This is a genomic window from Paenibacillus methanolicus (assembly GCF_008124765.1).
In the GTDB taxonomy this organism is placed as follows: domain Bacteria; phylum Bacillota; class Bacilli; order Paenibacillales; family Paenibacillaceae; genus Paenibacillus_Z; species Paenibacillus_Z methanolicus.
In genome coordinates this window covers 173,014-230,684 of record NZ_VNHS01000003.1, presented here as the reverse complement: position 1 = coordinate 230,684, position 57,671 = coordinate 173,014, and the positions used below count along the sequence as shown (strand labels likewise).

Sequence of the window (57,671 nt, the reverse complement as noted above, 5' to 3'; positions counted from 1 at the left end):
ATGCGTGATTTGGTCCGGACGCTGAATAAGGAATACGGCATCACGTTCCTGCTCTCCAGCCATATTTTGGCGGAGATCGAGCAGATGGCCGACCGGATCGGCGTCGTGCGGCAAGGACAATTGGTCGACGAGGTGTCGCTTGCGGATATTCGGCAGCAGCGGACCGACTACCTCGAGCTGGTCACCTCGAACGTGCAGCGATCCGTATTCCTGCTCGAGCACGAGCTTCGCGCGACCAACTTGAAGATCGTGCAGGACAACAAAATCCGGATCTACGATGCGGGCATTACCGCGGGACAGATCTCGAAGCTGCTCGTATCGCAAGACATCGAGATCGAGGAGATCCAGAAGCATACCGGCACGCTGGAAGACTACTTCTACAATCAAATCCAAGGGGGAGATAAGCATGTTTAAGTTAATGGAGCTCGAATGGAGAAAGCTGCATACCCGCAAAGTGATGGGCGAAGCCGTTATTTATTGGGTCATCCTCATGATCTTGCCGACGATCTTCCTGCAATTCGTCTTCGCGGACGCGCCGAACATTCCGTTGGGCGAAAGCTATGGGGCGGCGATGGAGATTATGCTGCCGATTCAGATGGGCTTCCTGTTGTTCGGAGCATCCCTCGTCAATCATGTCTTCATCGAAGAATTCAAGAACCGCACGATGGCGCTCTCGTATGGTTACCCGCTCAGCCGGCGGCGGCTGGTCATGGCGAAGACGATGTTTATTGCCGGGGCGGTGTACCTGTGCTCGCTCATCTCCTTCGTGCTGGCAGGCATAACGACCTATGGTTTTGATCTCGCGCTCGATTTTATCGAAGGGGTGCCGACGGCCGCGGATTTGGCGAATTATGCGCTTCGGGCGGTCGTTCACGCCGCCGTGGTCGCGCTCGCCTCGTTGATTCCGCTCTTCTGGTTCGGCTTGTGGAGAAGGGCGGTCATTCCGACGGTTCTGTGCGCCATCGTCCTCATGCAAATGCAGAATTTTCTCGGCTGGTTCAGCATCACGCTGAATGCGGATCTGCTTTATGCGATAATGAGCCTGTTGGGCCTGGTCAGCGTCTATCTGTCCGTTAAATTCGTGAATAAACTGGGGGATTTGTAGCGGATCGGTCGCGGCCCTGGCGATTTTAAACATTTTTTAGCAAGACTCCGGATGAATTTCTGTTTTAATAGAGAGAGCAACCCTGCCGCAGGCAATGGCTAAGCGCCGATCATGAAGCCTGCGGCACGGACTCAGGAGGAACGAATCGCCATGACCCGCATCCGGAACTGGCTTTGCACGATAGGGATGGCATCGCTCTCGCTGCTGCTCTTCGCGATATTTTGTCTGCTGCTCACGTGGAATACGCTTGGCGGTCGAGAGGCGGACGAATCTCGCTTGCTCCATCTGTCGAGCGGCTGGCAAATCCATCTTGGCGATTTGGCTGTCGAGGCTAACGCGCTTGCGGCATCGGAAGGCTGGAGGCCGTTTAAGATCGAGGACGCGGATTCGCTGCTTGATGGATACCAAGGCTACTATTGGCTGCGTTACCGGCTGCCCGAGCAGCTGCGCGACGAGCCGAATTTGCATGTGCAGGGGTTCAAGCACGCGGAGCTGTATACCCGGTCCGGCCAGATTTACGCGTTCAATATGGATCGCGACGTTCGCCTGGTGAACAAGGAGCTTCGGTGGGGCATTGCCGATCTGAAGCCAGAGGACTACGGCCATCCGTTATATGCCCGCGTCTATCAAGACGGCGGCGATCCCGCCGAGGGCCTCTTCCGGGTAGGTCGGATGGAGCACTTCATGACGCACATGCTGCGCAGCGACGCGTTTCGCTATCTGTCCTGCGTCGTCGGACTTATTGCCGGCATGCTGGCCTTCATTCTGTACGCGTTGAACAGGAAGGATCCGATCTACCTGCATTTCGCGTTATTTAGCGTATGTGTCGCCTACGGCAGCATTGTCCGCGCCGCGTCTCTGCAGCTGTTCGCCGACATTCCGTTGCTTGTCTATATCCAGAATATCGCGCTGCCATTGGGCACGGGGGCTCTGCTCGGGTTTCTTGCCGAGACCTTCGCGGGCGGTTGGCGGATCTGGTTCCGGCGGTTGGCGGCTGCCTATTATAGCTTTGGTCTCATCGTGTTCGCGGCGGCCTTCATCAACGACTGGCTCTACCATATGCTGGTCGAGCAGCTGTTTGCCGTGACGGCAGTTCCGCTCGTCTTGTGCATCCTCTTGGGCCTGTACCGTTCCGGCCGGCACGAGAACAGGCTGGAGACGCGGCTAATTATGGCTGGCATTTGGCTGTTGGGTATTTTCACGGCGGTGCATTATATTGATTTGAACTATTATTCGATCTCTTCGCGTTTGTTCGAGCCTTATCCCGTCGCCGGCGCGCTCTTCAAGGAAGCATTCGTGCAACTGGCCGTCTTCGGGTTCATCCTTTGTCTTGCGGGGGTATTGCTCGTCCGTTACGCGAAGACGCATCGGCAGGTCAAACGATACGCGCACGAGCTTGCCTTGAAGAACGATCAGCTCGAGGCGATCAATCGCCAGCGGGCGGAAGAGCTGCGACAGCGGACGGAGGAGCTGCAGGAAGCGATTCAGGTGACGATGGACACGATGGAGGAAGTCGTCGCATTGGAGGAGCGCAATCGGATCGCGCACGAAATGCACGATACCGTCGGTCATACGCTGACGGCGACCATTATGCAGATGGAAGTGACCAAGAGATTGTTCGACACCGACCGCGAGGCCGCGCTGCAGCGGCTGGCGTCCGCGCAGGATCTGGTGCGAAGCGGCTTGGATCAGGTGCGCTCCTCCGTTCGTCTCATGAAGGACGAGGCGCCCGCGTATGATTTGCGCGACGCCATGATCGTGCTGATGCGCAATACGACCCAAGCGACTCAGGTTGATATCCAGTACCGCATCGATCCGCTGCCTCAACTTCCGCCGGGTTGCTCCAAGGTGCTCTATCACGCCCTGCTCGAAGGGCTGACGAACGGGATGCGCCACGGGCGCGGAACGCGGTTCAACTGCGAGTTGACCGTCGGGGAGGACGGCGTGCTGCTGCTCCTTCAAAATAACGGATTGCCCTACGACAATTCGGCCTACGGGTTCGGCCTGACGGCGATGAACGAACGCGTCCAGCTAGTCGGCGGATCGCTTCGAGTCTCGCAGAGCGCGGAGTGGGGCTGCGAGCTGCGAGTTCGACTGCCGCTGGCGTCGACTGTATAGGGCGTTGTCTCCGATTCGATCTACACCTTTGTTCTCGTTCGCAGACGCACTCTCCCTCTCTAATGATGTATTTTTAGAGCAAATCAAGTAGACTTGGAGGAGACATATTGGGGGGAGTTCAATCAACATGATGGATAGACCGGAACAAGATTTGACGTATTACTCGCTGATCCGGGTGCTGGTACGAATATATGGCGTCTTTTATATGTTTATCGGAATTGGTGATTTATTGAGTTTCCTGATTTCGCTGGGAAGCATGCGGGATGGAATTTTAGGTGAATTTATGGGTGATCAGGGATCGATTTTTTGGCTGCTGAGCAAGGATGAACTGGATGGCATCTTTGATTCCTTTATTGGACTTGCGCTGTTTGCATATGCAGGTAAGTTAGCAAATTGGATTGCGCCGGATCGATCGCTAACCATTCGATTTCAAGCTTCGGAGCTGCAGCCAATGGTTCTTGTCGTCGCGCGATTCTACCTCATGACCTGGGTGGCTTATTTCCTCGGTCTGATGCTTTCGTCTGTTTTGATTATAGCCATACGATACGTAACCAGTGAGATAGAATTCGTTGAAGTTCTCGTGCTGCTGCAACCTGTTTATTGGTTAGTTGGTCTGTATATCCTCGATCGCAATTTGGGTCGTATCGTAAAATTTGCTTCACGTAATAGCCGATCTGATGCGGCGTAACAAAGTAAACGAAGCCATGCGTGGATGCGGCTTCGTTTTTTATTTTCTAGATAAATATCCTATAGGACACCTGAACTAAAGTTCATCTAGGTTGAAAGCGTGTTCGTGCCGCTGTATTACGTAGGACCTCGGTCACGGTTTTCCGCCCCCACAGTTAGGCCTCTTCAGCGCGTTCGGATTCCAGTATACTGGGGAATGTTTATTTTACGGAAAGTAGGCGTTGTGGTTGAACAAAATACGTGTGTTATTGGTAGAGGACGACCTGATCTGGCAGCAGGGGCTGTCCGCATTCTTGAACGCCGAGCCGGACATCGAGGTGGCGGCCGTGGCCGGCACGAAGGATGAAGCGCTCGAACGCTTTCGATCCGCCGAACCGGATGTCGTGCTGATGGACATTAACCTGTCGGACAACCGGCTGGACGGTCTGGAGGCGGCCAAAGAAATATTGCGCGTCGAAGGGAAGGTCACGAGCATCATCATGGTCACGTCGCTGGAAGAGAAGGGGCTCATTCTCCAATCGTTCCAGAGCGGGGCCGCCAATTTCATCAGCAAATCCAGCTACAAGGATATCGCCCAGGCGATCCGGGACGCGCACGCGAACCGAAGCGGGATCCATCCCGATGCCGCGTCGCTGATCCGCAAGGAAATCCGGCTCATGGCGCTGACCCCCTCGGAGCGGGAGCTGTACGACCTACGGGAGCAGGGGCTGAGTAAAACCCAAATTTCCGGCAAGCTGAACAAGTCGCTGAACACGATCAAGACGCAATGGAAAAGCATCAAGCAAAAGCTCTTCGACCCGAATTAACCTCCTTATGCGCTTCCCCGGCATGAACCGCTCTTATCCTCAAGCCGCTCATCTTGCGTTCGCCACCCGACAGGGGTGAAGAAAGTTCATCCTACCCCGCCCGCCTAATCGTCTTTATAATCCGAATTGTGGCAAGGCGATGCGCCACCCCAACCTTACCCAAGGAGGTGAAGCCATCATGATCAAGAAAGTGAAAAGCGTCAAACGCGAGATCGTTGTCTGCTGCTGCTCCTGCTGCTACTGCCACTAAGCCGTTTATCCCCTCGATAACCCGCATCATGATCCCTCTTCAACCATGAACCGGGAGCCTTGCCAGTCTTGAACGCCGAGCAAGGCTCCACCAATACTACCCCCCACTTAAAAATCGCATAAGGCCAGGTGATCGAACCCGATGTCTTTGGCAGAAATTCAACGCATGATGCTGAAGGTGACCATCTCTCCCGATTTGTCGGATGAGCTGTTCGTACGGCCCGAGGATGCGGGAGACCGCTTCGGACTGGAAGAGGAGGAGCTTCAAGCCGCCCGCCAGCTTCCTCGCCGGGTCATTGAATCGTTCCAGTATGCGGTCGCCCACAAGCGGCTGAGCAAATCCGCGCTCCCGTTCGTGCGGCGCACGCTATCGCTATTGACGTATGAGCAGACGAAGCGGTTGACGCGGGATTTTCTGCGAGGGCGCGACATGCATCAGAACGAATGGGCCGCCCAGCTCGCCGCGTTCCTCGATTTCGCTGCGGCGCAGGCGGAACCGGCGCGCGCTCGTCTGTTCGCCGATATTACCGCCTTCGAGAAATGGATGCACGCCTGCGCCACTTCCCCCGCAACCCCGCTGCCCGAGCAACCAGGTTATTGCGTTGCCCCGCACGTTCACTTCCGCGCTTTCCCTTACCCCTCGGAGCTTATTATCGAAGAACGTCTCGACCCCGAGCTGTTGGAGCGGCATTACGGCCAGATCGGCTACGTCCTGTGCTGTCCGGACAGCGGCAAAATCGACTTGTACGAAATCGACCAAGCCTGTTATGAACTGTTGTCTTCGTGCCGCCAGCCGGTCGCGATGGAGGCGCTGGCCGCGGCCGCCGATCGGATCGTCCGCGCTTACGCACTGGAGAAGGAGCCGCAGGACATGATCGACGAGCTGCTGGATATGAATATCATCGTATCGACCAAAGGAGAGGATCAAGGATGGTAAAAGGAGTCGGCGTCGGCTTCCGGTTGGATTTCGTCGGTCAGGAGGAGCTGGTTCGCCAGCATGTCGATTTTCTCGAATATAGCCAGAAGCGGGCGCTCGAAGCGGTGAAGGCGGAGCTCGGTCCGTTCATCGGTCAAGTACCGATCGTGGTGCACAGCCTGAACCTGTCGCTCGGCTCGATCGAAGCGCCCGCCGATTACCGGGTCGAGGCGCTCAAGCAGACGGCGGACCTCGTTGATGCCCCATGGGTGAGCGAGCATCTGTCGTACAGCCGTTCCGGCGATATGGAGATCGACAACTTCATCGCCTTGCCGTACACGGACGAAGCAATCGACGTCGTCGTCGGCCATATCGTCGCGCTGAAGCAAACGTTGGGCCGGCCGATATTGCTCGAGAACGTGACGCATTCGTTCGTATGGCCGGGCAGCGTGTATACCGAGGGCGAATTCATCCGTCGCGTCCTCGAGAAAGCCGATTGCGGCCTGCTGCTCGACGTGACGAACTTGTTCCTGAACGCGGAGACGATCGGCTACGATCCGCTGTCGTTCCTGAATGCGATTCCGAGAGACCGCGTGCTGCAGCTGCACGTCGCCGGGCATACCGAGCAGAACGGCGAGCTGTACGACTCCCACGTCGGCGGCATCGATCCGAAGGTGCTTGCTTTGACCGAGTGGGTCATGAACAACACGTCGTGCGACGCGATCACGATCGAACGCGACACCGACATGGAGAGCTTCGAGGACGTGCTGCAGGACTTGAACCTTTGTCGAGCCATTTATAACAAATACCGGAATGCTTCCGCTCCGGCCGTCTAACCCGTTCGCCCGCCCGGCGAACGGGTTTTCTTTCGTCGCATGGCGGCCTTATTGCGAAATGTAGCCATGATTTCTTTGCTAATTATGGTGGTGTTACGGTCCGGATAAGTCGGGTAACATGGGTAGCATACGGCACGTTGCGCTACACGATTGTCGGTTAATCTTACAGAGGTGAAGAGATGAACTACCATAACCCGGTCATTAAAGGCTTCTATCCGGACCCGAGCGTGTGCAAGGTGAACGATACGTACTATCTCGTGTGCAGCTCCATGCAATATTTTCCTGGCGTCCCCCTCTTTGAAAGCAAGGATTTGATCAACTGGACGCAGATCGGCCATTGCTTGACCAGATCGAGCCAAATCCAGCTGGAGGGCGTAAACAGCTCGGGCGGCGTCTTCGCGCCGACGATCCGTCATTACGACGGACGGTTCTACATGACGACCACCAACGACACGACGCGTCAGAACTTCTATGTGTGGACGGACGATATTTACGGCGAATGGTCGGATCCGGTCTACGTGGACCAAGGCGGCATCGACCCGGACTTGTACTTCGAGGACGGCGACGTCTATTTCATGAGCAACGGAACGGACGACCAAGGCATTGGCGGCATCGTGCAGTGCCGGATCGAGATCGAGACGGGCCGGAAGCTAACGCCGAGCCGGTCGATCTGGCAGGGGACGGGCGGACGTTATCTCGAAGCGCCGCATCTGTCCAAAATCAACGGGTGGTATTACCTGTTGGCCGCCGAGGGTGGAACCGAATTCGGCCACATGGCTACCTATGCCCGGGGGACGTCGCCTTCGGGGCCGTTCGAACCGTATCCGCAGAACCCCGTGCTGACCAACCGGAATTTGGGCGGCTATGAAATTCAAGCCGTCGGCCATGGCGACCTGATTCAAGACGACGGCGGGCACTGGTGGCTGCTGCATCTCGGCTTCCGCCAGATCGGGCAATGGATCGCTTACCATCATCTGGGCCGCGAAGTATTCTTGACGCCGGTGACGTTCGGCGCGGATGGCTGGTTCACGGCCGGCCATCAGGGCACCACGTTGACGAGCTTCGAGACCGATCGCTTGCCGGAAGGGGCAGTTCAACAAGAGAAGAAGCAGTATACGTTCGAGAATACGGGCTGGAACGTGGATTGGTGCTATCTGCGACAGCCTCGCCTGGAGCATTACGAGCTGGGGACGAGCACGCTGAAACTGACCGGGACGGACATAACGCTGGATCAGCCGGATTCGCCGACGTTCATCGGCCTGCGCCAGAGAGATTTCAGCGCGAGGATCGCCTGCGACGTCTCGATAACGAGCGGTGAAGCGGGCATCACGATCTACATGGACGAGCACCATCATTACGATCTCGCGATTCGCCACGGCCAGAATGGCTTTGAAGTTATCGAACGGTTGAATGTCGGCGATCTGAAATCCGTCGAGAAGGCGATCGGCATCGGGCGGGAATCCCGCGCGTCCTTGGTCATCGAAGCGACGCCAACCCGTTATGCGTTCAAGCTGCGCGCGAACGGCGAAGAGCTGCTCCTCGGCTCCGCGCAGACCAAGTACCTCTCCTCCGAAGTGGCGGGAGGGTTCACGGGCGTGATCATCGGCCTTTATGCGATCGGCGAAGGCGCCATCGCGGAATTTACGAATTTCAGCTGCGAATATGAATAAGCGTCGTCAGCTGCGAGAAGCCCCGGTTGGGGCTTTTTGTGATTGTCTTGGGAAATTGCGAGACTGCTCTTTTGCGGATAAAACCTAAAGCGTGTCCGCGCAAGCGGACGAAAGCGAAGGTCAACACGGAGCCACATCATGCGCGCGATCGCCACAGGATATCACCCCAAGGCCAAACGTAACGAACGAAGCTCGAACAAGAGCCTGTCCGAAGGACAAGCGAGCTCCTCTCGAAAGGACACATCGAAGACGGCCGCGCACCGAGTCTCGATCCTTCCGGGTGTCCAGAGGGCCGGGGCCCTTGGTTCCCCTCGGCGGAGGGGGAAGGGGCGAGGGAGAAACGAGGGTTTTAAAGGGCGAAGCCCTTTTTATTCATGTCATCGGCATGAGGCGCAGCCATGAGCCGCCATGACAAATCTGATGACAACTCCCGTTACAATGGGCATGGACGGCGCATGGTATTATCAGTTTATAGATTCAGACAGGGGAGGGCCGCATCATGGTTGGCATGGTTCGCATTCAAGATCTGCTGAAGAGGAAGGAAGAGGAGCTGTTCGTCGGACGCGGGCGCGAGCTGGCGCTGCTGCGCGACGAGTTGGCCGCGGACAATGAGTGTTGGCGGCTGGTGCACGTGCACGGGCCGAGCGGAATCGGCAAGACGAGTCTGCTCCGAGGCTTGGCGCGCGATTTGGAGATCGCGGCGGTGACATTGAACGGGGAAGATTGCCGTTCGGCCGATCAATTTCTTGCGCAATTGCGTGCAAGGCTGATCGAGCAGGGCTGTCCGCTTCCCGCGGACGAAGCGGATGAAGCCGCCGCCATGCTGGCCGATTATTTAAACGAAGCAGCCGGCGAGCGTCAGCGCATGATCATCTTCCTGGATGACTTCGACGCCTGCCGATCCATCTGGGCATGGCTGCGCGACCATTGGCTTCCGATGCTGTCCGTGCGCGTGCGCGTCTGTACGACGGGGCGGTATCCGCTTGAGGAGGAGTGGCGGCGATCGCCGGGATGGGATGGTCTCGTTCGCAACCTTCGGCTCGAGCCGCTGCATCGGCACGCGGTCGACCGCTATGCGTTCGCGCGCGGGATACGGGAGCGGGTATCCCGTGATGCCATCGCGCAATTCGCCAAGGGCATGCCGATCGCGCTTACGCTAGCCAGCGACGCCTTGCTGCAGCATGGGCCGGACGCGATTCGGGAAGGTGAAGTGAAGCGGCGAATGCTCCAATCCTTGTGCGGGATACTGCAGGCCGATTTGCAAGACCACTGCGAATGGCGGCTGCTGGAAGCGGCTTCGCTCTTCTGGCGCTTCGATCAGGAGCTGCTGGAGGAAGTATCGGGACAGCGTCTGTCCGATGAAGCGTTCCGCAAGTTGTGCGGCCTGTCGTTCGTCGATTTGTCGGAGGAAGGCGGCTGGCGCGTCGCCGATGCCGCACGGGAGTGGATCCGGTCGGATTGGCGCAGTCGGATGCCCGACGCCTATGACGCGTACCGGCGCAGGGCGCTTCCCGTCCTTCAGGCTAGAATGGCCGCGGCGCCGATGGTTCTGCAAGGACGGCTGATCGCCGAGCTTCTCTATGTGCACGATCCCGAGTTACTGCGCGGTTACGACAGTCTAGGCCGGTACGAACGCGTCTTGAAGACGAAGATCCGACGGGCTAGCGGAGCGGACCTAACTTTCACGGCAAGGTTGGATCGGGAGGAGGACGCCGCCATGACGCCGCGCTTGCTCGAGGATACGGAGCAGATGTCCGGTTTGCGCGCGATATGGGAAGCCGAATCCTCTTACTGCTCGGTGCTCGAGATAGACGACCAACCAGCCGCATACTATTCATGGGTCCCGATAACGCCGGCGACCCGAAGGTTATTCGAGATCAACCCCGCATTACGCGCTTATTGGACGGCATCTCCGCCGCAAGACCAAGACGTTCTCTTTTGGGTGGAGCGCACGCTCCCTCATCTCGATCCCTCCGCATTCGGACTCCTCCTTCGCGGCCTCTTCCAGGAGCTGGCCGGTCAATCCATCCTAACGTTCGTTTCCCTTCCATATTATGCGGAGTTGTATGCATCGCTCGGCTTTAGACGTCTTCCATCGGCGGATGCCCGCTGCGCGGACGGAACTCCCATGCATGCGTATCGGCTCGATTTGCGCGAGAAGAACCTCTTCGAACCGTTAGCCATCCAGCCGCCGAATGCTCCGCCGGATTCCATTTCGCCCCGAGAAGCCGCATCGCTGCTGAAGAAAGCCCTAATGAACGCCCACGCGCTCGAATCCGATCCTAAGCTTCGCCAATCGCTCGACCAATGGGAGGCGATCAAGCGGCGCAGGAATCTCCTCGACGGTTCCATGGCTTCCGCCGTGCGGGAAGCCGTAACGGAATGCCTCGCGAAGATGAGCGAAGGCGCGGAGGAAGAACGGCTGCAAGCGCAAGCGATCCGACTCTCCTATATGCACAGAATCGGGACGCACGAAGTCGTCGCCTCGCGTCTTTGTCTTTCCCTAAGCACTTACTACCGCTATCTCAAAAAAGGCTTTGAACGCGTGGCCCATGAACTGATCCGCGCGTAAATGAAGAGAGGGCTGCCTCTGCAGTAGATGATCTCTACTACCGGAAGCGGCCCTCTTGCCTTTGGATTGGGATCGCAAACCAATCAGCCTTGGCTGAATGCTGCGTGCTCTTATCCGCACGCAAACCAATCAGCTTGGCTGAATGCTGCGTGCTCTTATCCGCACGCAAACCAATCAGCCTTGGCTGAATGCTGCGTGCTCTTATCCGCACGCAAACCAATCAGCCTACCTCAAGAAATAACCCCAGTACGCGAATTCCAGGCATTCCCCGATGCCCGAGCACTGGTAGTAGACCGACGACGTCTGAGGCTGCCGAGGCAAGGCGCTGGACACGCCTGCCGATACGGTGCTAATCGTGAATAAGAGCGCGAACGTAGCCAACAATTTAGGACTGCGCAATAATTTCATTGGATTTTCCTCCTTCTGCTAGTAATGTATAGACAAGGATGGACCTCGGCTATCCGGCTGGCAAAGAACGAGTTTGGCGTCAGGCGATGCCTTCCGGCTTTGGCGCCCTCGTGCTTCTGTACTAACGATACGTCGAAAAAACTCTCAGCTTCAATGTCAACATACTCTCACGTAGCAGGCGGAAGCGATCGATCCAAGGCATAATCCGGAGTGTCGGGGAATTCAATAGAGAAGGCATGATGGCGTTAGAAGTTCGGGCGCGACGGCGCCCGAGCGAACGAGAGGAGATGGCAGGATGAAGAAGGTTCCCGGACCTCGGCAAATTCCGCTAGTCGGCAATTTGCTCGCGGTTGGTTCGAAGCCGCATGAATTTTTTCGGACATGCGCCGAGAAGTACGGTCCCGTCGTACGCATGCGTCTGGAGCAGCACCGCGAAATTTATTTGCTCAGCCGCCCGGAGGACATCAAGTACGTGCTGACGAATTCGCAGCGGCTGTTCGCCAAAGGGTATCATCGCGACCGGATCTTGAGCATGGTGCTCGGCAACGGCCTGCTTACAAGCGAGGCGGACTTCTGGCTTCGGCAGCGGCGCTTGGTCCAGCCGGCTTTTCACAAGCACCGCATCGAGAGCTATGCGGACACGATGACCGCCTATACCGGGCGTCTGCTCGAGGACTGGCGGGATGGCCAGGAGCTGGATATCCATAAAGATATGATGCGGGTCACGATGGAGATCGTCGCCAAGACGCTGTTCGACATCGACTTGAAGGACCCGCGCTATCAGGGATCCGATCAAGTGGGGGATGCGCTCGATCAGGTGCTGCGCGGCTACGTGGAGCAATTCACGAGCGTCGTCCGCATGCTGCTCGAATCGCTGCCGGTGTCGATTCCGCTGCCGGGCAGTAAGCGGCTGAAGGATAGCGTCGATCGGCTGGACAGCCTGATCTACGCTATCATCGAGGAGCGGAGCGGGGAAGAACGGGACCGGGGCGATCTGCTCTCGATGCTGATCGCGGCCCAAGACGACGACGGCAGCAAGATGACGCCGAAGCAGCTGCGCGACGAGGTGATGACCTTGTTCCTGGCCGGTCACGAGACGACGGCGAACGTGATGTCGTGGACGTTCTACTTGCTTGCCCAGCATAAGGAAGCGACGCGCAGCCTGGCGGCCGAACTGGACGAGAAACTGCAGGGGAGGGTCCCCGCCTTGGCCGATCTTGCGAATCTGCGCTACACGCGCGCGGTTATCAACGAGTCGATGCGGTTATACCCGCCTGCTTGGTTTATTTCGAGAGAGCCGATCGAAGATGTGTGGATCGACGGTTATTGTTTGCCGGCGGGCTGCGAGGTGGCGATGAGCCAATGGATTATGCACCGGGATGCCGCGCATTTCCCGGAGCCGGATCGCTTCTCACCCGAACGGTGGTCGCCAGAATACGAGAAGAATCTGCCTTCTTATGTGTATTTTCCGTTCGGCGCCGGACCGCGCGTCTGCATCGGCAACAACTTCGCCATGATGGAGGCATCGCTCATCCTTGCCTCCATCGCGCAGCGATTCGAGTTCGAGCTGGACCCGGGGCATGCGGTCATCCCCGAACCATCGATTACGCTGCGGCCGAAGAACGGCATTCGCGTGAAGGTCAAGAGAAGAGCGTAGCGCCAACGACAAGGCTTGCCGCCATCCATATCCGCGGCGAGCCTTTTTGGCATGTGCTCGAATATTACATGCACGTTCGCAAATGTTTTACTCGTGCGCGCCCGTTTACGTGATATGATGTTGCAAGCATTGTTCGCTAGAGCTATAGACAAATGGATAGGGCGGGATAGGCATGGACAAAAAATGGTGGAGTTATGCGGGGCTTATTGCGGTTGCCGCGATATGGGGGGCGAATTTCGGCATATCCCGTTATGCGATGGATATGTTCGATCCGATTCTGTTCACGTTCCTGCGGTTCGGGCTGGCGGTTCCGTTCTTCTTCCTGCTGCTGAAGCTGACGGAGGGGAGCGTCGGCATTCCGATGAAGGCGGCGGTGCAGCTTGCGGCCATCGGGTTAGTCGGCATAACCACGCTGGAGATCAGCGTCATGTATTCGATTAAATACACGACGCTCGCCAACGCTTCGCTGTTGAACGTGGCGCCGTGGCCGATATTCGCCGCGGTCTTCGGGACGTTGTTCATTCGGGAGCGGATCTCGTCGCGGCTGATCGTCGGGGGCATCGTCGCCATGGTCGGCGTTTGTTTGATTATTCTCGGCGGCGAAGAAGGGTTGAGCTTGGGGTCCGACAATATGGTCGGCAACTTGCTGGCGCTCGGCGTCAGCATCATCGGCGCGCTATATAACGTGGTGTGCATGCCGCTTATGAAAAAGTATTCGGCGCTTCGGGTCAGCGCGTGGATGATTCTGTTCGGGAGCCTGTTCATGCTTCCCTTCACGATCGGGTCGTGGGGGAAGGTCGAATGGGGGGATCTCGGCGCGGCGGGTTACGGTGCGATTTTGTTCAACGTGCTCGTCAGCACCGTGTTCGCCTTCGTAGTCTGGAACGCGAGCATGTACAAAATCGGCGCGACGCGGGCGAATTTCTTCCGCTACGTCGTACCCGCGTCCGCGATGCTCGCCGGCTATATCTGGTTCGACGAAGGAATCGCGGGCTCGCAGCTCGTCGGCGCGCTGTTCATGGCGGCCGGGCTGGTCTGGATCAGCATGGAGAAACGCAAGGGGAGCCCGGAAGCGGCGAAGCCGGAGGTCGCGTAAGTTGGCCGCTTCGCGCGGAGGCGGTTCATAGGGGAAGCAACAAGCACGCCGGATGTCGGCGTGCTTGTTGGCATTCCTGCGATAAGCGACGAGTCTCGCTATCCGTCAATGTGGAAGATGCCGATTTCATCATAATGGTCCAATTTATAATTAATCGTGGCTAGGCTGCGATGCAGCACCTCCATTTGCCGAAGGATAGTGGCTTTGTGCCGCTCCAGCGCCTCTTTCCGCTGCTCGCAGGTCGTCGAACCTTCCAAGCACAGCATCATGAATCGTTTGATATCCTCCAAGGGCATGCCGCTGTTCTTGAGACAGCACACCAATTCCAGCCAGCAGACGTCCAGCTCGGAATAGCGGCGCGTCCCGTAGTCCGTTCGTTTCAGTAAAGGCATTAAGCCTTCTTTGTCATAATACCGCAGCGTCGACGTCGGCAGCTGCAGCCGTTCGGAAACCTGCTTGATCGAATAATCCATGGATAGTCCGCTCCAATTCGCTTCATGTTCGCTAAATGCTGCATTCTCAATCTTCGGATTGAGAACGCGAACCAATCAGCCCTCTTTATCGCTTAATGCTGCATTCCCGGTCTTTCGACCGTGAACGCAAACCAATCAGCAGTGGCTGAATGCTGCATTCTCAATCTTCGGATTGAGAACGCAAACCAATCAGCCCTCTTTATCGCTTAATGCTGCATTCCCGGTCTTTCGACCGTGAACGCAAACCAATCAGCAGTGGCTGAATGCTGCATTCTCAATCTTCGGATTGAGAACGCAAACCAATCAGCAGTGGCTGAATGCTGCATTCTCAATCTTCGGATTGAGAACGCAAACCAATCAGCAGTGGCTGAATGCTGCATTCTCAATCTTCGGATTGAGAACGCAAACCAATCAGCCCTCTTGACTTAAAGTTAAGTTTAACTTTTATGATAGAGACGTCAACTATAACGCGACAAGGAGTGAGTGAATTGAAATACAGAAGATTAGGGAGAAGCGGACTTAAGGTGAGCGAAATCGGGCTGGGGAGCTGGTTGACGTACGGTTCCGCGACGGCGGAGGAAACGGCGCATGACTGCATTCGGCGAGCTTACGAGCTGGGGATCAACTTCTTCGACACGTCGAACTCTTATCCCGGCGCGGAGGAAGTGCTCGGCCGCGGATTGAACGCATACCCGCGCAGCAGTTATGTGCTGGCCACGAAGCTGTTCTTCCCTCAAGGCCCGGGACCGAACGACCGCGGCTTGTCGCGCAAACATATTATGGAACAATGCGAAGCGAGTCTCAAGCGCCTCGGTACGGATTACATCGACTTGTTCCAATGTCACCGCTTCGATCCGGACGCGCCCATCGACGAGACGCTGCGCGCGCTCGACGATCTAACGGCGCAGGGCAAAATTCTGTATGCGGGCGTAAGCGAGTGGTCGGCCGGGCAAATCGCGGAAGCGGCTTCGATCGGCAAAAGCTTGAATCTGCGTCCGTTGATCTCGAATCAGCCGATCTACAATATGTTCGAGCGCTATATCGAGCGGGAAGACGTCATCCGGCAATGCGAATCGGCAGGGATGGGACTGGTCGTCTTCTCGCCGCTGGCGCAAGGCGTCCTGACCGGCAAGTACAAACCGGGGCAAGCCATTCCGCGGGACAGCAGGGCCGCCAACGACCAGACCAATTTCGTCATCAACAGTTACTTGCGCGAGGATGTGCTCGCCTGCACCGCGAAGCTGGCCGAACTGGCCGGGGAGCTGGGCTATACGCTGTCGCAATTCGCGCTGGCCTGGGTGCTGCGCCAGCCGCAAGTTAGTTCGGCGATTATCGGCTCCAGCCGTCCCGCCCAGATCGAAGAGAACTTGAAAGCGATCGAGTTGTCCCTATCCGACGACGTGCTGGCGCGCACGGAGGACATTTTGTCCGCGGTGAGCGGCTTCGCGCCCATGCGCTAGTTGCGAAAGACGCATCCCGAAGCAGGCTAGGTTGACCGGACTCTCGCCCGGATCGACTCGTAAAGGAGCTGGCCGATAAGAATCACGACGCCGACGTTGATGAAGAGATCGGCTATATTCAGGATGCCGCCGTCCGGGCTGAATTGCAGGAAGTCCGTTACCTTCCCTTGGAGGAGGCGCTCGATGCCATTGCCCGCGGCGCCGGCGACGAGGAAGGCGAAGCCGGCATCTTGCAGACGCAAGCCGGATTCGTCCGATCTTCGCTTCCGGTAGATAACGACGAACGCAATGAAGAGCACCGCGATGACGCCGAACAGACGGCCGTATCCTTGGAACGAGCTGCCTGCCGCGCCGGAGTTCTGGTAGTAGGTGAAATGCAGGAGGCCTTCGCGAAAAACCTTCGTGTCGCCGACGTCCATATGATAGCGAACGAACAACTTCGAGATAAGGTCAACAGCCGTTAAAGAAATACTAAGCCAATAAAACATCGCGTCACCTGCTTTCTTTTCGTAAGTTAATTATACCGATTATTACAAGGGTGGACAATGGCAGCGGCGGTTGGATTGGCGCTTCCTCGTCCGTCAGGCCGCGATGGCGTGGAATAGCCATTATTGCTTTGTTATTACGCAGCACATCTTCATCGCATGCCAAACAGGGCGAACCGGTAATTATCCGGTTCGCCCTGCCCATGTATCCAATTGCTTCTGCTTCTCGGCGATGACCCGGTCGATGCCGGCAATCCGCAGCGCGTCACGGAACTCGGGCAGCGTCGCATCCGGATCCAGCGTGCCCGTCTCCAAGCCGGAGACGTATTTCCTCAGGACCGCCTCGATGGCGGATAATTCGTTCTTGACCGGTTCGGGATTGAACGAGAACCCGAGCGCGCGCGATCGGCGGGCGGATTGGTTAAATTGAACCGTCCGCTCCCATAGCTCGGGACTATCGGAGTCCCAGGTATACGAGATAAATTGGTTGCCCGCCTCGTAATTGTTGAACGAATAGCCGACATTCGACGCGTCGATCCCCGGCGGGTACGTAATGGTCTGGTCCGACGTCTTCACATAATGCTTGCCTTCGATCCCGTAATTAAGCAGATTCAATAGGTCGCGGTCGGCGTACAGCAAATTCAGCAGCTCCATCGCCTTCTTCGGGTGCGGCGTGCGCGCCGCCATGCTCATGCCGAACAGCTTGATCGTGCTCGTCGTCATCGTAGCATCCGTTAGCTGCACGGCGAGCATCGGTCTGCCGGTGAGCCGGGATTCCTGCTCCTCCACGCCGGGCTTCAGCGAGGAGAAATACGCGAACGCCACCCCCGCGCGAACCAGCTCTCTGCCGGTATCTTCGCTGACGGCGGCATCCTCTCCGATATATCCCTTCAAGTACCAGCGGCGTATCCGCCGAAGATCCTTCGCATACTGCTCGGTTTCATACAGATTCACGAGTTTCAAATTATGGTCGAAATCCGGCAGGATGCCCAGCCGATCCTCCATCGCGTCATAGGCGCCGCTGCTCAGCCCCGTATAGATCGACTGGGTGTTGAAAGAGGCGATCGGCGTCAAGTCGGACTCCTGCGCTTTAATGATCGCAAGCATCTGCTCCACATCGTCAATCGTTCGAATAGAGGCGGGGGAGATGCCGTATTTCTCCGCCACATCCTTCCGAATCATGAAGCCGTGGCTCGAAGCCCAATCCCGGATGCTCGGAATGGCGTACAGATCGGAGCCGATCGTCAGGCTGTCCAGCATCGAGTCGCCGATCGTCTGCTTAATATCCGGTCCGTATCGTTCCACCAAGTCGCGGAGCGGGCGAATATGTTCATTGACGATCATATTCTTGAATTCCCGGGCGTTGATCGAGACGAACAGATCGAGCGGTTCCTTCTTCAGCATCATCAGGTTCAGCTGTTGGCTGTAATCGTCGGACGGGATGGGGACGAGCTTCACTTTCGCGCCGATTTTATCGACGAGAATCCGGTTCATCTGCTCCTGGACGTCCAGAAGATCGGCGCTGCGCTGCATTTGGCTGAAGACTAGCGATAGCTCCGGAATTGCGGCGGCATCCGGGCTGACGGCTTCCTTCTTCGCGATCGGCAGGGAATGGCCGTTCAGGCATCCGGCCAGCGCAAGGGCGGCCACGCCTGTCAGCAGAACGAGTTTTAGCGCCCGGTTCATAACGACGTTCAAGCGGGTTCACTCCTTTCGATAACCGTTGCGTCCGAGCTGGCGGTATTCCAGCGGACTCATCTGGGCGTTGCGCTTGAACTGCTTCGAGAAATACGAGAAATTCGGGATCCCGGTTCGCTCGGCGATGGTGCTGACGGGAAGCTCGGTCTGTACGAGCAGCTTCCGGGCGAGCCCCATGCGCGCTTCCGTCAAGTAATCCGTGATCGACAGCCCGGTCTCTCTCTTGAAGAGGCGGGCCAGATAGTCTGGATTCAGATAGACGTGATTGGCGATCAGCTCCCGAGTCAGATTCTGGTCCAGATGGTCGGCGATATACCGCTTCGCCCGGTCCACGACCGACGGCGCTTCCTCCGCGGCCTGCATATGTTCGAACGCGCGGCGAATAACGTAGCCAGCCCATTCCTCCAAATGATAAAGCGACCGCGTGGCGGAAGCGGCCAGTTTCGCAAACGCGGGCTCGGCGAAAATCAGATGCGCCTGCAAGCCGTTCAGCTGCAATGTATAATAGACCGCCTGAAGGAAGTCGTGGAAGAACCGGTGGAGGAAACTTGCCGGCACGGACGGGGTCCGCATTGCGGTCAAGTATCGGCGCAGCTCGGCGTGCAGCAGGTCTTTCTGGCCGGCTTCCAGCAGCTCCCGAAGTCTCGTCATCTCGGGCAACGACGCGGAAGAGGCGGGCGGCTCCGGCTGATCTAGAAAAATAACCTGCTTGTGCAGGGCCACGTGGTTGTTCGCGCAATCGAGCAACGCCAGCATCACATCCGTCGCGGCCTCCAAAGCGGCCGGCGTTCCGATGTAACAGGACAAATCGCAATAGAAGTAGCGTTCGCAGGAGGCGATAAAGGTCCGGCATGCTTCCGCCAAGCGTTCGTGGTCCGGCTCGACGGAAGCGGGGAGGCGAAGCATCGCGACGAAGCCGCCTTGATTAAGCCGCACGGCATGTCCCTGCCGGCCGTCGCCCGCGATCGTCTCCGCGGCAGCGTTCTGCAGCGCGTATTCCATAATGCTCGCTTCCCGGGACGACCACTCCCGATGCCAGCGATCCACTTGAATGTAGACGGGCAGGAATCGATCGTCCTTCTCGAAGGGCAGGGTTAGCTGCAGGGCGGCTTTGCTTACCGCTTCGGCGCTCGAAGGGATTCGCTGATGGAGCAAATCCGACCAGAAGCGTTCAACCAGCAGGGGTTGATGGCTGGACCACAGCTCGGCATATTTTTCGTACGTCGCTTGAAATTCGCGCTGCCGCCGGTTGCGCCGCACGCTCTCGGCCGCCTTGCCGATCGCGCGTTCCAGCTCGTCGACGGGCGCCGGCTTGAGCAAGTATTCCAGACTTCCGAGATGGATCGCTTCCTTGGCGTAGTGGAACTCCGAGTGGCAGGTCAGGAAGATCGACTCGACCGCCGGGTAATGCGCCTTGACCCAGGTCATCAGCTGCAGGCCGCTGACTTCCGGCATCTCGATATCGCAGATCACGATGTCGATCGAATGGCTGTTCAGCACCTCCTGCGCCTGACGGGCGTTATAGGCCTTGTGAACCGAGGAGACCGCAAGTTTGTCCCAATTCACATCCGCTTCGAGTCCGCGGACCGCATGGATTTCATCGTCGACGATTAGAATTTGAATCATAATTGCATGCTCCTTCTGTTACGCTTCGACCCGCGGCAGCCATAACTCGATGCGCGCCCCGCGGTCGGGAATGTTGGAGAAGCGGATGCCCGATCTCCGGTCCTGGAACATGAGCTGCAGACGATGCTGCACGTTCCAGATGCCGATATGTTCGCCTTGTTCGTTGCTCAGCGAATGCTTCGCTTGGAGTTTGGCCAGCACGTCGGGCGGGAACCCGCGGCCGTTGTCTTGAATGACGATGTTCAGCATGGCGTCGGCCTCCGAACGGACCTCGATGGCGATATCGAGCGGCTTGTCCATCACGAACGCATGCTTCACCGCGTTTTCGACGAAAGGCTGAATCATGAGCAGCGGAATGGGCTGGCGCGCGCACGATTCGTCGACGTCGATGCGGTACGTAAGCTGGTCCGGGAAGCGAAGCGCCTGGATGTTCAAGTAGTTGCGAATATGGGCGATCTCTTCCCGGAGCTCCACAAGCGCCATGGCGCTTCGGAACGTGTAACGGAAATATTTGACCAGACAGAGCGACATCTCTTTGATGAGCGCGAAATCCTTCACGCTGGCCAGATTGTAAATAATGTTCAAGGAATTCAAGAAAAAATGCGGATTGACCTGGAGCTGCAGCTGCTTGAGCTCCGCCCGCTGAACATTCAACTGCTCCTCATATACGCTGATCTTAAGCGCCTGGATCTGTCCGACCATGTTGTTGTAGGTTTTGTTCATGAGCTCCATCTCGTACGTGGCGGAATGCTCCGCCAGCCTCGCGTCGAGATGACCGCCGGATACTTTGCGCATCGCCAGCACGAGATTTTTGACCGGCGCCAGAATGACCTTCCGCATGAAGGTGAGGAAGAGGAGGACAAGCGCGATCGCGCCGATCGAGATGCCGGAGAATATCCGCTGCAAGAAGGGCAGCTTCTCCAGTATCGCTTCGTTCGGAATTAAGGCGACGACATGAAAGCTTCCTTCGCCGGACGTCTCGCCGACCAGCAGATAACGGTCATCCTGGCCGGTCAAGTCGTAGCCGGTCTTGTCGAACGCGAGCTGCAGCTTCGGATCAGCGGCGAAAAATTCCGCGTCGGATAGCGGACGATTCCGCGAATCCGTCAAGACGACTTTGCCGTCCGTGCCGAGGTCGACCAGATGGAACGGAAACCGCAAGCTGTCGGCATGCATCAACGCGCCGACATATACGGTGCCGGTTCGGACGATGAGACAGAGGTAATGATCGCCGCTTGCTTCCAGCACCGACCACTTGTCGATGCCCGCGCTTCCGGGAGCTCTTTGCGCGCGCAGCTGCCGTTTGACTTCCTCGGTAATCTGCCGCCGTTCCTCGATCGTCGATCGCCCTGTCGTCGTTTGGATGAGGTCGTCGTTGGCCGAAGAGTAGATGAAGAGCGTGTCCACTTGTTTCTGCGTCGCGATCTCGTCCGACAGCTTGTTGTACATCTCGATCTTCGCCTGATTATAGACCTGATGATAATTTCCTTCCCACAGCTTCAGATACATGAGGCTCGTCTCTTGGGCCGCCAATGTATAGAGGTAGTTGCCGGTTTCCTCCAGCGTATTGTCGATCTGATTCATGTAGAGCGAGACCGTGTTCTGGCTCGACTGCGCGATTTGGCCCCGGACGACCTGTATCGAGTAGTGATTGCTCGCGATCAGCAGCGCAATGAGGGGCAGGGTGACGAGCAGAACCCCGGCGACGAGCTGAAACCGCAGCGAGCGAAACGCGAGTTTGTTTAACCTTGGCATGCTTGCGAACCACCTTATGAACGCTTTCACCCATTGTATCGGATACCGATTTCAATAGGAATGGTAAGCGTTACCTTAAGAACAGGAAGTCGGAATCGCAACAAAAACAGGTCCGGAATGTCATAGTTGGGCCGGTGGCGCCGCTCTTATACTGAAAGCGGATACATAAGAGCAGATCACGAGGGAGGCACCACCTATGAAAACAAGAATTCGACGCATGACCGGCATCACGCTGTCTTTGGGACTCGCGCTATCGTCGCTCAGTCCTACCGTCTTCGGGGAAGGCGCGCGAAACTTCTCCGACGTTAGCGGGCACTGGGCTTCCGCCAGCATCGAGACATGGATGGCGCGCGGCGTCGTCGCGGGCTTGTCGGACGGCACCTTCGGACCGGATAAGCCGATGAGCCGCGCGGAGTTCGCGGCCGTGGTCAACCGCGTGCTCGGCTTCGAGAAGAAAGCGAGCGTCAACTTCGCGGACGTGGCGCCGGGCGCTTGGTATGCGAGCGACATGCTGAAGGCGAAGGAAGCGGGGTATATCGAGGATTCGGGTCAAGGCGCGAAGCCGAAAGAAGGTCTGAATAAGCAGGCCGCGGTCGCGATGCTGGCCAAGGCGTTCGGCATCGCGACGACGGACGTGACGGCGCGGATGAACGGCATGCCGACGCTGGCCGCGGCAAGCGCGAATCATACGCTGACGCGCGCCGAAGTGCTCGCGCTCCTCGACAAGCTCGTCGCCGGGTACGGAGCGAAGTGGCTGGAGACCGCAGCGGATGGCAGCGGCATTCATCGCGTGATTAATAAAGGCGGCACGACGTTAGGCTATTCCTCCGCGTCCGGCGTCGGCGTCATCCAGGCGGACGGGCATGCGTTCAAGGATATGAACCGGAACGGGGAATTGGATGGTTACGAGGATTGGCGCTTGGAAGCGGACAAGCGCGCTGTTAATCTCGCCTCCCAGATGACGGTGGAGCAAATCGCGGGCCTCATGCTGTACAGCGCGCATCAATCGATCCCGGGCAGCGCGACGGCCAAGTACAACGGCAAGACGTTGGCCGAAGGCGGCGCGAAATCCTCGGACTTGACGGACGATCAGAAGAAGTTCCTCATTCAAGATAACTTGCGCCATGTGCTGATCACCACGGTCGAGAGTCCCGAGGTGGCGGCGCGCTGGAACAACAACGTGCAGGCGCTCGTCGAAGGCGAAGGCTTGGGCATTCCGGCCAACAACAGCTCCGACCCGCGGCATACCACGGTTCCTAGCACGGAGTATAATGCAGGAGCGGGCGGCAAAATTTCGATGTGGCCCGAGACGCTCGGCCTTGCCGCGACATTCGACCCCGAACTGACCGAGCAATTCGGCGAAATCGCGGCCAAAGAATACCGCGCGCTCGGCATCACCACCGCCTTGTCGCCGCAGATCGACATGGCGACCGATCCGCGCTGGAGCCGGTTCAACGGCACCTTCGGCGAAGACTCGCTGCTGGCGACCGACATGGCCCGCGCTTACGTAGACGGATTCCAGACTTCTACGGGCCGCGATGAAATCGAGGGTGGTTGGGGATACGGCAGCGTGAACGCCATGGTCAAGCATTGGCCTGGCGGCGGCTCTGGCGAGGGCGGGCGAGATGCTCACTTCTCTTATGGCAAATATGCGGTCTATCCGGGCGACAATTTCGCGGAACATCTGCTGCCGTTCGTGAACGGCGCCTTCAAGCTCGAAGGCAAGACGGGCATGGCGTCCGCGGTCATGCCGTACTACACGGTCTCGTACAACCAGGATACGGTTAACGAGGAGAACGTCGGCAATTCGTACAACGAATATTTGATCACTGAACTGCTGCGGACCAAATACGGCTACGACGGCGTCGTCACGACGGACTGGGGCATCACCAAGGATTCCGGACCGACGCCGGACACGTTCTCCGGCAGACCGTTCGGGGTGGAGCAGCTGTCGGAAGCCGAGCGCCACTACAAGGTCATCATGGCCGGCGTGGACCAGTTCGGCGGCAATAACGAGGCTGGGCCGATCATCGAGGCGTACGCCATCGGCGTGAAGGAGCACGGCGAAGCATTCATGCGCAAGCGGTTCGAACAGTCGGCCGTGCGTCTGCTGAAGAACATTTTCCGCACCGGCTTGTTCGAGAATGCCTACGTGAACATAGAGAACACGGTAGAGGTCGTCGGCAATCCCGACTATATGACAGCAGGCTACGAGGCGCAGCTGAAATCGGTCGTCATGCTGAAGAACAAGGACAACGTGCTGCCGCTGAAAGCCAAATCGACGGTGTACATTCCGAAGAAGTTCTATCCGGAGACCGTAGGCTGGTTTAATAACGTGACGCCGGCCAAGACGGATTATCCGGTGAATCTGGACGTCGTCCGCAAATATTTCAACGTGACGGATAACCCGGCGGAAGCGGATTACGGCCTCGTCATCATCACGAATCCGGATACCGGCGTCGGCTACAGCAAGGCGGATCTGGCTGCCGGCGGCAACGGCTACGTGCCGATCAGCCTGCAGTACGGCACGTACAAAGCGGACCAAGCACGCGAGACGAGCATCGCCGGCGGCGATCCGTTGGAGAAATTCACGAACCGCTCATACAAAGGCAAGTCCGTGACAGCCAGCAACATCAAGGATCTGGAGAGTGTACTGGACACGCAAAAAGCGATGAACGGCAAGCCTGTCATCGTCTCGGTGCTCACCGATAATCCGCTCGTCATGAAGGAATTCGAAGGCGCGGCCGATGCGATCCTCGTGAACTTCGGCGTGCAGGATCAGGCGCTGATGGATTTGATGTCCGGCAAATCCGAGCCTTCCGGCCTGCTGCCGATGCAGATGCCGAAGGATATGGAGACGGTGGAGAAGCAGTTCGAAGACGTGCCGCACGACATGGCGGTCCACGTGGATAGCGAAGGCAACGCGTACGACTTTGCCTTCGGCTTGAACTGGAAGGGCGTTATTCAAGACGCGCGCACGGCGAAGTACGGGAAGTAAAACGTTCCTATACGCAGATATGAGAAGCGCTTAACATGACATGGGAGATGTCGATGTTAAGCGCTTTTTTCTGTTGGGGCAGCTCGGTTCGCTGTGTATGACGCTACGCTTCGTTAATTGTATTCTGTTTCGAAGTTGATGTTCGCGGTGGAAACGTTCAGTTCGGCATCCGCTATGCCCGGCCGTTCGCCGAGCCAAGCTCCTTGTTCGATCAGCTTGCGCTGCAAATCCGGAATCGAAACCTCGCGGAAACCGATGCCGGCCGAGCTGGCCATAGCCGCGGACACGCCGGCAGCCTGGCCCATGGCGAAACAGTTGGGCATGACGCGAAGCGAACCTTGCACGGGGCGGTCGGACGAGACGGATCGGCCCGCGACGATCAGGTTCGATTTGCCCTGCGGAAGCATGCACCGGTAGGGCACGCCGTGCGATTTGCCCTTAGGCAGATGTTTGATCGTCATCGTCCCGCCGACATTCGCGAGGTGGATGTCGATGAAATAAGCGTTGCGGGCAATATCGTCTTCGAACGTCCGCATCGAGAGAAAATCTTCGACGACGAGCGTATAGTCGCCTTGGATCCGTCTTGTTTCGCGGATGCCGATTTGATCGCCGGAATGAACGAGATGAATCGCTTCGAAGCCGGGCACGTAGCGGCTTAAAAACCGGATTTGGGTCTCGATGAGCCGTCTTCCTTCTATTGCGGCGCGGGTCAAATCCTCGGCCTTCGTGCCGTCGATGCCGAAGATATGGCCGAAGTTGAACCCGACGACGGAATCGGTAATCCAGGCCATCCCGGATATCCGTTTGCGCCCCTCGGGCAGATCGCCTTTCTCCTGCGCTTTGCTCACGGTTCGATCGAGCTGCGGATGCTCGCCCGTTGCTCGAAGGTGCTGCTCGAATCGGATGCGATCCGCCCCGGCGACGACGAAGCACATCGTGCCCGGCTGCAATTCTCCTTGTTCGCCCCCGGATTGGAAGGGGACGCCGGCGAGCGCGGCCAAGTCCGCGTCTCCCGTGGCATCGATGTAATGATCGGCTTGAATAACGGCTCGGCCGGATTTGTTGCCGACGACAAGACCGCTGATCCGGTCTCCGTCCAGCAGCACCTGATCCGCCATCGTGTAGAACAACACCTTAGCCCCGCTCGACAAGACTTCGGCATCGTAGACGCGCTTCAACGTCTCCACATCGATTGGCACCCAATCCAGCAGGTCCTTGTACCGCTGCATGTAATCTTCGCCCGCTGCCTGCTTCATCTTCTCGAGGAGCTCGAGTCCGATCCCCCTTATGACCGGCTTCTCGCCGTCCGTATAGGGGCAAAAAGCAGGTACGAGCGCGGCTGTTCCCATCCCGCCCAGATAGCCTCGTTGCTCGATTAACAGCGTATCCGCGCCGCTACGGGCAGCCGCAATGGCCGCCGCGACGCCAGACGGACCGCCGCCCACGACGACGACGTCCGGGGTATGGCGGACAGGCAGGCTGTGCGAGGGAATCATGACGCGGCGTTCGTTCGTCTTCTTCATGCCGATCTTCCTCCTTCGATTGCGATTGATTTCATTATAGAACGCTGACAAACGGGAACTAGTTTAATTTTGGTTTAATCCAAAAGAGCGCGGTGCTATGATTGAATTGGATAAACTTTGCATCCATTCAATATATTGAGGTGATCCCGCGATGCCCGTCCGCAAGCCGGTTACGCTGAAATCGATAGCCGACGAGACCGGTTTGACCGTCCAGACCGTGTCCAAAGCGTTAAAAGGGAAGCCCGGCATGTCCGAAGCGACGAGGCAGTTCATCGTTCGGACGGCCGAGAAGCTGGGGTACTATACGCGGGATCAGATCCGCAGCTTGAGACTGGAGCGCATCGCGCCTTATCCGGCGGAGCGGCTGCGCTTCCTATTGGTTCAGACCGCTGAATCCGTGGCCTACAACCGGCTGCTGCTTCAGGGGCTGCAGGATCGTTTCGATGCGTTCGGCCATCAGATCGAGCTGCTCATGCTTCCGCCAAAGAACAACCAGGGACAGATGGCCGCCTGGATCGAAGATAGCGGAATGGCTTACGCGGACGGCATTTTCATCGCGCCGAGCATTGTGCCCGCCGCCTGGGAGACCGCTCTGTTCGGATTGAACCGGCCGAAGATTCTGCTGAACTTTCCGCCTCCGGGCGTCAAAATCGACAGCGTGATCTGGGATGTCTATGAAGCGGCGTTTCAAGCGGTCGCCTATTTACGCAAGCTAGGTCATGAACGGATTATGTATGTGGGCGATATACATTTACAGCGGGGGTTCATTTTGCGGTGGCAAGCTTATTGTCATGCCATGAACCTGAATGGTCTTGCCGTCGACCCCGCCGAGCATTCGATTCGTGAACGGGACGCTCGTAAGCAGTGGCGCGCCGAGCTGAAGGAGCTCTTGCTCCGCGTTGCGCCGAGCGCCGTTATTTGCGGCGTGGACAACGAAGTTGCGGTCGTGTACGAGTTGTGCGGAGAGCTGGGTCTGCGAGTGCCCGAGGATATGTCATTGGTCGGGTTTCTGAATGAACCATCCGGTGAACTGGCTTCATGTACCCGGCCGATTCTTCCGATCCGCGAGACCGGGTATCGCGCCGCCGACCGAATGTTGTGGCGAATGGCCAATCCGACGCTGCCTTTCGAACATATCCGCATTCAGGGCGATTTCTACGAGGGGGATACCACTTCGGCGGGAGGACCCGCTTCCGGGTTTCGACCAGAAATCTGAGAATTGAGATTGGAGAGGGAGACTGGTGACATGGCCATGCTGTCGAGACTGCGCGCAACCGGGTTCCGAACGAAGCTGTTGGCCGGTATTTCCGTTATCGTCGTCTTGACGTTCTGCATCGCGGGCATCGCAACCTACCGCATCTATATGGGGCTGTTCGAAGAAGAAGTGAGCGAGCAGTACCGGAAGGCGAGCGAGCAAGCCATGACGCAGCTGGAGTTCCGGATGCAAGAGCTGTACCGGATCTCCAACGCGATCGTCTTCAACCCGACGGTCGAGAAAGCGGTAACGGGGCTTGCGACGAACCAGATCGAATCGTTGTACGACCGTTATGAGCTGCAGGAGAGCATCATCGAGGAACTTCAGCAGGTGAAGATCGATGCGCCGCAGCTTCAATCGCTCTATTTGTACGACATGAACGGGACCAACTACTATCATGGGCTGATGAAAGAGTCCGCCGAACCGATCGGCGCCGATCTATTCGCGCAAATTCTGGCGAAGGTCGAGCAATCGAGCGGTCAGCTGGTGTGGATGAACGAAGCGCTGCCGAGCCGAATCGAACGGAGCGGAACCCGGGACGTCATCATCGCCTCCCGCTGGATGCGCAACAAGCAGCTGGGGATGTACGGCATGCTCGTGATGGTCATTGACGAAGAATTCGTCTCCCGGTCGTTCCGGGAGATGACGGCGGACGGCGAAGGCTCGGTTCAATTGTTCGACCAGTACAACCGAATTCTCTATTCGAGCGAGAACGTTGAAAGCGGAACTAGCGCGGACAGCAGCTGGTTAACGGGACCGGCGAGCCGAATCGAGCAAGAAGGGAGGGAAGCCGTGTATTTTACCCGTAACTTCTCCCCGCAGCTCTCCTTCACGCTGGTCAGCCGCGTCTCCATGTCTGACTTCCTGTCGACGAGCAGGCGAATCTTCAATGTCCACGTGTTAACGGGACTGATTAGCATTGTGCTTAGCGGACTGTTGATCATGCTGCTCAGCAATCGGCTGCTGCGGCCGATGAAGGAGCTCGTGCAAGGGATGAGGGGGATACGAGCAGGACGATTCGACATTCGGATTCAAATTCGCTCAAGCGATGAGCTCGGCTATATCGCCGAGAGCTTCAATGCGATGGCCGCGAATGTGGAGGGATTGATTAAAGAAGTCTATCTCAGGCAGATCAGCGAACGGGAGGCCGAATTGAAAGCGCTGCAAGCGCAAGTGAATCCGCATTTCTTGTACAACACGCTGAATGGACTCTACTGGAAGCTGTATCTGCAGCATGACCTGGAGACGGCCGAGTTGGTCTCCTCGTTGTCGGAATTGCTGAAGTACTCGCTGGCCCGCGTATGGAAGGAGACGACGCTCCGGGAAGAAGCGCGTCAAATCCGCAACTACCTCGCGATTCAATCGGCTTTCCTGGAGAATGACTTCGAGGCGCGCATCGAAATCGATCCGGAAGCCGAACGTTGCCTGACGCCAAGGTTTATTTTACAGCCCCTGATCGAGAATGCGTTCGTTCATGCTTTCAAAGGACGATCCGAATCGAAGCAGTTGCTAATCCGCGCTTACCGGGATCGCGACGATCTATGGATCGAAATCGCCGACAACGGCGCCGGCATGGAACCGGAGAGGATCAAGCAAGTGATGGAGGAAGAAACGGAAGCGAAGGAGAGACCGTCCCTTGGCGTTCGAAACGTCATGAGACGCATCGATCTTCTATATGGCGCGCCATACGGACTTCGGATGACGAGCATGCCCGGCGAGGGAACAACGATTCGGCTGCTGCTGCCGTATCGGGAGCCGGCGCGCGGCTTAGAGGAGGGCGCATGAGAGGGAAGCTGCTGCTGGTGGAGGATCAAGCCTTTTTTCGCAAAGGGCTGCGCAAGATGATCGACGAGAATGCCACGGGTTGGACCGTCGTCGGAGAAGCCGAGAACGGAGAAGAGGCGCTTGCGTTAATCGCGGAGCAGACGCCGGATTTGATCTTGACCGATATTCGAATGCCGGGGATGGACGGGATCGCGTTCGCCGAGCGGGTACGGGAGATGGAATTGGAATCGGATCTGATCATCTTGACGGGCTACGAGGATTTCGCGTATGCGCAGGCGGCCGTCCGATTCGGCGCGATCGACTTTCTGCTGAAGCCCTGCAATGAAGCGACGCTGCTGGGGGTGCTGGATAAGGCTCATCGCGCGTACCAAGCCAAGCTGCTTAGGCGCGAGCAGCTTCAAGCGGAGATACGAAGCAGGGAAGAAGCTCACCTGCGCGCCGCCCTCCTGCGTCTGCCCTATTACGGGCCAGAGACGAACGCGCAATCGTGGGCGAAGGGCCGCGACATTACGTTTGCCTACGTGGACGATTATTTTCCGGAAGAGAAGCCGTACCGGCCCGAGAATCTCGGTCTGCTTCAATTCGCGGTCGCGAACATACTCGCCGAGCATGTAGGCAGAGACGGGAATGGAAGAATCGTTCAGTTGGCGTTCGACCGCTTCGCGCTCATACACGGGAAGGGCGATCAAGCCCAGTGGCGGCAAGCCGCATCTGCCAGCATACGCCATTATCTCGGACTGTCGGTCACGCTGGTGGAAGGGGGCCAAATCGGACGACTGGCGGATTTGCCAGACCGCTATGAGCGTTCGTACGAGGACGGCCAGATCGAACGCGCCCGCTTAGGTACGGCAAGTTCTCTCGCGCGATTCGGAAGTCCAGCCGGTTCATGCGATGCCAAAGTAAAGGAATGTCAGCTCGTCCTGACCATGGCGCTCGCTTCGGGTGATCCGGAACGGTTGCGGCAAGCGCTTGGCGAGATGGTCGACCGCATCGCCGGGCTGCAATTGGGGGAGGCCAAGCTTGCGGCGCTGGCGCTGGCGATCGCCTTGAGAACGGCGGCTTCCCAGACCTTTCAATCCTCCGAAGACGAACGGTTATTCGGCGATCGGATCGGCCAGCTGCAGCGTGCGCGCACCGTGAAGGAGACGTCCGACTGGGCAGAAGCTTCCGCGCGCCGATTTCTGCAATTGGCCGGACAATGGAGAGAGCAGCACAACCACAATGTGATTGCGCGTATCCGGGACTACTTGGAGCGGCATTACGCGGAGTCCTGCACCTTGAACGAGATCGCGGAACGATTCCATCTAAGTCCCGCCTATCTGAGCAAATTGTTCAAGAAAGAGACCGGCGAGAACTACAGCGCGTACTTGACGAAAGCGCGAATCGACAAGGCGGCTCTGCTGCTGGCGAATACCGATAGGAAGGTGTTCGAGATCGCGGCGGACGTCGGGTACGAGGACCCGAATTATTTCACGAACGTCTTTCGGATGCTGTACCGCATGTCGCCTAGCGAGTACCGCAAACAAACGCGCTAACCGAATATACAACTTACGCAGCGCAGACCGGCATTCTTGCTTAGGAGCTGCCTCAATCGCCGGCTGGCGATTGAGGTAGCTTTTTTGTTGAACAAAAAATTACAGATTCCGGTCGATAAATTCAAGGAAGCGCTCTCATGAAAGCGTTAAGATAGGGTTACAAGCCAAACGCGCATACGCAACGAAATGGCGCCTATCCGAAGGGGATGATCAAGATGGCCGTCCACAGGGCCGAAGCGGCGGCAGTCCGCGGTGCAGCCGCGCGAGGAAGATCGAAGCGGATCAGACGGAACATCCCGCTTTACCTGATGTTTTTGCCCGGGATCGCGTTCCTCTTGCTATTCAAATACATTCCGATGGGCGGATTGATTATCGCCTTTAAGGATTACAACATGTATGACGGCATCCTTGGCAGCCCTTGGGTCGGGATGGACAATTTCAACACCTTGTTCAATCAGATGCAGACGGTCGCCATTATCAAGAATACGCTGATGCTCAGCGTCCTGGGGCTGGTCATCGGATTCCCGGTCCCGATCGCCCTGGCGATTATGCTGAACGAAGTGCGGAAGGCCTGGTTCAAGAAATCGGTTCAAACGCTGGTGTACCTGCCGCATTTCTTCTCCTGGGTCATTGTCTCCGGCATTGTCTTGGAGATGTTCTCCTTGGAATCCGGCACGATTAATCACTGGATCGCCAAATTAACCGGGGAACCGTTCCCGTTCTTATACGAGCCCGGCTCATGGGTGGCGATATTCATCGGCTCGGGCATATGGAAGGAGATGGGATTCAGCGCCATTATTTATTTGGCCGCCCTGACGACCATCGATCCCCATCAGTACGAGGCTGCGAGTATCGACGGCGCGACCAAATGGCAGCAGATCCGGCACGTCACGCTTCCCGGCATCACGCCGACGATCGTGCTGATCCTCATCTTATCGGTCGGTAAAGTCATGGATGTGGGCTTCGATCCGGTCTTCATGCTTCAGAATGAAGTCGTCGCGAACGTATCGAACGTCATTAGCACGTATATTTACGCTTTCGGCATCCAGCGGGCGCAATTCAGTCTGACGACGGCGATGGGGTTATTCGAGAATTTGGTCGGACTTCTCCTGGTGCTGACGGCGAACCGGATCGCGCGCCGATTCAACCAGGAATTATGGTAGGAGGGAAGCGCGATGAAAGACTCGTTTGGCGACAAGATTTTCTATGCGTGCAACTACGGGATATTGTTACTGATCGCGCTGACTTGTCTGTTTCCGCTGCTGCATATCGTTTCGTTGTCGCTGAGCGACGCGCATTCTATAATGTCGGGGATCGTCACGTTCTGGCCGCGAGGCTGGTCGATCGAGTCGTATAGACAGCTGTTCGAGAATACGCGGATCATCCCGGCATTCGGCAACAGCGCGGTCATCACCTTGGTCGGTTCGGCCATCTCGATGATCATGACGATATTGACGGCGTATCCGTTATCGCGCGCCTATTTCATCGGCCGGAGGTTCTTCACGCTTGCCGCCGTCTTCACGATGATGTTCGCCGGGGGAATGATTCCGCACTATCTGCTGATGAAACAGCTGGGCTTGATCAATACGTATTGGTCATTGTGGCTCCCGGCGGCGGTAAGCGTCTATAATCTGCTCGTGCTGCGGACGTTCTTCGCGAATGTCCCGGAGGAAATCGAGGAAGCCGCCCGCATGGACGGGTGCGGAGAGTGGCGAATGCTAATGCGGATTATGCTCCCGTTATCGCTGCCGGCGCTTGCGACGCTGACCTTGTTCTACGCGGTCGGGTACTGGAACTCGTTCATGAGCGTGTTGATCTATATTAACGAGACGCACAAGTACAACTTAACCGTGCTCGTGCAGCAGATGATCCGCAAACAGTCGGTGCTGACGGAGATGGTGTATGCGCAGCCCGACGACGTAGCGGAAATTACCGGCGAAGGGATCAAGGCTGCGGGGATCATGGTCATGATTATTCCGATGCTGATCGTCTACCCGCTGCTGCAGCGATATTTCGTCAAGGGCGTCATGCTGGGTTCGGTCAAAGGATAACGAGCGACAAACCGCCTTGAGAGGATGTGTTGCGCATGGCTTAACCGGGTCATGGCCGGCTTGCACGACGAGGGATGAGACCATCAAAGGGGCGCGACGTTAACAATCGTTCGGTAGAAAGGGGATATCGGTATGAAGCAACCAAGAGGGAGAAAATGGGTCGCTTATGCGGCATCGCTCGCCGCGCTAGGCTTCCTGCTGGCAGGATGCTCGCAGAACGGAGGGACCTCCGATAATACGAGCGATGAGGCAACCCGCAACAACCAAACGAAGACGAACCAGCAGACAGAAGTCGAGGCGCCGAAAGAAAAAGGCAAAATATCCGTCACCGTGTATGACCGAGGCAATGTGCCTTCCACGGAGGGGACGACGGAAGAGAATCGGTGGACCAAATATCTGAACGAGAAAGGGCCGTCCGACGTCAGGTTCGTCGCCGTCCCCCGCTGGGAATCCAAGCAGAAGCTGAACGTGCTCTTCGCTTCGGCCAGCGCGCCCGATCTGATTTTCGAATACGATCCGTACATTAAGAACCCGCTGTACGACCAGAAGCAGCTGATGCCAATCAACGATATGATCGATCAGTACAGCAGCGCGTACAAACAGATGCTCGCGGATTATCCGGTGCTCGGGAAGGTCGGAACGAAATCGGACGGCAAACTTTACGAGTTCGCACGTCTGTCGGAGGTCGTGCCGATCCATGCCGTACTCATCCGCGAAGATTGGCTCAAGAAGCTGAATCTGAGCGTCCCCCAAACGACGGAGGAACTATATGAGGTGGCCAAAGCCTTCGCCGAACAGGATCCCGACGGTAATAGTCAGAAAGATACGTACGGCATGGCGATCAGCTTCCAATCCGGCCAAGTCGTGGATCAGATCTTCCAGGCAACCCGCTGGGTGGAGAAGGACGGCAAGCTGACGCGTAACTGGGATAACTTCAAAGCCGTAGCCGCGTTCAAGAAACGGTTGTTCGACGAAGGCATCGTCGACAAGGACTTCCTGAACGATAAGAACGGAGCGAAAGCCAAGCAGGACTTCATCAACGGCAAGCTGGGCATCTATCCGCTTCAGCTGAACTGGTACAACTTCACGACGGGCGAGCTGGCTTCGCTCAAGAAGAACGTGCCAGACGCCGTCGTCACGCCGATTCCTTATCCGCAGAGCCCGGCAGGCCGCTTCAATCCGGCGTTTACGAACCCGGTTCAAGCGACGGCGGTCGTGAACGCGCACGCCAAAAATCCGGAAGCCATCATGCAGTACGTGGACTTCCTCGTAAGCCAGGACACGGTCAAAGCGTTAAAGTACGGCATCGAGGGCGAGCACTGGAAGAAAGGCGCCAACGGATGCCCGGAGCCGATCGATCCGGATAAATCGAAGAACGAGGTCGGGTATACCGCCGATCTGCAAATGCTCAGCTCCGGCATCCTGGATCCGCAGTGCGGCAAGATGGAGCAGCAGTTTAACCCATCCGTCCCGGTTCAAGCGGAAGGCTTGGCCATGTTCAAGAAAGCGCTCGAAATCTATCTCGATCCGAGCAAGCCATACGTCGACATTACGCATCCCGAGCATTTGCCGCAAATTCCGAAAGACATCGATACGATCTCGACGAACATCGGCAAGCCGATCGAGGATATCTGGGTGAAAGCGGTTCTGGGGGGCAGCGGTTATACGCCGGAGATGGCCATGAAGGAAGCGATGGATACGTGGGAGAAAGGCGAAGGGAAGAAAGTGGAGCAATGGTTTGCAACCTGGTGGGAGACCGGCAGGGAAGACGCGTTCTTGGCCGATGACATCTATGCCATGCTGAAGCAGCAAAGAGGAATCAATTAACGACGAATCCCGGGCGTAAAGGGGATGGAAGCGAAGGATTCCATCCCTCTTTGCGCATGGAAACGGACGATGGGAGGGTTAACGGATGGAGAGGAAGATCGCTGTCATTCAAGAGGACGAGGAGACGATGTGGCATGAGCGATGGTTGGCGCGGAAAGTGAAGTCGCTGGACGGCGACTTCACCCCGGATAAACAACTCTACCGCTTCCCTTTTGACAGTCCCGGCTACCATACTCAAATTCGCGAGGCCGAATATGTGCATGCTACGTACCCGAACGCCGTGGCGGCGGTCGCCTTGCTCGACAGCAGGCTGGCCGCCTATGAAGAACGGGCATTCGGCATTCTGGAGAAGCTGATCTCCCTTCAGGATACGGACCGAAACAGTCCGACGTTCGGCATCTGGTCGTGGTTCGAGGAAGAACCGCTGGCAGCCATGTCTCCTCCCGATTGGAATTGGGCTGACTTTATCGGCAAGAACTTCGTGCTCGTCTTGGCGCGGCATGCCGCGCGACTTCCCGCGGAACTTGCGCGGCGGCTGATGCAGTCGCTCATGAACGCCGCGGATGCGATCATGCAGCGCGACGTTGGCCCGAGCTACACGAATATCGCGATCATGGGGGCGTTCGTCACGCTGATCGGCGGCGAATGGCTGGGCAACGCTGCTTACGAGCGATACGGGCTGGCCCGGCTCGAACGTTTTCTCGCTTTCACGCGGCGTCTGAATACGTTCCAGGAATATAATTCGCCCGCTTACGCGACGATCACGATATTGGAATTGTCCCGGCTGAAGTCGGAGACGTCGAATGAACGGGCGAAGGAGATATGCGACGAGCTGCTGGAGTTGGCCTGGAGCATGATCGCCGATCACTATCACGCGCCGACGGGCGAATGGAGCGGACCGCACAGCCGCAGCTACGGCACGCTCCTTAAACCGTCCGTTCGTTCGTTTCTTCAGCTCGGAACGAGAGGCGCCGCCTCCTATGTGCCTTGGGAGGAACTAGATTACTCGACCGAATGGTATAAGAGCGGGATTGCCTGTCCGGCCCGCCATCTCGACCGCTTCCGAACTTTGCAGAGACGCTCGATACGGGAAGTTTACCAGCTGGACGAGACGCGAGGGATTCGCAAACTCGCCGCGACCGACATGACGAGTGAATACGCGATCGGCTCCTTTAGCCGGGAAATCATGTGGACGCAATGCCGAAGCTTGGTCGGCTATTTCGATGGCGGTGCCGGCGCGGTGTCGATGCGGCTGCGCTTCCTGCTGGATGAATATGACTTCTCTTCCGCGCTGCTTACCGCCGATCAGGCGGAAGGCCAGATCCTGTTCGGCCTCAATTGGTTCACGAACGGCGGCAATACGCATCCGGTGCTCGATAAGACGAACGGCGTCATCGAAACGTCGGATTTGCGCATTCGGCTGGAATTCGGCGGGTGTCTCGAGCAGACGACCGGGGAACAGAAGGGGCACGAGGGAGTCGACATCCAGGTAGGGAACAAGGTCGTGTCGATGCGGCTTGTGCATGGCGTGTTCGAAGAAGAGGGAAGCGAGCAGCCAATGATTCCGAGCTGGCAGCTGCATCGCGATTCGACAGGCCTATATGCGGACTATGTTATATACTCCGGGCCCCGGCGCGAGTTCGATATGGCGCAAATCCGTCGAGCGATATTTATCTTCGCGCTGGCGGTTGGCGGCGAAGAACCGGAATGCCGGATTGATGTCCGCGAGGATCAAGGGGAGATCGGAGCGGAGGGCAAGGTCAACGGGCGAAGGTTGGCTATACATTGGCTGCATGTGAAGCCCAAGCAGGTGTGAGATCAAATTCCGCCGCGCGGCGCTAGTTGCCGCATGGATTAGGATGGAGGATATACGAATTGACGACGAACCGATCGTTATACTTATCCGCGGCCGAGACCGCGCGACGCGTCTATGGCGCCATGCTCCAAGGGAAGACGGGCAGCTGGTCCATGGATATGAACGGCTGGGATTGGGTGCCCGGCGTCGGCGTCATTGCGATTGGGGAATACGCGCGGAGAAGCGGGCAGGCTGAAATCATGGAAGGGCTGGATGACTGGGCACGCCGGAATATCGGCAAGTCGGAGCGGCTCCGGGTCATTAACGCGGTCGCGCCTTTTGCCGTGCTGCCCGAGCTTTATGCGTACACCGGGAACTCGGTCTATGAGATGGCCGCTGCACGTGCCGGACAGTGGCTGACCGAGGAGGCTCCCCGAACGAAGGAGGGAGCCTGGGAGCATACGGTGACGGAGGATGTGAAGTTCGCCGAGCAGGTTTGGGCCGATACGGTGTTCATGGCCGTTCTTGTGCTTGCGCGGGTTGCGAAGATGACGGGGAACCGCGCTTTTGCCGAGGAAGCGGTCCATCAACTGCTGCTGCATATGCGGCTGCTCCAGGATGAAGCGACTTCGCTGATGTTTCACGGCTGGAATTGCGAGGAAGGTCATCCGATGTCGGGTGCCAGATGGACCCGAGCGAATGCTTGGGTCGCTGCAGGGATTCCGATGATCGCCGAGGCGATGGAAGGGCTCGCGAGTCTGCCGAAGGAAATCATTGATCGTTATCGGGAATTAATGGGCGCGACAGCGCGGTATCAGCGCGGCGATGGCTTGTGGCCGACCGTGTTGGACCGACCGGAATTTTATCCCGAGACGTCCGGGAGCGCGGGGATCGCGTATGGCATGAAACGGGGCATTCACAGCGGTTGGCTGGATGCCGGACTTGCGGCGCAGGCCGATCTGACGCTGAAGGCCGTGCTTGACCTCGTGCCGGAAGACGGCATCGTCCAGGGCGTTTCCGGCGGCACGCCGGTCATGGATTCGATCGAAGCGTACAATTCGATTCCCCGGCACCCGACGTTGTACGGTCAAGGTCTGGTACTGATGCTGCTTAGCGAATATAGGTGAGGAATTATACGTATTGAATATCCGCCGACTGAGCGGATTTTTTCTTGTGTGCAGCTAACCTCTAGTATGGATTCAGAACGGATTGACGGGGAGGAAATACCGTGTTCCAGATCATGAGACGGCACAACGTGTTTGTTCGCACGGTGGCACCTTATTTGATCTTTTTGCTCCTGTTCATGTTCGTGGGTTGGATGGTCTATGATCGAACCGCTCGGCTGCTCCGCGAGGAATCGATCGCGATGAATCGCAGCCTGCTCGCGCAGAGCCGGACCACGCTTGATCGAAGATTCGCGGACATCGACCGGATCGTGCAGGAATTGTACGGCGACTCGCGATTAACGCGGCTGCAGGACATCGCCGAGCCGTTCAAGGGCGCCGCGACTTATTTGCTGGTGGATACCCAGAAGCGTATGGCCAACTACTCCCTGTACAATAATTTCGTATTTGATTACTTCATTATTTATAACCGCGGCAATATTGTCTTGTCGGAAGACACCATCTATGAAACGCCGAAGTTCTATGCGCAAGTCTTGCGAATTCGCGATCAACCGTACGCCGAATGGCGCGACCAGTGGACGAATACGTACTATGCGAAGGAAGTATTGCCTGCGCAGGATGTGATCTACGGGAATCAGACCCGATCGCTCGTGACCTATTTGCGCTCGATGGGCACGCTCGGATTTCCCAAAGGGGTCATCGCCGTCCTGATCGACAACAAGGAAATTCAAAAACTGCTGAGCGGCGCGGATATCGCGGGCGGCGGCATGGCTTATATCCTCGACGAACATGGCCGCGTAGTGAGCGCCGTCACTTCCGATCCGAAGCGCAACATGGAAGCGATTGAAATCCCGGTGCATAAGGCTCAGCTACCAGGCCGCGAAGGGGTGATCGAGCCGAGCGCGGACCGCCCGCTGTTCGTGACGTACGCGACCTCGGCGTACAACGGCTGGACCTACGTGGTGGCGCAGCCGAAGCACGTCGTGCTTGGCAAAGCCGATTATATTAAGACGATCTTCTTCGCCGTTATCGCGCTCGCGCTGGCGGCAGGCGTTGCGCTTGCCTGTCTGCTGGCTTATCGCACCAGCAGGCCGGTACAACTCATGCTGAACCAGATTTCGGCGCGGTTCGAAGACGACGGTCGTTCGCGCGGCAATATGTACCGCTTTATCCGCGACAAGCTCGTATCGCTGCTGGAGCACAACGAGCAGCTGCAAGGCCAGATTCGGGAGCAGGCGCCGCTGCTGCGTTCCGCCTTCCTGGAGAGGCTGCTCAAGGGCGATATTGCCGACCCGGCCGAAGCGGCGGCGCAATCGAAGCATGTTGGAGTCGAGATGACCGAAGCCTCGTATTGTGCGGCGATCATCGTACAGCTCCGGGGCTTTGAACCAATTGCTTACGATGCCGATCTGTGGCAGGAGCTGGGCGTGCTTCGGCTTCGCGCCAAGGAGCAGCTGGCGGAAGCGATGGGCGGCCGGGGGCTCATCCATGATATGACCGCGGACAAAATCGTGCTGCTGGTTCAGCTGGGCGATACCCGGCCGGATCGTTGCCGCTCCGAGCTGGATGACCTGTTGAAGCAGGCGAACGAGCGATTGCTCCTGCTTACGGAGACGGCTCCGCACCTTGCGGTTGGCGGGCTGTATCCTTCGTTGCTCGAGCTGTCGCGCTCCTTCGAGGAGGCTCGACAAGCGCTGAATTATTGCGTATGGCTAAGCCAACCGGGCATCGTATATGCTGACGAGCTGCCTCAAGATAAGCACCTGTATTATTTTCCGCCAGAAGTTCAGAATCGGCTCATCAATTGCGCGACTGCAGGGGATGAGCCTGGCGTGGACCGGATCATCCAGGAGATCCGGGAGGCGAATTTCACGAAGCGGCACCTCTCGATCCCGATGCTGACGCTGCTGTATCACGAGATATGGGGGGCGGTGTTCCGGCTGTACGCGAAGGTTGGCGCGGACACGCAGCCGCTCCTCGACGAGATGGCCGCGAGGACGAATAAGCCCTTCACCTACGAGCTATTGGAGGAAGGGTTCCGGCGCGCGCGGCTCGCCACGAATCAGATCTGCAGGCAGGCGGGGGAACGGAAGAAGAGCGGCAACCTCGAGCTGTTGGGTCGGATCGTCGCGGCTATCGACAGCTCCTTTGCGGATCAAGAGCTGTGTCTGGAAAGCGTCGCCGCGCAGATGGGCATCTCCCGCGTCTACTTGTCCCAGTTTTTCAAGGAGCAGACGGGGGAGAATTTCTCGGACTATCTAGAGAACGTGCGAATGAACCGGGCGCGCCGGCTGCTGGTCCATTCCGGGCTGCCGATTCACGAGATTGCGCTTCAAGTCGGATACGGCTCGCCGAATACGTTCGGCCGCGCGTTCAAGCGCATACATGGACTTAGCGCGACCGCGTATCGGGAATCCGACCAAGCTGAAGGCCGTCATTCTCCGGATTCTTAACGAAAGCGTAACCAGCCGCGTTCGGCACAGCCCGGTTTCCGGCGCATTTCTTAACAAGTGTAGAACCCGCTTACAGGTTCCGCTTTACGGTCGAAGACGGCCGAAGTAAGGTTGAGCTATCGTTTTCTGCAGAGAACAATTCCTTATCCGACGAGGTGGTGAGAGAACTGGATGCCATGCGGTCATCGCCGGCGGCGGTCCAACCGGTCGTGAAGAAGCCGTCCGCCTGGCGGCAAATAAAACGGGGATGGCGGTTGTATGTCCTCATCGCGCTCCCGTTGACGTACCTCGTGCTGTTCAAGTATGTTCCGATGTATGGAATTGTTATCGCTTTCAAAGATTTTGCGGCGACGGACGGCATTTTGGGAAGCAAGTGGGTCGGCTTGGCTCACTTTGAGCGATTCTTTCATTCTTATGAGTTCTGGCGCGTATTGAACAACACGCTCGTCCTTAGCGTCTATACGCTGGCAGCCGGCTTTCCCTTCCCGATTCTGCTCGCCTTAAGCTTGAATTACGTGAGGAATCGCATGTTCAAGAACACGGTGCAGATGGTCAGCTATGCGCCTTATTTCATCTCGATCGTCGTCATGGTCGGCATTATTCTGGAGATGCTCGATCCGCGCCACGGGCTGATCAACACGATCATCCGCGCGCTTGGCTTCGAGACGGTCGGGTTCATGAACAATCCCGCTTACTTCAAGTCGATCTTCGTCTGGTCGGGCATTTGGCAAAGCGTCGGGTTCAACTGCATTATCTTCATGGCCGCGCTGGCGAGCATTGATCCGACGCTTCACGAGGCCGCCGTCGTCGACGGCGCTACCAAGCTGCGGCGCATGTGGCATATCGATCTTCCCGGCATTATGCCGGTCGCCGTCATCCTGCTCATTCTGAATACGGGCACGATTCTGGACAGCGGGTTCGAGAAGGTGCTGCTGATGCAAAATCCGCTCAATCTTCGCACGTCCGAAGTCATCGATTCTTATGTCTACAAGGTCGCTTTCGTCTCGCAGGTGGTGAACTACTCGTATTCCACGGCAATCGGGTTGTTCAAATCCGTGATCGGCCTGGTCTTGTTGGTTACGGTGAACAAACTCGCGCAGCGGACCGGGCAGTCTAGTCTATGGTAAGAAGGAGGGCGGAGATGAAATCATCCATGCTTGCGGAGTCTCGGAGCGATAGGCTTTTTAATGGGGTCAATGCCGTGGTGCTCACGCTCTTCTTGATCGCCGTGCTCTATCCGCTCATCTTTATTGTAAGCGCATCATTCAGCGATCCGCTGGCCGTGATGTCGGGCAAGGTCTGGCTGTATCCGGTCAAACCGACGTTAGCCGGCTATGAAGCGGTATTCAAGCATAACTTGATCGGCAGAAGCTTCCTGAATTCCATCTTCTATACCGCCGCCGGGACGGCAGTCAACGTCGTCATGACGATCCTGGCCGCCTATCCGCTGGCCCGGCGGGACTTCTACGGCCGGCAGCCGATCCTGTTTCTGTTCCTGTTCACGATGCTGTTCTCGGGCGGACTCATTCCGAGCTATCTGCTCGTGAAGGAGCTTGGCATGCTGAACACCGCTTGGGCCATGATTATCCCGGGGGCGCTGGGCGTATGGAACATGATCGTGACCCGCGCCTATTTTCAGACTACGATTCCCGACGAGCTGCTGGAAGCGGCCCAGATTGACGGCTGCAACGATTTTTCATTCGTGCGGAAAATCGTCATTCCTCTCTCCGGCCCGATAATCGCGGTGATTGCGCTTTTCTATGGGGTGGCGCATTGGAACCAATATTTTACCGCGCTCATTTTCTTGAATGATCGGGAGCTGTATCCGCTGCAGCTCGTGCTTCGCGATATCCTGGTCAAAAATCAAATTAGCCCGCTCATGATTTCCGACGTGACGGAGATGTCGCGCCGTCAGGCGCTCAGCGAGCTGCTGAAGTATTCGTTGATTGTCGTGGCCACGCTGCCGCTCATGGCGGTGTATCCGTTCGTGCAGAAGCATTTTATTAAAGGCGTTATGATCGGCTCGTTAAAAGGATAACCGGGCGGATTCGCCGCCTGGCTTCAGATCGGAACCAAACCAGGGAGGGTTCATAGATGACGAATCGCTTCAAGCCGGTACTGCTCCTTATACTCGGCCTCATGCTCGTTCTAAGCGGGTGCGCCAATAGCAACAACGGGAAAGGGAACGAGGCTGCAGGCGCCGATAAAGGCGGCAATACGGCCGCGCCGATCACGGCTGATCCGGCCCCGGTCGGCGAAGAGAAGGTGTCGCCTGCAGGCGAATTCCCGATCACCAAAGAGAAGACTACGCTTCGCGTCATGGTGATGGAGAACGGCGCGGTCGAGGACTTCGCCACCAATGCATTCACTAAATACTTGGAAGAGAAGACGAACATCCAAATCGATTGGGATATCGTGCCGGGCAGCGCCGCAGCCGAGAAACTCAATCTCGTGCTGGCCGGGGGCGATCTGCCGGACGTGATCATGAACATGTGGGTGTCGAATGCCCAGCAAATGGTATACGGCAGCCAGGGAATTATCATCCCGCTCAACGACCTGATCGAGAAATATGGCAAGGAAACGAAACGGATCTTCGCCGAGAACCCGCTTATTCAAGAAGCGATCACGGCGCCGGACGGCAAAATCTATGCCCTGCCGAGCCCGAACGATTGCTATCACTGCTCGATGATTCAGAAAATGTGGGTGTATCAGCCGTGGCTGGATGAGCTGGGGTTGAAGAAGCCAACCACGACCGATGAATTTTACGAGATGCTCAAGGCGTTCAAGACGCAAGACCCGAACAAGAACGGCAAGGCCGATGAAATCCCGCTCTCCGGCGGGCCGAAGGGATGGGAGACGCGGGTCGATAAATTCCTGATGAACGCGTTCATCTATAATCCGGCCAACTATGTCTATCTGAACAACGGGAAAGCGGATGTGCCGTTCAACAAGCCGGAGTGGAAGGAAGGGCTCGCTTATTTGCATAAACTGTACGACGAGGGACTGCTTGATCCGCAGGCGCTGACGCAAGACGGCGCCCAGCTGCGGCAGCTTGGCGAGAATCCGGACGTACCGATTCTGGGCGCTTCTGGAGCCGGTTACATGGGCGAACTGACGCAGGACAACGGCGCAAGCGGCCGATGGAAGCAGTATACGACGCTCGCGCCGCTCCGAGGACCGGGCGGACTGCAGGTCGCGCCGCTTGGCGCCTATCATCCGAACGGCGGCAACTTCGTCATTACGAAGGCCGCGAAGAATCCCGAGGCCGCGTTCCGTCTGGCCGACGCGCTGTATGACCTCGAGATGACGCTCCGATCGGTGGTCGGCATTCCGGGCAAGCAGTGGGACTGGGCAAGCAAGGACGAGATCGGCATTAACGGCAAGCCGGCGATCTGGAAGCGGTTGCTTCCCGATGGGCAAGTACAGAACGATTCTTGGGCGCAGACGGGTCCGTCGTATCGTTCGAACGACATGCGCCTTGGCGAAGTGAACCATCCCGAGCAATCGCTGGAGCCGATCCTCTACAACGAGACGAAGACGAATTACGAGCCTTATAAGGCGAGTAACGATCTGGTGCTGCCGAACCTGTTCTTCACGAGCGAGCAGTCGGCGGAGCTGGCCGATCTGCAGAAGACGATCAACGATTTCGTCGACGAATCGCTGGCGCGTTTTATTACGGGCGACCAAGACGTAGCCAAGGATTGGCAGGAGTACGTGAAGAATCTGGAGCAAATGAACGTGAAGCGGTATTTGGAGATCTATCAGCAAGCTTACGATGCCAAGCTCGCAAGCATGAAGTAGCGCTTTCTCCAATCGGAAGTACAGGCGTGCTTCTTCCAGGTTATGATACAATCTTGCTGAGGTGTATATGCTCATTTGATCGAACAACGTGATTCGTTTGAATTAACGATTTTTGCCAAACTCGGGCGATACGCTAAAAAGGCTGATTCTGGCATATGCCCGAATCAGCCTTTCGCATGCAGTACAACAATTTAGAAACGTCCGCCGATTTGCTGTTCCGCGATTTGCACCAGGCGACGGGTAATGTAACCGCCCAAGGAGCCTGCATCGCGCGTTGCCATATTCCCATAGTAACCGTCGGCAGGAATTTGAATGCCGAGCTCTTGGGCAACCTCGTATTTCATTTGCTCAAGCGCGCTTTTCGCTTGCGGGACCACCAGGCTGTTGCTGTTTCTTCTGTTGCTTGACATATGACCACTCCTTTGTTAGAAGATTATTGATAATATGCCAATTCGATTGCGCGACTATACGGCTGCAATTGGCTCTCATACCATCCACTTTATGGAAAAGAAAATCCCTATCTTAGCGCACATCATGCAGAAGGAGTGGAGGCGAGTTGGAATCGTTCAGCCTCTTTGACGAGAAATGGCGGCGCGGCGACTACCGGCCGCAGATCGATGCTTATTACTATCGGCAATGGATCGATTTTCATATGAACGTGCATGCCCACCCGCAAGTCGAGATCATGTACGTCATCTCCGGCCGCTGCGTCGTCGAGACGGACGAGCAAGCGGTGGAGCTTGGCGGCGGCGATTTCATCGTATTAGACTCTTGGGTGCCGCACCGGCTCGTCGTTAATCCGGGTGAGCCGTGCCGCATGCTCAACGTCGAGTTCACGTTCGCTCCCGGCGGCGCGGTCGCGCCTTCCATGCGTCAGCTGGCCGAAACTTCGCCGGCGCTTCGAACGTTGCTCGGCGAGCGAAAGCCTTGGTTCGTGCTGTCCGATCCGAGCGACGTGCAGATCACGTTGAAGAGCCTTGTCCTGGAGCTGGACGGCCGAGGCGAAGAGCGGGAAGTCCTCAGCCATCTCATGATCGGTCAGCTGCTGCTTCAGATCGCGCGGTTGTACGCCGAGCACCAACGTTCCGGCCTTGCCCCGCAGACCGACCGGTACGTCCGTCAGGCGGTGCAGTATATTCTGCAGCACTACGACTGCGAATGCCAAGCGAAGGACGTAGCCGATCACGTCAAATTGCATCCCGTATACTTGCAGCGTATTTTCCGCAAGCAGATGGGCATCAGCATGGCGAGCTACATCATTCAAGTCCGGATGGACAAAGCCAAAATGCTGCTCGGGCGAACCTCGATCCCAATCGCGGACATCGCGGACTATGTAGGCATCAACAGCAGGCAATATTTCAACGAATTGTTCAAGCGGACGATCGGCCAGACGCCGGCCGCTTACCGCAAGTCGGTGGAGCTGGTCGGTTGGGATAAGAAATAGAGGTTGCAATAGTTGACAACTGAGAGGCCAAGTCGTTTCAATAGTGAAAACGTATTCCTTATCGCTCTGCTACAATGGAGCTATCGGTCCTGTTGCAGGCGGAATAAGGATAAGGAGGCGTTTTCGATGTCATTCAAGGTAGCGTTCATTGGGGCAGGCAGTATCGGATTCACAAGGGGGCTGCTGCGCGATTTGCTGGCGGTTCCGGAATTCCGGAATATAGAAGTTGCATTTACCGACATTAACGCGCACAATTTGGAGATGGTTACCCAGCTATGTCAGCGCGATATTAACGAGAATGGACTCTCGATACAGATCGAATCTTCGTTAGATCGCCGGACGGCTCTGCGCGACGCCCGCTATGTGTTCTGCGTCGTTCGGATCGGCGGTTTGGAAGCGTTCAAGACGGACGTGGATATCCCGCTCCAATATGGAATCGACCAATGCGTCGGAGATACGCTGTGCGCGGGCGGCATTATGTACGGCCAGCGCGGCATTGCCGAAATGATGAATATTTGCCGGGATATCCGCGAAGTGGCGGAGCCGAACGCGCTGCTGCTTAACTATGCCAATCCGATGGCGATGCTGACGTGGGCGTGCAATACATACGGCGGCGTCCGCACGATCGGCCTGTGCCACGGCGTTCAGGGCGGGCATCATCAAATCGCGAAGGCGCTCGGACTCGCCAAGGAAGACGTGGATATCGTATGCGCCGGCATCAATCACCAAACCTGGTACGTGCAGGTGAAGCACAAAGGCGAGGATATGACGGGCAAACTGCTCGAGGCGTTCGAGCGTCATCCCGAATTCAGCCAGACGGAGAAGGTGCGCATCGACATGCTGCGCCGGTTCGGTTACTACTCGACGGAGTCGAACGGTCACCTTAGCGAATATGTGGCCTGGTACCGCAAGCGTCCGGAGGAAATCAACGACTGGATCGACCTCGGCAGCTGGATCAACGGCGAGACGGGCGGTTATCTGCGCGTCTGTACGGAAGGGCGAAGCTGGTTCGAGACGGATTTCCCGAACTGGATGAAGGAGCCGCCGTTCGTATATGCGGCCGAGCACCGCGGGGAGGAACACGGCTCTTATATTATCGAAGGGCTGGAGACGGGGCGCGTCTACCGCGGCCACTTCAACGTCGTGAACAACGGGATCATCGGCAACGTGCCGGACGACGCCATCATTGAAGCGCCAGGCTATGTCGACCGCAACGGCATCAACATGCCTCGGGTCGGAGCGCTGCCGCTGGGCTGCGCGGCCGTCTGCAACGCGAGCATCTCCGTGCAGCGGCTTGCCGTGGAGGCCGCCATTCATGGCGACGATCAGCTGCTTCGTCAAGCGATGATGATGGATCCGCTCGTCGGCGCGGTCTGCAATCCGAAGGAAATTTGGCAGATGGTCGATGAGATGCTCGTCGCGCAGGAGCAGTGGCTGCCGCAGTACAAGGACGCGATCGCGGCGGCGAAGCACCGGCTGGCGACCGAACCGCTGCTGCCGACGCGCAAGGATTATCGGGGCGCCGCGCGGCTCGCGGTCAAATCGGTCGAAGAGATGCAGCTTGACCGGGATGCGGCGAACCGCAATGCCGGAGAGTCGGATAAAGCGAAGGAGAGACCGGCGGCGACTCATTAAGGCGTTGGACGGTTTCCGGATTGAGCGATATAGGCAGCACTCCCTTAAGGGCCGCGTTTAACGCGGTCTTTTTTGTCGTCTATTCGACTATTCGTTGTCTTCGTCTATTCGTCTATTCGTCTATTCGTCTATTCGCCTCCGTTCCAAGTCCGACTCGCCTCCGACTCCGGTTCCTCGCCATTGCCAGACTTAAGTCCAGCCGCGGCGGGTACGGAAGTTGGTTGTTCCGCGGCTTTCGGCCTATTATAATCGGATTGACAATTGCTGGAATTGGCGATCGGAGGCTGCTCGGGATCGCGCGGATTTCGATGAATAGGGGACGAGGAGATGAAAGCGGTGAACGCGTTAATCGAATTCAAAGGCGTGACGAAAGAATACACGATCGGCGAGGTGCGGATCAAGGCGCTGGGCGGCGTCGACTTTACGATCGCGGAAGGAGAGTTCGTCGTCATGCTGGGCGCGAGCGGCGCCGGCAAAAGCACGATCTTGAACATCCTCGGGGGTATGGATACGGTTACTTCGGGTCAGGTGTACGTGGGGAATCAAGACATCGCCAAGTGGAACGAGAAGCAGCTAACCGCCTATCGCGGCGAGAAGATCGGCTTCGTCTTCCAATTTTATAACTTGATTCCGAATTTGAACGCCCTCGAGAACGTGGAGTTCGCCGCGGAAGTAAGCAAGAACCATCTTGATGCGAAGGACATCTTGCGTAAGGTCGGGCTTCAGGATCGAATGCGCAACTTTCCATCCCAGTTATCAGGAGGGGAACAACAACGCGTCGCTATCGCGCGGGCGGTCGCCAAAAATCCGCTGCTGCTGCTTTGCGACGAGCCGACCGGCGCGTTGGACTACGTGACGGGGAAGTCCGTCTTGAAGCTGCTCGAGGATTTGAACCGGGAGACGAAAACCTGCGTCGTGCTGGTCACGCACAATACCGCGATCGCGCCGATGGCGGACAAAATCATCAAGGTGAAGAGCGGCAGGATCGAAAGCGTCGCGATCAACCCGAATAAGCAAAGCGTCGAAAGGATTGAATGGTGATGTTCGCGCTCCTCGCTCGTAAGTTAATCAGAGACGTGAAGCAATCGGTTGGTTCATTCATCGCCTTCGTGCTCGTCGTCGCGGTGGGCGCCTTTTTCTACGCGGGGCTGGTGACCTACAGCAGCAACCTAAACGCCTTCGCGACGGATTATTTCAAGGCACATAATCTAAGCGACCTCAATGTCTATTACGACCGGATTACCGAACGCGAGGTGGCTAAAATACGTGCAATCGAAGGGATCAGCCATGCAGAGGGCCGATATACCTTTGATGCCGCGCAAGCTTTCGAAGACGATAAAGCCACGCTGAAAATCCACTCGATCCCGGCCAACAATACCATCAATACGCCGGCGGTGTTGTCGGGCAGCCTTCCGACTAAGAAGGGCGAGATCTTGTTGGATGCCCATTATGCCAAGGAGCACCAATATCGAGTCGGCGACCGGATACAGGTACGCGTGAACGAGAGAGACATTGCTTTTACGATCAGCGGCTTGGGCGAGAATGCCGAACATGCCAAGAAGAACGACATCCAAGACCATCAAGCCTACGGCGTGGCTTATATGGCGGAAGCGTCCATACCGGAGGTAACGGACGGCTTCGCCTACAATGAGATCCTCATCGATGCTCGCGACGGCTTTGATATTGACCGCTTGGGCGAGTCCATTGAAGATGCTTCCACACAGCACCGGCTCCCGTTCGTAGCCCAGGAGCCGAAAGAGAGAACGTTCAGCTACGCGAAGATTCAGGAGACGATCCGCAATAATCAGCTGATGAGCAGAGTGATCCCTTTCGTGCTCTTCCTCATCGAAGCGATGATTCTGTTCCTGGCGATGTCGCGCATGCTGGATGCCGAGCGCAAGCAAGTCGGGATCATGAAAGCGCTGGGCGTCAGAGATCGAACGATCCTGCTGCACTACATGGGGTATCCGGTGCTTGTCGGGATCATCGGCTCCATTATCGGTTGGGCTCTGGCCGCGGCCGTATTCGTGCCATTCGTATCGGCGTCCAGCGCGAGAGCCTATTCGCTGCCGGGCATCGAATTCGCGCTCTCGCCGTTATCGATCGCGCCACCCATCCTTGTCTCCAGCGCGTTCGGCATGCTGGCTTGTTATCTAAGCGCAAGATCCATATTAAGAGAACGAGCGGCCCAGGCGATGCGGCCGAAACCGCCGAAATCAATGAAGAAACTTCTCGTCGAGCGCGTTCCCGGATTATGGAGCCGGCTTCCATACCGTTACAAACTCATCCTAAGAAACGTGTTTACCAAAAAGGGCAAAGCATTGGCGAGCGCGGCAGGCGTGGTCATGAGCACGGTTTTGTTGATCACGGCTTTCGGCACGCAGACCGCCTTACTCCAAGTCGCGGATCAGATCGAAGAAGCGAATACGTATGATTTGAGAATCGATTATGCGGCGGGCGCCATGCCTGAATCGCTCCAACTCCAATTGCCCGCAGGCATCGCAAGCAGCTACCTCGTAGCGGAATGGCCGGCGGAATACAGGCAGGCGGATGCGAAGGAGCTGGCGACGTTAACGGTGACGGAGCGCGAGAACAGGCTACTTCAATTTATGGACGCGAACAAGAATAGCATCCGATTGGACAACAACGGCGTGCTGGTTCCTCAATCCTATGCCGATCAATACGGAATTGCGATAGGGGATACCGTGCAGCTTCTCGTGACGACGCCCGAACGAAGCAAGCCGGTGTCCGTGGATATGAAGGTTGCGAGCATCTCCGCGCAGTATTCGGATCCGTCGTTTTATTGCACGCCGGCTTACCTCGCGCAATTAGGCATCGCGTACAGCCCAACCTCGCTGCTGATCGAAGCCGATCGCGCCGCGGACGTGCCGGTCATCCGTACGTTCTTCGAACAGGATCAACGCGTAGAGGCCATTACGGACCAACAGGATCTGAAGAAGTCCGCGCAATATATCGTGCAGCAGAACAGCTTTGTTTTCGTCATGTTCATCGTGTGCGCGGCGATCCTCTCCTTCGGCGCTATCTATACGATATCGTCCATCAATATTTATGAACGGCAGCGGGAGCTGGCCACGCTTAAAGTATTAGGCTATCAACGAAACCAGATTAACCGTCTCGTGTTCGTCGAGAATAGTTGGATAACCGTTCTATCGGTCATTGTGGCGCTGCCGATAAGCGGCTACGTATTCGCGTTTATTATCGAGGCGTTGTCGAGTACCCATCAACAAATTCCCGACCAATTGAACATGGCGGTGATTTTGGCGGCCGTGGCGCTTTCGTTCCTGCTGACGTTTCTCTCCAGCTTGCTGCTGCGGCGAAAGGTCTCGGGGATTCGCATGATCGAGGCCTTGAAAGCGATCGAATAAATAGAAGAAGAAGCCGATCGCCTCGCGATCGGCTTCTTCCGTCTTATCGGATTTGCGGGAACAGCAGGTTGTTCTCCAGATGAATGTGCGTGAACATATCCTCTTCCAGCTCCTCGAGTTTACGGAATGCGAGGCTGTATGTTCGGCATGCGCCGGCCGGAAGTTCATAGTCCCGCGTCGCTTCGCGCATGCGGCGGAGCAGCTCGCCCGCGCCGTCATGCTCGTTCTCAAGCGTGCCGAGCAGCTCCTGCGCCAGCTTCAGCGCCGGCCCGGAATCTTCCGCTTCCGCGTTGCGAATGGCGGGGAAGAGGAGTTGTTCTTCCTTGTCGATGTGCGTGAGCAGTTCCTCGGCCAGCTGATGGTAGAGATTCCGAAGCGTCAGAAGCTCCGGATGGTCGTCTCCGTGCACGCGGGCCACCTTGTCCACGAAATCGCGCAGCACCGGAAGCTCGTCGCGGAGATAATCGTGGTGATTTCGCGTAATATGCGCCATTAATTTGGTCAGTTTGCGCTCATCCTGCTGCCAGTCGAGCGGCCAGGACGGGCGCGCTTCGGTGCACGCCTGATTGAGCCGAGCCAGCAGCTCCTCTTCGTTCAGCTTCCGCTTGAGCGCCGCCTCCGCTACCGTGACCTGTCCACCGCAGCAGAAGTCGATGCCGTACGTCTTGAACACATTGCTCGCTTGGGAATACACGGCTACGATATCTCCTACAAGCTGACCGCCTTGAATGGTTTGCGTTGTCATGCTCGCTCTCCCCCTTGTTCATCGATTCGTTCAAATTCCTTCTCCAGCCAGTCCAGCTCCTGCCGAGACAGCATCGTATTCGCCATCGGGAAGAGCGCGTGCTCTTCCTTGCAGAAGTGATCCATTAAGATCACGACGGCATCGGAAGCGAGTCGTCCCATCTCCGCGATCGTGGACGGGTCCGTGAGCTGCGAACCGTCTTCTCGCCGCTCCTTGAAGAGGCGCAAGCATTGCTTGGCTTGGTCGTGCTCATATTCCATGACGGCGATCGGTCCGCTGTCCCGGCCGATGTAGCGGGCCATCATCGGGAATAACAGATCCTCTTCTTTGCTCGAATGGCGGTGCAGGTTCGCGTCGAACCGTTCCACTCGTTCCGCCAGTTCGGCGAGCCTGGCCGTCGCCTGGCGGAGAGGGGCGTCTTCGATGCCATGGGCCAGCTCGAATATGGCGTCCATCTCCTGGCGCAGCGGCGCATGTTCGTCGTATAGCTGACGAAGCGGCGTCTGAAGCGCGGGCGTTCGTCCGTTCGCGGCCTCATAGGCGGATACTTCGGTGCGTGCATTCCCTTCGTCGGTCATAAGCGAGGTCACCTTCCTTGCTGGGATATATTCTCATCATACGGGGCGAGCGAGAGGGAAGAGGTGATCACGGTCACAGCAGACAAGGAGAAGTCGTGAATAGGGCGTGAATTTCTGTATGCTCCCCAAGCTTGACCGAGCCCGCCGCAGAAGACGGATCTATGCGTTCGGCGCGGTATCCGCGTCCTTCATGCTCGGCGCCGATGCATCGAACTGCCTGTGAAGTGAGCAGACGCAAAAATATTTTTCCAACGAGGGAACCTTTCGGAAAGCTCCTTTGTCTAATGGGGCGACAAAGATTCGATGGGAGTGGAGAAGATGGTATTCGCGAAACGACTACGGCAGGCGGCGACGCTCGCCATGACGCTAACCGTGATGGCGGCGATGATGGGATGCGGCAAAGAGGAGGCGCCGACGCCGCCGACCGCGCCGACGCCTGCGCCCGCGTCGACCGCGGCCGATGCGGGTCAAACGCAGAACGAGCCTGCCGAGCCCGATGTCGAGGGAAAGCCAGCGGATGACGGCCAGCCGGCGGACGAACCGCAATCGTTGGAGCAAGCGTCGGCGAAGGACGGCCGCAAGTTCCTGGACGCCTTGAAGCTGCAAGATACGAATGCGTTGTCCAATCTGATGTCGCACGCGGAGAACGAATATACCGAGGCGGATATGACGAAGGTCGCGGAAGGGTTCCGATTGTACTTCGACGGGCTGGAAGAGCTGCAACTGCGCTTCGAGTCCAGCGAACAGAGCGACGAACGCTACATCCAGCATTATGCGATTACGGGCACGAAGGATGGCAAGACGCGGGAGCTCGCTTTTCAAATCAGCTACGCCAAAACGCAAGGAACGGACGCGATCCGAGACGATGCCCGCCGCGAGCCGTTGTACGATTCACCGCTGATCAGCCGGTATCCGTACGCGGCGTTGGAGATTGAAAGGTACGTACAGGCGCTCCGGGAGCAAGATAAGGAGAGCGCAGCCCTTCATTTGGGTCTAGTCGAGGACAATAAGGAAACGAAGGCGACCGTGGAACGACTGCTTCGGAAGTATGCGGACTCCTTCGATTTGAAGACGGCGACGATCTTCCCGAAGGACTACGACGAGCTTAACGATCAATTCGGATTCGAGCTGCGAGATGACGGCGGGCGTACGCACGAGCTGCGGCTGGCCGGAGACGGTCTTCGGATCTCGGATGATTGGACGACAGAATAAGAGGCGGGTTTAGCAAGAGTCGCGACTCGGGTGCGCCATACGCGCAAATCCGCAATGCAGCGTCATTTATTCCCTTTCAAGCAGGACAAATGAGCGGGAGTCCGAGGTATCGTTAGAGAGAGTGCGAGAGCTCATCTGACGGAGGGATGCTGATGTTGAAAGTCGCCATTATCGGGGCGGGCGCCATATCGACCGCGCATATCGAAGGGTATTTGCAATTCAAGGATCGCTGTCAAATCGTAGCCATCAGCGACTGTTACCCGGAGAAAGCGCGGAGGCGTTCGGAAACTTACGGGCTGGACGCGAAGATCGTAGAGGACTACAAAGAGCTGCTTCACGATGGCATTGACGTGGTATCCGTATGCACGCCGCCGTACGTGCATGCCGAAATCGCGATCGATTTCCTGCGGGCCGGCAGCCATGTCATCATCGAGAAGCCGATGGCGGCGTCGCTGCGGGAATGCGACGAGATTAACGAGGCGGCCCGGGCGAGCGGCAAGCTCGTATCCGTCATCGCGCAGAACCGGTTTCGGACGCCGATGATGAAATTGAAGGCCGTGCTGGACAGCGGGCTCGCCGGCAAAATCGTCCATGCGCAAGCGGATTCTTGCTGGTGGCGCGGATATGGCTATTATGATCTATGGTGGCGCGGAACGTGGGAGAAGGAGGGCGGAGGACCGACCTTGAACCATGCGGTGCACCATATCGATGCCCTGCTCTGGATGCGGGGGCGGCCAAGCGAGGTTCAGGCGTTCATGAGCAACGTGGCGCACGATAATGCCGAGGTCGAAGATCTCTCGATCGCGATGCTGCGTTATCCGGATGGCACGCTCGGACAGGTGACGAGTTCGGTTGTCCACCACGGAGAAGAGCAGCAGCTTGTTTTTCAAGGGCTGAACGCGCGGATCTCGGCGCCATGGAAGCTGACGGCATCGGTCTCCAAGACGAACGGGTTTCCGGAAAATGATCGGGAGCTGGAGGCGAACATCCAACGCTTGTACGACAGCTTGCCGACGCTGCCGATCGAGGGGCATGCGGCTCAAATCGATGACGTGCTGACCGCGATCGAGACCGGGGGCACCGTGCTCGTTGACGGGGTTAGCGGCCGCGAGACGTTGGAGCTGATTATGGGGATCTATAAGTCGGCAAGCACCGGCGAATGCGCGCGGCTGCCGCTGCTCTCCGACGATCCGTTCTACACGCGGGAAGGCGTGCTGCGGCATGCCGTCCGATTTTACGAGAAGAAGCACCATGTGGAGAATTTCGCGGACATGGCCATCTCGACGGGCAGCAGCTTGGAGGCTGGCGATAAGTAAGCGGGAAGGGCGCGAAGCCCGGACGGTCGGTTCTGCATGCAGAGCCTGGCTTCCGGGCTTGTTTGCCGTTTGCTTATTTCATTGACGATACTTGCGAACGGCATATTTACCTCGTTCGAGCCGACAATCGGCCTCTCTTATTTCTGATTCGCGAGCGCCTTGCGGTCATCCGCGGTCGGCGGCTGTTCCAGCCACCCGTTCGCGATTAACAGGTTCACGCCGTCTTCCGCATACAGGCCGATTTCGGCGACGAGGCGCGAATATTTGATGCCGAGGTCCCTTCGCTGAATGACGGATAGCCCGGCCCCGTAGAAGGCGGCGGAGGCGGACACTAACGCGACGACATGGAACAGCATGAGCTTGTCCGAGAAAGGCGCGACGGTGGAGTTGGTGATCTCCGATTGCCACTTTCGGGGAGAGGGGAGATCGTTCTCGGATAACGTGTCGCTCATCGCATCGAACTGATGGTTGCAGATGTCGGCTCCCCGCTGCAAATATTTGCGAATTTCAGCCGACTCGACCACCTGACCGAACCCGATTTCGAGCACGATTTTGACGGCTAGCTTCGCCATGTTGTAATAGAGGCCGCTCATCTCGATGGCGTTGATCGGCCGTTGCTTTCCGATCCAACCGGTCAAGAAGCTTTGCCGCTCCACGAAATCGATGCCGTCGGGCGTATTCAGGTTCGGCGTCCGGAAGAAGATCCCCTTTTCCAGCATCACATCGACAATTTGATCGAACAACTTCATCGTCTCCGTATTGCATTCCATGAAGTACTTCCGCTGATCCTCGCGCACGGAAGAAGCCAAGGCCCCGGCATAGCCGCCCAAACCAAGAATGCACATCACATAAAAGTAATTCAGTAATAGCGAATCGGAGAACAGTCGAGGCGCATGGATATTGAGCAGATCATCTGCTTGGGTGAATCCTTTCGGTAAAGGGAAATGCTCTTTACGCAAGAAATCTTCGATTTTGGCGACATGCCTCTCCGATAACGCCAACGCTCTTTTGAGGATATCGCGCACTGCTTTGTCTTCCGCATGCGCCAAAGCATGACTGGTGAAACAAATCGCCAGACTGTCGTTCAAATACTGGGTCCACAAATTGGCTAGTTCGGACGCGGTCAAGCGAACATCGTGTTTCCAGGCCATCTTCGGTTCTCCTCCGCCTAATCATAATTATAGATAAAATACCAATTTTTCCAGCGCATTATTCAACTCCGCTAATCGTTCTCGTATTGCGCGAACCCCCCGAAACCTGCCATGCGCCACGAATGGTAGAGTAGACGCAGCAGACTTGCATAAGCATGAGAAGCCGATTCGGGGGGGGGACATCAAGTATGAGCAGCAATTTACGTGAAACCGAACACGGGGTCGAAGTGATCCCGTCCAAATATGAGGCGGGCTGTCTCATCACGGGCGCAGGCTTTATGTTCGCCGCCTCCGCCGTCGTGCTCTTTTTTGCGCGAGACTTCAATATCGTGAAAGGAATTCTGGCGGCGGTCGTCGGTTTGACGGGCACGATCTTCTTCGGCGGGGCGCTTGTTCAGGCATTGATCATATTGGCCGGCAGGCGTCCGCTGTTCGAGATCCGCGGAGGATTTTTGCGGAGAAAGGAGAGGGAGGTGGCGCTGTCGGACATCGATGAAATAACGTTCGGCTGGCATGTATACCGGCCGACGGGGATGGTGTTCGCGGACCTTGTCGTACGGACGGTCCAGAATAGGCGATACTTCTTCAACACGTATAACATGGTTTCGGAGAAGGAGATCGATAAGCTGGTTCGCGTCTACATTCTGCCCTATGCAACGGCCGCATGCAGGAAGAAGTGGGAGGAGCAAGCGGGCATATCTCCCGAGTCTCGACCCTAACGCAGCCGATACGCCGTAAGAAAGAACGAAACGCCGTCCGCTCCATGATCCAGGAGCGACGGCGTTTCGTTGCGTTTGGCGAGAAAGACTTATTCGATGACGGGGCCGCGTTCAATCGGAGCGACGACGTATGACCCGCATTCCTCGGCATCCTGCGCTCCGTTCCGCAGCGCTCGGTCCTGCAGCTCGACCGACCAACCGTACGACAGGACGGAAGCGAGGCGCTCGGCCTCGGCCGCAGTCAACAAGACGGTCACCGCTTCGCGGCCGGGCACGGCATGGACCTCGGCTTCGCGGTCCAAGGCGAGCAGCAACCAGCTTTGGATGCCGCGCAGCGTGCTGTATTTGACCTGATAACCTTGCCCGAGCGCGGCCGCAATAATGTCGGACTGCTCGTGCGCGAGGTTCTTTAATCCTGCATAGTCGAATTGAAACTTGCTGGCGTCCTTCGGCAGATCGCCTTCCTGGACGCGTCGGATCAGTTCTTCATCCTTCCAGCCGTAACGCCGCAGAGATTCTAGGCTGAGCGCATCCCATTGGGATAGTTTGGATCGCCCCGGATTGAACGTGCTTGTCATCTTTCCCTCTCCTTTGCCCCTTATGAATTCGCGGCTTTGAAGGCATCCAAGAATTGCTTCGCCTTCGCCGGATCGCTCGCAAGCTCAAGTCCGGTCTTGACGAGCGGGCTGACGGTCGATACCGCTTTGAACTTATTCCCGTTGTAATAGGCTAGAATTTCATCCTGATTAATCGAGTATAGGACGGCCTTGCGCAGATCGGCGCTCTCCGCGACGGGGCGGTTCTTCATGTTGAACAGCAGGTAGGACACCGCGTTGCTCGGCAGTGTCTGCAGCGACAACTTGGCATCGCCTTTGACGACGTCGAACTTGGTTTCGGAGACGCCGTAGAAGACGTGAATTTCGCCGCTGCGCAGGGCGGACAAGGCGCTGTCCGCGTCTTTGATGAAGCGAATCTTGACGTTCTCGATCTTCGGCTCGTGGCTTGTGCCTTTCAGATAAGCCGGGTTTTTGTAGAGTATCGCTTCGTAATCGTTCTTGTGCGAGAGAATGTAAGGGCCGCTCGCATACAGCGTATTGTTGTATTGCGCGCCTTCCGTGACCGTGTTCTGATCCCCGTAAGGAATGTCCTTGTTAACGTCGAAAGTGGCGACGTCGTATGTGTTGATGCGTTCGACTTGCTTCTTCGACACGATGCCGGCCGATTGGTGCGCGAGATAGTTCAGCACTTGCGGGAAAGGCTCCGTGGTCGTCAGTTTGATGACCTGGTACGTGCCCGCCTGATGATCGGCTTTGGCTTTATCGGCTGTCAATCCGGCGATAGGCGTCTCCAGCCCTTTCTCTAGCGCCGCCTTCACGCTCTCGCCGCTCGCCAGTTTGGCCGATTCGAGCGCCGCCGGATCGGTCACGGCTTCCACGGTCTTGATGTGCTCGTGAAGCGTGAAGGTGCGGTGATCCGGCACGGAATTTTTGTCCTTGGCGCGGTTCAGGGAGAAGATGACGTCTTCGGCGCCGACCCGTTCGCCCGTATCGACGGCCTTCTTGTCCTTGATCTGAGCAAAATGAATGTCGTCGCGAAGGACGAAGTAATAGTCGGAATTACCGGCGTCGATCGCGAAGTTGTACGAGAGCGAGCCGTCGGCCGTCAGCTTGTCGTCATCGGTCAGGTTCAGCAGGCGGACGTACATGTTCGTGTTAATCATG

At 57.2% G+C, this 57,671-nt stretch carries 45 protein-coding genes (2 of these 45 only partly in view); 32 read left to right on the top strand and 13 right to left on the bottom strand.

Going from position 1 to position 57,671, the window contains the following annotated elements:
- From BCM02_RS09940 to BCM02_RS09900, 9 genes are all read left to right on the top strand, one after another.
- Positions 1-414 carry the 3' portion of an ABC transporter ATP-binding protein gene (locus tag BCM02_RS09940; protein WP_148928932.1) on the top strand. The gene continues 510 nt to the left of window position 1, outside the view, so the window shows 414 of its 924 coding nt (coding positions 511-924); the start codon falls outside the window, past its left edge; it ends in the stop codon at positions 412-414.
- On the top strand, positions 407-1,105 hold the full coding sequence (locus tag BCM02_RS09935) for an ABC transporter permease (RefSeq protein WP_148928931.1): 699 nt from the start codon (positions 407-409) through the stop codon (positions 1,103-1,105). The genes BCM02_RS09940 and BCM02_RS09935 overlap by 8 nt, the downstream gene beginning before the upstream one ends.
- A gap of 150 nt (positions 1,106-1,255) precedes the next feature.
- Positions 1,256-3,223 carry a sensor histidine kinase gene (locus BCM02_RS09930; RefSeq protein WP_187434124.1) on the top strand — a complete coding sequence of 656 codons (1,968 nt, stop codon included), beginning with the start codon at positions 1,256-1,258 and terminating at the stop codon, positions 3,221-3,223.
- A gap of 127 nt (positions 3,224-3,350) precedes the next feature.
- A complete protein-coding gene (locus tag BCM02_RS09925) occupies positions 3,351-3,911 on the top strand; it encodes a hypothetical protein (RefSeq protein ID WP_148928929.1) in 561 nt (186 codons plus the stop codon).
- Positions 3,912-4,137: 226 nt separating this feature from the next.
- Positions 4,138-4,716, top strand: a complete 579-nt coding sequence (locus BCM02_RS09920; protein ID WP_187434123.1) for a response regulator transcription factor — start codon at positions 4,138-4,140, stop codon at positions 4,714-4,716.
- 391 nt (positions 4,717-5,107) lie between these two features.
- Positions 5,108-5,902, top strand: coding sequence for a hypothetical protein (locus tag BCM02_RS09915; protein WP_148928927.1), 795 nt, complete (start codon positions 5,108-5,110; stop codon positions 5,900-5,902).
- A complete protein-coding gene (locus tag BCM02_RS09910; protein WP_148928926.1) occupies positions 5,896-6,717 on the top strand; it encodes an MbnB/TglH/ChrH family RiPP precursor modification enzyme in 822 nt (273 codons plus the stop codon). Before BCM02_RS09915 ends, BCM02_RS09910 begins: the two co-directional genes overlap by 7 nt.
- A 179-nt stretch (positions 6,718-6,896) precedes the next feature.
- On the top strand, positions 6,897-8,387 hold the full coding sequence (locus BCM02_RS09905) for a glycoside hydrolase family 43 protein (RefSeq protein WP_148928925.1): 1,491 nt from the start codon (positions 6,897-6,899) through the stop codon (positions 8,385-8,387).
- A 499-nt stretch (positions 8,388-8,886) separates the two neighbouring features.
- Complete coding sequence (locus BCM02_RS09900; RefSeq protein WP_148928924.1) at positions 8,887-10,959, top strand: ATP-binding protein; 2,073 nt, start codon at positions 8,887-8,889, stop codon at positions 10,957-10,959.
- Between the two features lie 225 nt (positions 10,960-11,184).
- Here the strand turns inward: BCM02_RS09900 and BCM02_RS09895 are convergent, their stop codons facing one another.
- Positions 11,185-11,367, bottom strand: a complete 183-nt coding sequence (locus tag BCM02_RS09895; RefSeq protein ID WP_148928923.1) for a hypothetical protein — start codon at positions 11,365-11,367, stop codon at positions 11,185-11,187.
- 295 nt (positions 11,368-11,662) lie between these two features.
- On the opposite strand from BCM02_RS09895, the gene BCM02_RS09890 reads away from it, so the two are divergent.
- Together BCM02_RS09890 and BCM02_RS09885 are read left to right on the top strand one after the other, a co-directional pair.
- Positions 11,663-13,024 carry a cytochrome P450 gene (locus BCM02_RS09890; RefSeq protein WP_148928922.1) on the top strand — a complete coding sequence of 454 codons (1,362 nt, stop codon included), beginning with the start codon at positions 11,663-11,665 and terminating at the stop codon, positions 13,022-13,024.
- A 172-nt stretch (positions 13,025-13,196) separates the two neighbouring features.
- Positions 13,197-14,120 carry a DMT family transporter gene (locus tag BCM02_RS09885; protein WP_148928921.1) on the top strand — a complete coding sequence of 308 codons (924 nt, stop codon included), beginning with the start codon at positions 13,197-13,199 and terminating at the stop codon, positions 14,118-14,120.
- A gap of 98 nt (positions 14,121-14,218) precedes the next feature.
- On the opposite strand, the gene BCM02_RS09880 is transcribed toward BCM02_RS09885, so the two are convergent.
- Positions 14,219-14,593 carry a MerR family transcriptional regulator gene (locus BCM02_RS09880; protein WP_148928920.1) on the bottom strand — a complete coding sequence of 125 codons (375 nt, stop codon included), beginning with the start codon at positions 14,591-14,593 and terminating at the stop codon, positions 14,219-14,221.
- Between the two features lie 488 nt (positions 14,594-15,081).
- Here BCM02_RS09880 and BCM02_RS09875 point away from each other — a divergent pair, with 488 nt between their 5' ends.
- Positions 15,082-16,053 carry an aldo/keto reductase family protein gene (locus BCM02_RS09875; RefSeq protein ID WP_148928919.1) on the top strand — a complete coding sequence of 324 codons (972 nt, stop codon included), beginning with the start codon at positions 15,082-15,084 and terminating at the stop codon, positions 16,051-16,053.
- A 26-nt stretch (positions 16,054-16,079) separates the two neighbouring features.
- On the opposite strand, the gene lspA is transcribed toward BCM02_RS09875, so the two are convergent.
- The 4 genes from lspA to BCM02_RS09855 form a co-directional block, all read right to left on the bottom strand.
- On the bottom strand, positions 16,080-16,541 hold the full coding sequence (lspA, locus tag BCM02_RS09870) for a signal peptidase II (RefSeq protein ID WP_148928918.1): 462 nt from the start codon (positions 16,539-16,541) through the stop codon (positions 16,080-16,082).
- Between the two features lie 180 nt (positions 16,542-16,721).
- Positions 16,722-18,236, bottom strand: a complete 1,515-nt coding sequence (locus tag BCM02_RS09865) for an ABC transporter substrate-binding protein (protein ID WP_148928917.1) — start codon at positions 18,234-18,236, stop codon at positions 16,722-16,724.
- A 6-nt stretch (positions 18,237-18,242) separates the two neighbouring features.
- Complete coding sequence (locus BCM02_RS09860) at positions 18,243-19,862, bottom strand: response regulator (RefSeq protein ID WP_148928916.1); 1,620 nt, start codon at positions 19,860-19,862, stop codon at positions 18,243-18,245.
- A gap of 18 nt (positions 19,863-19,880) precedes the next feature.
- Complete coding sequence (locus tag BCM02_RS09855; RefSeq protein ID WP_148928915.1) at positions 19,881-21,617, bottom strand: sensor histidine kinase; 1,737 nt, start codon at positions 21,615-21,617, stop codon at positions 19,881-19,883.
- 196 nt (positions 21,618-21,813) lie between these two features.
- On the opposite strand from BCM02_RS09855, the gene BCM02_RS09850 reads away from it, so the two are divergent.
- The gene (locus BCM02_RS09850) at positions 21,814-24,615 is read left to right on the top strand and encodes a glycoside hydrolase family 3 N-terminal domain-containing protein (protein ID WP_148928914.1); all 2,802 of its coding nucleotides are present in this window, start codon (positions 21,814-21,816) and stop codon (positions 24,613-24,615) included.
- Between the two features lie 113 nt (positions 24,616-24,728).
- Here the strand turns inward: BCM02_RS09850 and BCM02_RS09845 are convergent, their stop codons facing one another.
- On the bottom strand, positions 24,729-26,138 hold the full coding sequence (locus BCM02_RS09845; RefSeq protein ID WP_148928913.1) for an FAD-dependent oxidoreductase: 1,410 nt from the start codon (positions 26,136-26,138) through the stop codon (positions 24,729-24,731).
- A gap of 151 nt (positions 26,139-26,289) precedes the next feature.
- Here BCM02_RS09845 and BCM02_RS09840 point away from each other — a divergent pair, with 151 nt between their 5' ends.
- The 12 genes from BCM02_RS09840 to BCM02_RS09785 all read left to right on the top strand — a co-directional run bounded on the left by BCM02_RS09840 (position 26,290) and on the right by BCM02_RS09785 (position 43,764).
- On the top strand, positions 26,290-27,354 hold the full coding sequence (locus BCM02_RS09840; protein ID WP_148928912.1) for a LacI family DNA-binding transcriptional regulator: 1,065 nt from the start codon (positions 26,290-26,292) through the stop codon (positions 27,352-27,354).
- Positions 27,355-27,384: 30 nt separating this feature from the next.
- Entirely contained in the window at positions 27,385-29,178 is a 1,794-nt protein-coding gene (locus BCM02_RS09835; RefSeq protein WP_148928911.1) for a cache domain-containing sensor histidine kinase, read from the top strand.
- On the top strand, positions 29,175-30,713 hold the full coding sequence (locus BCM02_RS09830) for a response regulator transcription factor (RefSeq protein ID WP_148928910.1): 1,539 nt from the start codon (positions 29,175-29,177) through the stop codon (positions 30,711-30,713). Before BCM02_RS09835 ends, BCM02_RS09830 begins: the two co-directional genes overlap by 4 nt.
- A 215-nt stretch (positions 30,714-30,928) precedes the next feature.
- Positions 30,929-31,876 carry an ABC transporter permease gene (locus BCM02_RS09825; protein WP_148928909.1) on the top strand — a complete coding sequence of 316 codons (948 nt, stop codon included), beginning with the start codon at positions 30,929-30,931 and terminating at the stop codon, positions 31,874-31,876.
- Positions 31,877-31,888: 12 nt separating this feature from the next.
- The gene (locus BCM02_RS09820) at positions 31,889-32,764 is read left to right on the top strand and encodes a carbohydrate ABC transporter permease (protein WP_148928908.1); all 876 of its coding nucleotides are present in this window, start codon (positions 31,889-31,891) and stop codon (positions 32,762-32,764) included.
- Between the two features lie 132 nt (positions 32,765-32,896).
- Positions 32,897-34,591 (top strand): type 2 periplasmic-binding domain-containing protein, encoded by a 1,695-nt coding sequence (locus tag BCM02_RS09815; protein ID WP_148928907.1) that lies wholly within the window; start codon positions 32,897-32,899, stop codon positions 34,589-34,591.
- 85 nt (positions 34,592-34,676) lie between these two features.
- On the top strand, positions 34,677-36,407 hold the full coding sequence (locus BCM02_RS09810) for a hypothetical protein (RefSeq protein WP_148928906.1): 1,731 nt from the start codon (positions 34,677-34,679) through the stop codon (positions 36,405-36,407).
- 59 nt (positions 36,408-36,466) lie between these two features.
- Positions 36,467-37,513: a glycoside hydrolase family 88/105 protein gene (locus BCM02_RS09805; protein ID WP_148928905.1), complete on the top strand. Its 1,047-nt coding sequence runs from the start codon at positions 36,467-36,469 to the stop codon at positions 37,511-37,513.
- Positions 37,514-37,614: 101 nt separating this feature from the next.
- A complete protein-coding gene (locus BCM02_RS09800; RefSeq protein WP_148928904.1) occupies positions 37,615-39,963 on the top strand; it encodes a helix-turn-helix domain-containing protein in 2,349 nt (782 codons plus the stop codon).
- Positions 39,964-40,130: 167 nt separating this feature from the next.
- Positions 40,131-41,090, top strand: a complete 960-nt coding sequence (locus BCM02_RS09795; protein ID WP_425466169.1) for an ABC transporter permease — start codon at positions 40,131-40,133, stop codon at positions 41,088-41,090.
- Positions 41,091-41,104: 14 nt separating this feature from the next.
- Positions 41,105-42,001 carry a carbohydrate ABC transporter permease gene (locus BCM02_RS09790; protein ID WP_148928902.1) on the top strand — a complete coding sequence of 299 codons (897 nt, stop codon included), beginning with the start codon at positions 41,105-41,107 and terminating at the stop codon, positions 41,999-42,001.
- 56 nt (positions 42,002-42,057) lie between these two features.
- Positions 42,058-43,764: an ABC transporter substrate-binding protein gene (locus tag BCM02_RS09785; protein ID WP_148928901.1), complete on the top strand. Its 1,707-nt coding sequence runs from the start codon at positions 42,058-42,060 to the stop codon at positions 43,762-43,764.
- A 191-nt stretch (positions 43,765-43,955) separates the two neighbouring features.
- Here the strand turns inward: BCM02_RS09785 and BCM02_RS09780 are convergent, their stop codons facing one another.
- Positions 43,956-44,174 carry an alpha/beta-type small acid-soluble spore protein gene (locus BCM02_RS09780; protein WP_148928900.1) on the bottom strand — a complete coding sequence of 73 codons (219 nt, stop codon included), beginning with the start codon at positions 44,172-44,174 and terminating at the stop codon, positions 43,956-43,958.
- A 146-nt stretch (positions 44,175-44,320) separates the two neighbouring features.
- Here BCM02_RS09780 and BCM02_RS09775 point away from each other — a divergent pair, with 146 nt between their 5' ends.
- The 4 genes from BCM02_RS09775 to BCM02_RS09760 all read left to right on the top strand — a co-directional run bounded on the left by BCM02_RS09775 (position 44,321) and on the right by BCM02_RS09760 (position 50,229).
- On the top strand, positions 44,321-45,208 hold the full coding sequence (locus tag BCM02_RS09775; RefSeq protein ID WP_246183293.1) for an AraC family transcriptional regulator: 888 nt from the start codon (positions 44,321-44,323) through the stop codon (positions 45,206-45,208).
- A 126-nt stretch (positions 45,209-45,334) separates the two neighbouring features.
- Positions 45,335-46,843 (top strand): alpha-glucosidase/alpha-galactosidase, encoded by a 1,509-nt coding sequence (melA, locus tag BCM02_RS09770; protein ID WP_148928899.1) that lies wholly within the window; start codon positions 45,335-45,337, stop codon positions 46,841-46,843.
- A gap of 336 nt (positions 46,844-47,179) precedes the next feature.
- A complete protein-coding gene (locus BCM02_RS09765; protein WP_148929224.1) occupies positions 47,180-47,884 on the top strand; it encodes an ABC transporter ATP-binding protein in 705 nt (234 codons plus the stop codon).
- Complete coding sequence (locus BCM02_RS09760) at positions 47,884-50,229, top strand: ABC transporter permease (protein WP_148928898.1); 2,346 nt, start codon at positions 47,884-47,886, stop codon at positions 50,227-50,229. The genes BCM02_RS09765 and BCM02_RS09760 overlap by 1 nt, the downstream gene beginning before the upstream one ends.
- A 43-nt stretch (positions 50,230-50,272) precedes the next feature.
- On the opposite strand, the gene ric is transcribed toward BCM02_RS09760, so the two are convergent.
- Positions 50,273-50,974, bottom strand: coding sequence for an iron-sulfur cluster repair di-iron protein (gene ric, locus BCM02_RS09755; protein ID WP_148928897.1), 702 nt, complete (start codon positions 50,972-50,974; stop codon positions 50,273-50,275).
- A complete protein-coding gene (locus BCM02_RS09750) occupies positions 50,971-51,552 on the bottom strand; it encodes a hemerythrin domain-containing protein (RefSeq protein ID WP_148928896.1) in 582 nt (193 codons plus the stop codon). Before BCM02_RS09750 ends, ric begins: the two co-directional genes overlap by 4 nt.
- Before the next feature lie 318 nt (positions 51,553-51,870).
- Here BCM02_RS09750 and BCM02_RS09745 point away from each other — a divergent pair, with 318 nt between their 5' ends.
- Both BCM02_RS09745 and BCM02_RS09740 read left to right on the top strand, forming a co-directional pair.
- Positions 51,871-52,764, top strand: a complete 894-nt coding sequence (locus BCM02_RS09745; protein ID WP_148928895.1) for a hypothetical protein — start codon at positions 51,871-51,873, stop codon at positions 52,762-52,764.
- 152 nt (positions 52,765-52,916) lie between these two features.
- Complete coding sequence (locus tag BCM02_RS09740; RefSeq protein WP_148928894.1) at positions 52,917-54,080, top strand: Gfo/Idh/MocA family protein; 1,164 nt, start codon at positions 52,917-52,919, stop codon at positions 54,078-54,080.
- A 137-nt stretch (positions 54,081-54,217) separates the two neighbouring features.
- Here the strand turns inward: BCM02_RS09740 and BCM02_RS09735 are convergent, their stop codons facing one another.
- Positions 54,218-55,231: a DUF3231 family protein gene (locus BCM02_RS09735; protein ID WP_148928893.1), complete on the bottom strand. Its 1,014-nt coding sequence runs from the start codon at positions 55,229-55,231 to the stop codon at positions 54,218-54,220.
- Between the two features lie 188 nt (positions 55,232-55,419).
- On the opposite strand from BCM02_RS09735, the gene BCM02_RS09730 reads away from it, so the two are divergent.
- Positions 55,420-55,950, top strand: a complete 531-nt coding sequence (locus BCM02_RS09730) for a DUF5381 family protein (protein WP_148928892.1) — start codon at positions 55,420-55,422, stop codon at positions 55,948-55,950.
- Positions 55,951-56,039: 89 nt separating this feature from the next.
- Here BCM02_RS09730 and BCM02_RS09725 read toward each other — a convergent pair whose 3' ends face one another.
- Positions 56,040-56,528 carry a hypothetical protein gene (locus BCM02_RS09725; RefSeq protein ID WP_148928891.1) on the bottom strand — a complete coding sequence of 163 codons (489 nt, stop codon included), beginning with the start codon at positions 56,526-56,528 and terminating at the stop codon, positions 56,040-56,042.
- 20 nt (positions 56,529-56,548) lie between these two features.
- Positions 56,549-57,671 carry the 3' portion of an ABC transporter substrate-binding protein gene (locus tag BCM02_RS09720; protein WP_148929223.1) on the bottom strand. The gene runs 725 nt beyond the window's last position, so 1,123 of the gene's 1,848 nt are visible here — the last part of the coding sequence; its start codon lies off the right edge, out of view; its stop codon occupies positions 56,549-56,551.

What these genes read in the sequence shown, in the direction of transcription:
- BCM02_RS09910 (WP_148928926.1), top strand. Translation starts at nt 5,896, where the DNA reads ATGGTAAAAGGAGTCGGCGTCGGCTTCCGGTTGGATTTCGTCGGTCAG.
- BCM02_RS09905 (WP_148928925.1), top strand. Translation starts at nt 6,897, where the DNA reads ATGAACTACCATAACCCGGTCATTAAAGGCTTCTATCCGGACCCGAGC.
- BCM02_RS09845 (WP_148928913.1), bottom strand. Translation starts at nt 26,138, where the DNA reads ATGAAGAAGACGAACGAACGCCGCGTCATGATTCCCTCGCACAGCCTG.
- BCM02_RS09860 (WP_148928916.1), bottom strand. Translation starts at nt 19,862, where the DNA reads ATGATTCAAATTCTAATCGTCGACGATGAAATCCATGCGGTCCGCGGA.
- BCM02_RS09900 (WP_148928924.1), top strand. Translation starts at nt 8,887, where the DNA reads ATGGTTGGCATGGTTCGCATTCAAGATCTGCTGAAGAGGAAGGAAGAG.
- BCM02_RS09835 (WP_148928911.1), top strand. Translation starts at nt 27,385, where the DNA reads ATGGCCATGCTGTCGAGACTGCGCGCAACCGGGTTCCGAACGAAGCTG.
- BCM02_RS09825 (WP_148928909.1), top strand. Translation starts at nt 30,929, where the DNA reads ATGGCCGTCCACAGGGCCGAAGCGGCGGCAGTCCGCGGTGCAGCCGCG.
- BCM02_RS09725 (WP_148928891.1), bottom strand. Translation starts at nt 56,528, where the DNA reads ATGACAAGCACGTTCAATCCGGGGCGATCCAAACTATCCCAATGGGAT.
- BCM02_RS09890 (WP_148928922.1), top strand. Translation starts at nt 11,663, where the DNA reads ATGAAGAAGGTTCCCGGACCTCGGCAAATTCCGCTAGTCGGCAATTTG.
- BCM02_RS09880 (WP_148928920.1), bottom strand. Translation starts at nt 14,593, where the DNA reads ATGGATTATTCGATCAAGCAGGTTTCCGAACGGCTGCAGCTGCCGACG.
- BCM02_RS09740 (WP_148928894.1), top strand. Translation starts at nt 52,917, where the DNA reads ATGTTGAAAGTCGCCATTATCGGGGCGGGCGCCATATCGACCGCGCAT.
- BCM02_RS09730 (WP_148928892.1), top strand. Translation starts at nt 55,420, where the DNA reads ATGAGCAGCAATTTACGTGAAACCGAACACGGGGTCGAAGTGATCCCG.
- BCM02_RS09830 (WP_148928910.1), top strand. Translation starts at nt 29,175, where the DNA reads ATGAGAGGGAAGCTGCTGCTGGTGGAGGATCAAGCCTTTTTTCGCAAA.
- BCM02_RS09745 (WP_148928895.1), top strand. Translation starts at nt 51,871, where the DNA reads ATGGTATTCGCGAAACGACTACGGCAGGCGGCGACGCTCGCCATGACG.
- BCM02_RS09820 (WP_148928908.1), top strand. Translation starts at nt 31,889, where the DNA reads ATGAAAGACTCGTTTGGCGACAAGATTTTCTATGCGTGCAACTACGGG.
- lspA (WP_148928918.1), bottom strand. Translation starts at nt 16,541, where the DNA reads ATGTTTTATTGGCTTAGTATTTCTTTAACGGCTGTTGACCTTATCTCG.
- BCM02_RS09935 (WP_148928931.1), top strand. Translation starts at nt 407, where the DNA reads ATGTTTAAGTTAATGGAGCTCGAATGGAGAAAGCTGCATACCCGCAAA.
- BCM02_RS09850 (WP_148928914.1), top strand. Translation starts at nt 21,814, where the DNA reads ATGAAAACAAGAATTCGACGCATGACCGGCATCACGCTGTCTTTGGGA.
- BCM02_RS09925 (WP_148928929.1), top strand. Translation starts at nt 3,351, where the DNA reads ATGATGGATAGACCGGAACAAGATTTGACGTATTACTCGCTGATCCGG.
- BCM02_RS09885 (WP_148928921.1), top strand. Translation starts at nt 13,197, where the DNA reads ATGGACAAAAAATGGTGGAGTTATGCGGGGCTTATTGCGGTTGCCGCG.
- BCM02_RS09785 (WP_148928901.1), top strand. Translation starts at nt 42,058, where the DNA reads ATGACGAATCGCTTCAAGCCGGTACTGCTCCTTATACTCGGCCTCATG.
- BCM02_RS09815 (WP_148928907.1), top strand. Translation starts at nt 32,897, where the DNA reads ATGAAGCAACCAAGAGGGAGAAAATGGGTCGCTTATGCGGCATCGCTC.
- BCM02_RS09760 (WP_148928898.1), top strand. Translation starts at nt 47,884, where the DNA reads ATGTTCGCGCTCCTCGCTCGTAAGTTAATCAGAGACGTGAAGCAATCG.
- BCM02_RS09930 (WP_187434124.1), top strand. Translation starts at nt 1,256, where the DNA reads ATGACCCGCATCCGGAACTGGCTTTGCACGATAGGGATGGCATCGCTC.
- BCM02_RS09810 (WP_148928906.1), top strand. Translation starts at nt 34,677, where the DNA reads ATGGAGAGGAAGATCGCTGTCATTCAAGAGGACGAGGAGACGATGTGG.
- BCM02_RS09840 (WP_148928912.1), top strand. Translation starts at nt 26,290, where the DNA reads ATGCCCGTCCGCAAGCCGGTTACGCTGAAATCGATAGCCGACGAGACC.
- BCM02_RS09915 (WP_148928927.1), top strand. Translation starts at nt 5,108, where the DNA reads ATGTCTTTGGCAGAAATTCAACGCATGATGCTGAAGGTGACCATCTCT.
- BCM02_RS09735 (WP_148928893.1), bottom strand. Translation starts at nt 55,231, where the DNA reads ATGGCCTGGAAACACGATGTTCGCTTGACCGCGTCCGAACTAGCCAAT.
- BCM02_RS09855 (WP_148928915.1), bottom strand. Translation starts at nt 21,617, where the DNA reads ATGCCAAGGTTAAACAAACTCGCGTTTCGCTCGCTGCGGTTTCAGCTC.
- BCM02_RS09780 (WP_148928900.1), bottom strand. Translation starts at nt 44,174, where the DNA reads ATGTCAAGCAACAGAAGAAACAGCAACAGCCTGGTGGTCCCGCAAGCG.
- BCM02_RS09895 (WP_148928923.1), bottom strand. Translation starts at nt 11,367, where the DNA reads ATGAAATTATTGCGCAGTCCTAAATTGTTGGCTACGTTCGCGCTCTTA.
- BCM02_RS09790 (WP_148928902.1), top strand. Translation starts at nt 41,105, where the DNA reads ATGAAATCATCCATGCTTGCGGAGTCTCGGAGCGATAGGCTTTTTAAT.
- ric (WP_148928897.1), bottom strand. Translation starts at nt 50,974, where the DNA reads ATGACAACGCAAACCATTCAAGGCGGTCAGCTTGTAGGAGATATCGTA.
- melA (WP_148928899.1), top strand. Translation starts at nt 45,335, where the DNA reads ATGTCATTCAAGGTAGCGTTCATTGGGGCAGGCAGTATCGGATTCACA.
- BCM02_RS09750 (WP_148928896.1), bottom strand. Translation starts at nt 51,552, where the DNA reads ATGACCGACGAAGGGAATGCACGCACCGAAGTATCCGCCTATGAGGCC.